The 57,671-nt window shown below is 61.9% G+C and carries 40 protein-coding genes and 1 tRNA gene (2 of these 41 only partly in view); 22 read left to right on the forward strand and 19 right to left on the reverse strand.

Annotation, left to right across the window (positions count from 1 at the left end):
- On the forward strand, positions 1-3 hold the 3' portion of the coding sequence (locus tag E5K00_RS10720; protein ID WP_167856832.1) for an acyl-CoA-binding protein. Its footprint begins 528 nt before the window's first position; only the last 3 of its 531 coding nucleotides appear in the window; the start codon falls outside the window, past its left edge; its stop codon occupies positions 1-3.
- 56 nt (positions 4-59) lie between these two features.
- Here E5K00_RS10720 and E5K00_RS10725 read toward each other — a convergent pair whose 3' ends face one another.
- On the reverse strand, positions 60-1,469 hold the full coding sequence (locus E5K00_RS10725) for an FAD-binding oxidoreductase (RefSeq protein WP_135463216.1): 1,410 nt from the start codon (positions 1,467-1,469) through the stop codon (positions 60-62).
- A gap of 122 nt (positions 1,470-1,591) precedes the next feature.
- On the opposite strand from E5K00_RS10725, the gene E5K00_RS10730 reads away from it, so the two are divergent.
- The 4 genes from E5K00_RS10730 (at position 1,592) to E5K00_RS10745 (ending at position 6,956) form a co-directional block, all read left to right on the forward strand.
- A complete protein-coding gene (locus E5K00_RS10730) occupies positions 1,592-2,182 on the forward strand; it encodes a C40 family peptidase (RefSeq protein WP_245328258.1) in 591 nt (196 codons plus the stop codon).
- A gap of 243 nt (positions 2,183-2,425) precedes the next feature.
- On the forward strand, positions 2,426-5,614 hold the full coding sequence (locus E5K00_RS10735) for a TonB-dependent receptor (RefSeq protein WP_167856833.1): 3,189 nt from the start codon (positions 2,426-2,428) through the stop codon (positions 5,612-5,614).
- 37 nt (positions 5,615-5,651) lie between these two features.
- On the forward strand, positions 5,652-6,509 hold the full coding sequence (locus E5K00_RS10740) for a DUF4397 domain-containing protein (RefSeq protein ID WP_135463218.1): 858 nt from the start codon (positions 5,652-5,654) through the stop codon (positions 6,507-6,509).
- A 370-nt stretch (positions 6,510-6,879) separates the two neighbouring features.
- Positions 6,880-6,956, forward strand: a tRNA-Ala gene (locus E5K00_RS10745).
- 129 nt (positions 6,957-7,085) lie between these two features.
- On the opposite strand, the gene cysK is transcribed toward E5K00_RS10745, so the two are convergent.
- Positions 7,086-8,006 carry a cysteine synthase A gene (gene cysK, locus E5K00_RS10750; protein ID WP_135463219.1) on the reverse strand — a complete coding sequence of 307 codons (921 nt, stop codon included), beginning with the start codon at positions 8,004-8,006 and terminating at the stop codon, positions 7,086-7,088.
- A gap of 124 nt (positions 8,007-8,130) precedes the next feature.
- Positions 8,131-8,958, reverse strand: coding sequence for a serine O-acetyltransferase (locus tag E5K00_RS10755; protein WP_135463220.1), 828 nt, complete (start codon positions 8,956-8,958; stop codon positions 8,131-8,133).
- Positions 8,959-9,142: 184 nt separating this feature from the next.
- Between E5K00_RS10755 and E5K00_RS10760 the strand changes: the two genes are divergently transcribed.
- Together E5K00_RS10760 and E5K00_RS10765 are read left to right on the forward strand one after the other, a co-directional pair.
- Positions 9,143-9,484 carry a cupin domain-containing protein gene (locus tag E5K00_RS10760; protein WP_135463221.1) on the forward strand — a complete coding sequence of 114 codons (342 nt, stop codon included), beginning with the start codon at positions 9,143-9,145 and terminating at the stop codon, positions 9,482-9,484.
- 372 nt (positions 9,485-9,856) lie between these two features.
- The gene (locus tag E5K00_RS10765; protein ID WP_135463222.1) at positions 9,857-12,796 is read left to right on the forward strand and encodes a T9SS type A sorting domain-containing protein; all 2,940 of its coding nucleotides are present in this window, start codon (positions 9,857-9,859) and stop codon (positions 12,794-12,796) included.
- A gap of 77 nt (positions 12,797-12,873) precedes the next feature.
- Here E5K00_RS10765 and E5K00_RS10770 read toward each other — a convergent pair whose 3' ends face one another.
- The 3 genes from E5K00_RS10770 to E5K00_RS10780 all read right to left on the reverse strand — a co-directional run bounded on the left by E5K00_RS10770 (position 12,874) and on the right by E5K00_RS10780 (position 16,604).
- On the reverse strand, positions 12,874-14,862 hold the full coding sequence (locus E5K00_RS10770; protein WP_135463223.1) for a peptidylprolyl isomerase: 1,989 nt from the start codon (positions 14,860-14,862) through the stop codon (positions 12,874-12,876).
- Positions 14,863-14,928: 66 nt separating this feature from the next.
- On the reverse strand, positions 14,929-15,993 hold the full coding sequence (locus E5K00_RS10775) for an MJ1255/VC2487 family glycosyltransferase (protein ID WP_135463224.1): 1,065 nt from the start codon (positions 15,991-15,993) through the stop codon (positions 14,929-14,931).
- Positions 15,994-16,067: 74 nt separating this feature from the next.
- Positions 16,068-16,604, reverse strand: coding sequence for a redoxin domain-containing protein (locus tag E5K00_RS10780; RefSeq protein ID WP_135463225.1), 537 nt, complete (start codon positions 16,602-16,604; stop codon positions 16,068-16,070).
- Positions 16,605-16,801: 197 nt separating this feature from the next.
- Between E5K00_RS10780 and E5K00_RS10785 the strand changes: the two genes are divergently transcribed.
- The 4 genes from E5K00_RS10785 to E5K00_RS10800 all read left to right on the forward strand — a co-directional run bounded on the left by E5K00_RS10785 (position 16,802) and on the right by E5K00_RS10800 (position 23,140).
- The gene (locus tag E5K00_RS10785) at positions 16,802-17,722 is read left to right on the forward strand and encodes a hypothetical protein (protein ID WP_135463226.1); all 921 of its coding nucleotides are present in this window, start codon (positions 16,802-16,804) and stop codon (positions 17,720-17,722) included.
- A gap of 183 nt (positions 17,723-17,905) precedes the next feature.
- Positions 17,906-19,339 carry an FAD binding domain-containing protein gene (locus E5K00_RS10790; RefSeq protein WP_135463227.1) on the forward strand — a complete coding sequence of 478 codons (1,434 nt, stop codon included), beginning with the start codon at positions 17,906-17,908 and terminating at the stop codon, positions 19,337-19,339.
- Between the two features lie 294 nt (positions 19,340-19,633).
- Positions 19,634-21,931, forward strand: a complete 2,298-nt coding sequence (locus E5K00_RS10795) for a xanthine dehydrogenase molybdopterin binding subunit (protein ID WP_135463228.1) — start codon at positions 19,634-19,636, stop codon at positions 21,929-21,931.
- Positions 21,932-22,156: 225 nt separating this feature from the next.
- The gene (locus E5K00_RS10800) at positions 22,157-23,140 is read left to right on the forward strand and encodes an XdhC family protein (RefSeq protein ID WP_135463229.1); all 984 of its coding nucleotides are present in this window, start codon (positions 22,157-22,159) and stop codon (positions 23,138-23,140) included.
- 204 nt (positions 23,141-23,344) lie between these two features.
- Here E5K00_RS10800 and E5K00_RS10805 read toward each other — a convergent pair whose 3' ends face one another.
- From E5K00_RS10805 to E5K00_RS10815, 3 genes are all read right to left on the reverse strand, one after another.
- Entirely contained in the window at positions 23,345-23,932 is a 588-nt protein-coding gene (locus E5K00_RS10805) for a DUF4136 domain-containing protein (RefSeq protein ID WP_135463230.1), read from the reverse strand.
- A gap of 144 nt (positions 23,933-24,076) precedes the next feature.
- A complete protein-coding gene (locus E5K00_RS10810) occupies positions 24,077-25,948 on the reverse strand; it encodes an ABC transporter ATP-binding protein (protein ID WP_135463231.1) in 1,872 nt (623 codons plus the stop codon).
- A 587-nt stretch (positions 25,949-26,535) separates the two neighbouring features.
- Complete coding sequence (locus tag E5K00_RS10815; protein WP_135463232.1) at positions 26,536-29,679, reverse strand: T9SS type A sorting domain-containing protein; 3,144 nt, start codon at positions 29,677-29,679, stop codon at positions 26,536-26,538.
- 523 nt (positions 29,680-30,202) lie between these two features.
- On the opposite strand from E5K00_RS10815, the gene E5K00_RS10820 reads away from it, so the two are divergent.
- The 9 genes from E5K00_RS10820 (at position 30,203) to E5K00_RS10860 (ending at position 44,146) form a co-directional block, all read left to right on the forward strand.
- Positions 30,203-31,597, forward strand: coding sequence for an ATP-binding protein (locus E5K00_RS10820; RefSeq protein ID WP_135463233.1), 1,395 nt, complete (start codon positions 30,203-30,205; stop codon positions 31,595-31,597).
- 6 nt (positions 31,598-31,603) lie between these two features.
- Entirely contained in the window at positions 31,604-32,503 is a 900-nt protein-coding gene (locus E5K00_RS10825; protein WP_135463234.1) for a DUF4435 domain-containing protein, read from the forward strand.
- Between the two features lie 203 nt (positions 32,504-32,706).
- Positions 32,707-33,291: a helix-turn-helix transcriptional regulator gene (locus E5K00_RS10830; RefSeq protein ID WP_135463235.1), complete on the forward strand. Its 585-nt coding sequence runs from the start codon at positions 32,707-32,709 to the stop codon at positions 33,289-33,291.
- 238 nt (positions 33,292-33,529) lie between these two features.
- Positions 33,530-33,949 carry a hypothetical protein gene (locus E5K00_RS10835; protein ID WP_135463236.1) on the forward strand — a complete coding sequence of 140 codons (420 nt, stop codon included), beginning with the start codon at positions 33,530-33,532 and terminating at the stop codon, positions 33,947-33,949.
- A gap of 299 nt (positions 33,950-34,248) precedes the next feature.
- Entirely contained in the window at positions 34,249-35,454 is a 1,206-nt protein-coding gene (locus tag E5K00_RS10840; RefSeq protein WP_135463237.1) for an MFS transporter, read from the forward strand.
- Between the two features lie 195 nt (positions 35,455-35,649).
- A complete protein-coding gene (locus E5K00_RS10845; protein ID WP_135463238.1) occupies positions 35,650-37,701 on the forward strand; it encodes a DUF3857 domain-containing protein in 2,052 nt (683 codons plus the stop codon).
- Positions 37,698-39,644, forward strand: coding sequence for a DUF3857 domain-containing protein (locus E5K00_RS10850; RefSeq protein ID WP_135463239.1), 1,947 nt, complete (start codon positions 37,698-37,700; stop codon positions 39,642-39,644). Before E5K00_RS10845 ends, E5K00_RS10850 begins: the two co-directional genes overlap by 4 nt.
- A gap of 200 nt (positions 39,645-39,844) precedes the next feature.
- Positions 39,845-40,402: a hypothetical protein gene (locus E5K00_RS10855; RefSeq protein WP_135463240.1), complete on the forward strand. Its 558-nt coding sequence runs from the start codon at positions 39,845-39,847 to the stop codon at positions 40,400-40,402.
- Between the two features lie 123 nt (positions 40,403-40,525).
- On the forward strand, positions 40,526-44,146 hold the full coding sequence (locus E5K00_RS10860) for a reprolysin-like metallopeptidase (protein WP_135463241.1): 3,621 nt from the start codon (positions 40,526-40,528) through the stop codon (positions 44,144-44,146).
- An 83-nt stretch (positions 44,147-44,229) separates the two neighbouring features.
- Here the strand turns inward: E5K00_RS10860 and E5K00_RS10865 are convergent, their stop codons facing one another.
- The 3 genes from E5K00_RS10865 to E5K00_RS10875 all read right to left on the reverse strand — a co-directional run bounded on the left by E5K00_RS10865 (position 44,230) and on the right by E5K00_RS10875 (position 49,669).
- Positions 44,230-46,338 (reverse strand): helix-hairpin-helix domain-containing protein, encoded by a 2,109-nt coding sequence (locus tag E5K00_RS10865; RefSeq protein WP_135463242.1) that lies wholly within the window; start codon positions 46,336-46,338, stop codon positions 44,230-44,232.
- Positions 46,335-47,189 carry a hypothetical protein gene (locus tag E5K00_RS10870; RefSeq protein WP_135463243.1) on the reverse strand — a complete coding sequence of 285 codons (855 nt, stop codon included), beginning with the start codon at positions 47,187-47,189 and terminating at the stop codon, positions 46,335-46,337. Before E5K00_RS10870 ends, E5K00_RS10865 begins: the two co-directional genes overlap by 4 nt.
- 161 nt (positions 47,190-47,350) lie before the next feature.
- The gene (locus E5K00_RS10875; RefSeq protein ID WP_135463244.1) at positions 47,351-49,669 is read right to left on the reverse strand and encodes a S46 family peptidase; all 2,319 of its coding nucleotides are present in this window, start codon (positions 49,667-49,669) and stop codon (positions 47,351-47,353) included.
- A gap of 129 nt (positions 49,670-49,798) precedes the next feature.
- On the opposite strand from E5K00_RS10875, the gene yidD reads away from it, so the two are divergent.
- The gene (gene yidD / locus E5K00_RS10880) at positions 49,799-50,020 is read left to right on the forward strand and encodes a membrane protein insertion efficiency factor YidD (RefSeq protein ID WP_135463245.1); all 222 of its coding nucleotides are present in this window, start codon (positions 49,799-49,801) and stop codon (positions 50,018-50,020) included.
- A gap of 84 nt (positions 50,021-50,104) precedes the next feature.
- Positions 50,105-51,004, forward strand: coding sequence for a hypothetical protein (locus E5K00_RS10885; RefSeq protein ID WP_135463246.1), 900 nt, complete (start codon positions 50,105-50,107; stop codon positions 51,002-51,004).
- Between the two features lie 75 nt (positions 51,005-51,079).
- Here the strand turns inward: E5K00_RS10885 and lgt are convergent, their stop codons facing one another.
- The 7 genes from lgt to E5K00_RS10920 all read right to left on the reverse strand — a co-directional run.
- Positions 51,080-52,069: a prolipoprotein diacylglyceryl transferase gene (lgt, locus tag E5K00_RS10890; protein ID WP_135463247.1), complete on the reverse strand. Its 990-nt coding sequence runs from the start codon at positions 52,067-52,069 to the stop codon at positions 51,080-51,082.
- Positions 52,070-52,169: 100 nt separating this feature from the next.
- Positions 52,170-52,478 (reverse strand): hypothetical protein, encoded by a 309-nt coding sequence (locus E5K00_RS10895; RefSeq protein ID WP_135463248.1) that lies wholly within the window; start codon positions 52,476-52,478, stop codon positions 52,170-52,172.
- On the reverse strand, positions 52,471-53,106 hold the full coding sequence (locus tag E5K00_RS10900) for an RNA polymerase sigma factor (RefSeq protein ID WP_135463249.1): 636 nt from the start codon (positions 53,104-53,106) through the stop codon (positions 52,471-52,473). The genes E5K00_RS10895 and E5K00_RS10900 overlap by 8 nt, the downstream gene beginning before the upstream one ends.
- A gap of 203 nt (positions 53,107-53,309) precedes the next feature.
- Positions 53,310-55,241, reverse strand: coding sequence for an NAD(+) synthase (nadE, locus tag E5K00_RS10905; protein ID WP_135463250.1), 1,932 nt, complete (start codon positions 55,239-55,241; stop codon positions 53,310-53,312).
- Positions 55,242-55,401: 160 nt separating this feature from the next.
- Positions 55,402-56,151, reverse strand: a complete 750-nt coding sequence (rnc, locus tag E5K00_RS10910) for a ribonuclease III (RefSeq protein WP_135463251.1) — start codon at positions 56,149-56,151, stop codon at positions 55,402-55,404.
- Positions 56,151-57,398 (reverse strand): beta-ketoacyl-ACP synthase II, encoded by a 1,248-nt coding sequence (gene fabF / locus E5K00_RS10915; protein ID WP_135463252.1) that lies wholly within the window; start codon positions 57,396-57,398, stop codon positions 56,151-56,153. The genes rnc and fabF overlap by 1 nt, the downstream gene beginning before the upstream one ends.
- A gap of 88 nt (positions 57,399-57,486) precedes the next feature.
- On the reverse strand, positions 57,487-57,671 hold the 3' portion of the coding sequence (locus tag E5K00_RS10920) for an acyl carrier protein (protein ID WP_100334675.1). It continues 52 nt past the right edge of the window; 185 of the gene's 237 nt are visible here — the last part of the coding sequence; its start codon lies beyond the right edge, outside the window — the gene reads right to left on this strand; it ends in the stop codon at positions 57,487-57,489.

The raw sequence follows: 57,671 nt of genomic DNA on the forward strand, positions 1-57,671 counted from the left end.
TAGCCGTGGGCACCGCCCCAAAAAAAGCCCTGACTATTGCAGTCAGGGCTTTTTTTGGGCTAAAAAATCTTGCCGGGGTTGAGGATGCCGTGCGGGTCGAATACTTTTTTGATGCCGCGCATCAGCTCCAGGTTGGTTTCCTTCAGGGCAATGCCGATGTAGCCTTTTTGGACCAGCCCAATGCCGTGCTCCCCGCTGATGGTGCCGCCCAGCCTGACGCACAACTCGAAGATTTCGGTAATCGGCTGGCGCAGGCCCACGTTCCATTGCTCGTCGGTCAGTTCGCCGCGGATGATGTTCACGTGCAGGTTCCCGTCGCCGGCGTGGCCGTAGCACACGCTCTTGAAGCCGTAGCGCTGCCCGATTTCCTTCACGCCGCGCAGCAGCGTGGGCAGCTCGGCGCGGGGTACCACGGTGTCTTCCTCCTTATACACGGAGTTGTAGCGCACGGAATTGCCGATGTTGCGCCGGATCTTCCAGAGCTCATCCTTCTGCGTGGCGTTGTCGGCCAGCAGGATTTCGCCCACATCGTAGCGTTCCAGCACGCCGTACACCTGCTCAGCCTCTTTGTAGAGCTGGTCCATGTCCTGCCCATCCAGCTCAATGAGCAGGTGGGCGCGGATGTCTTCGGGCAGCGTCAGCGGTATTTTCAGGTAGTCGGACGACCAGGCAATGGCCTCGCGCTCCATAAACTCCATGCCGGAGGGAATCACGCCGGCCCGGAATACGGCCGACACGGCCTCGGCGGCCTGTTCTTCCCGGCGGAAAGGCACTAGCATCAGAATATTATGCTGCGGGTAGGGCAGCAGGCGAAACACCACTTTGGTAATAATGCCCAGCGTGCCTTCCGAACCCACCATCAATTGGGTGAGGTTGTAGCCGGTCGAGTTTTTCAGCGTGTTGGCCGCCGTCCAGATAACGTCGCCGGTGGGCAGCACCACTTCCAGGTTCAGGACGTAGTCGCGGGTGGTGCCGTATTTCACGGCTTTTGGGCCGCCGCTGCTGTGGGCCAGGTTGCCGCCCAGCGAGCAGCTACCCTTGCTGGCCGGGTCGGGCGGGTAAAACAGGCCTACTTCCTTCACGGCGTTCTGAAACGCCTCGTTCACCACGCCCGGCTCCACGGTAGCCTGCAGGTTGCGCTCATCGATTTCGATGATGCGGTTGAGCCGCTCGGTGCTGAGCACTACGCCGTGGTGCACCGGCAGCGCCCCGCCGCTCAGGCCGGTTCCGGCGCCCCGGGCCGTGACGGGCACGTGGTGCTCGTGGCACAGCCGGACAATTTTGCTGATCTCCTCTACGTTGGCCGGGCGAAGTACAACGTCGGGAGCAAAGTGCAAATCCTCGGTATGGTCGCGGCCATAATCGGCGTACACGTCGGCTTCTACGCGTTGGGCAGTAAGCACATACGCTTCGCCCACGATTTGTTCGAAGGCGGCTATCAGGTCGGAAGTCAGCGGTTGGAAATTCATATATAGACGGCAGAATGAGCGATTCACGTATCTTTGTCCCGATGCGGGAACACCTTACGAAGGTACAGTATTCGCACCAACGCTTTGTTTGGTGGCCACTAGTACTGCTTAGTGTCTTAGTGTTGTTGACTGGCTGCGGCAGCTCGCGCCAGCTCAACCAGCGTAACGGCCGGTATTATTCGGCGCGCGACATGGCCCGCATGAAAGCGGAGGAACGGCGCCGCCGGGGGGGCCGGCCCGTGGCGAAGGCCAAATCTAAAACGGCGACGCCAGCGGGCAAGTCCAAGACGGTGGTAAAGCACCGCAGCAGCCCGGCTACCGTTTCCCGGGACCTGGCCTCGGTTATCGAGGCGGCCCGCTCCTACGAAGGCACCCCATACAAATACGGAGGCACTACCCGCCTGGGCATGGATTGTTCGGGGCTGCTGTGCGCAGCTTTCGCGGCCATCGACGTGCAGATTCCGCGGTCTTCCAACGAGCAGGCCGTGTGGGGCACGCCGGTAAAGCCCCAGGATCTGCGGGCCGGTGATTTGGTATTTTTCGGAGCTTCGCCTGGCAGCGCTACTATTACGCACGTGGGATTAGTGACGGAAGCCAGCCCGGAAAGCGTACAGTTCATTCACTCTTCCAGCTCGTTAGGTGTCGTGGAGAATAGCTTGGAAAGTGATTATTATCTTAGTCGCTTTATCAAAGCGGTGAGACCAGTATTGTGAATTTCCCCCTTACCTTTGTGCCGTAAACGATCAGGGCCTGTTGGTTGTAGCGAATGGCAATGATTTGATAACGAACCCGGTAAAAAACGTCCGTACTTTTGCATTCCGTTTCACTTTAAGCTTCCTCTTTTTTCACCTACTTACCCATTTATGAAACATTCACGTTTACGCCTCTTACTCTTGCTGGTGTTGACGCTGTTGTCAGCCCCAGGGGCGTGGAGTCAGGGTACAACGACTTCGGCCATGACCGGTATTATTACCGACAAGGCCGGTGCAGGGTTGCCTGGAGCTACGGTCATTGCGGTACACACGCCGACCAACACCCAGTACGTTGCTCCAACCAACTCGGAGGGACGTTTCAACATCCAGAACATGCGCGTAGGCGGCCCCTACTCCGTGCGGGTTACGTTCATTGGCTACAAGGATGCGGACCGGACGGGCATTTTCCTGACCCTGGGCCAGAACCTGCGCCTCGACATCAACCTGAGCGAAGCCACCACGGAGCTGGCTGGCGTTACGGTTTCGGGTAAGCAGGACCCCACGCTGAACTCGCAGCGCAGCGGCGCCGCTACCAACGTACAGCGCGAGCAGATCGAGCGTCTGCCCACCCTGTCGCGTAGCTTCCAGGACTTTACCCGCCTGACTCCCCAGGCCAACGGTAACTCCCTGGCCGGCCGGAACGGCCGCTTCAACAACATCCAGATTGACGGCGCCTCGAACAACGACTTGTTTGGTCTGGGCGGCACCGGTGCTCCTGGTGGTCAGGCGGGCACCAACCCCATTTCGCTGGACGCCATCCAGGAATTCCAGGTGGTACTGTCGCCCTACGACGTTCGCCAGGGCCGCTTCAGCGGTGGCGCTATCAACGCCGTAACGCGTTCCGGTACCAACGACTTCTCGGGTTCGGTATTCGCTTTCGGCCGTAACCAAAACACAGCTGGTAAGAGCGTAACGCCCGATGCCTCGGGCAACCGCACCAAGCTGGCTGAGTTCTACGACTACCAGACCGGTTTCCGTCTGGGTGGTCCGATCATTAAGGACAAGCTGTTCTTCTTCGTAAACGGTGAAATCACCCGCCGCAGCGCCCCGCTGTTGTTCCGCGCCGCCGGTACGCAGGGTGAAACCGGTTCCGACGTATCCGCCTTCGTGACCGTTGATCAGCTAAAGCAGATTTCTGACCAGCTGGCCCGGTTCGGCTACAACGCCGGTGAGTATGGCGCTATCAACGCCGAAACCAACAGCAACAAGGCTTTTGCCCGTCTGGACTGGAACATCAGCCAGAACCACCAGCTGACGTTGCGTCACAACTTTGTTGACGCTTCTGATGACAACATCTCACGTGGCGCTACGTCGTTCCGCTTCGGCAACAACGGCTACAAGTTCCTGAGCCAGACCAACTCGACGGTAATGGAACTGAAGAGCCGCTTTGGTAGCCGCTACGCCAACAACTTGCTGGTCGGCTACTCGCGCATCCGTGACAGCCGCAAGATTAACGGTGACCTGTTTCCTTCCATCACCATCAACATGACCGGTGGTTCGGTATCGGCTGGTTCCGACTTCAGCTCGACCCAGAACAAACTGAGCCAGGACGTACTCGAAATCACGGATAACTTCAACGTATTCGCGGGTAAGCACGTGCTGACCTTCGGTACGAACAACGAAATCTTCCGGTTCGACAACCTCTTTGTTCAGCGCACCGAAGGTAGCTACACCTATCCTTCGCTGCAGGCCTTCTTTGATAACCCAGCTACCAGCACGACGCCCTTCCTGCCCAACTTCCCGAACGGCTACGGCACTGGCTTCCGCTACCAGCAAAACTTCGCGCTGCCCGGCGGTAAGCCCACTTCGAAGTTTGGCGCGGCGCAGTTCGGCGCTTACGTGCAGGACGAATACAACGTGACGGACAACTTCCGGGTAACTACCGGTGTGCGTTTCGATCTGCCCGTGTATTTCGACAAGCCTTCGTACAACTACAAGGTTGACTCGACCTTCGCCACGGCCAACGCCCAGACCGACGCCTACGACGTGCGGACCAACCGTCTGCCCAAGAGCCGCCTCCAGATTTCGCCCCGCCTCGGCTTCAACTGGGACGTGCGTAAAGACCAGACCTTCCAGCTGCGTGGTGGTGTAGGTATCTTCACCGGCCGTCCGGCTTACGTGTGGATTGCCAACCAGTACGGCGGTACCGGTGTTGACTTCGCCAACTACGACAGCAACGCTCCTGGTGCGGTTATTCCAACCGGTGGCTTCGCTCTGACCAACAACTACAATAACCTGGTCAACGCTATCAAAAACCAGCCCGCCCGGGCTGCCAGAGGTAGCGTGGCCGTGACGTCGAAAGACTTCAAGAACCCCCAACTGCTGCGTACCAACTTCGCCGTCGACTACCGTCTGCCCCTGGGCATCGTGGGTACCCTGGAAGGTATCTACTCCAAGACGCTGAACGACGTGCTGCCCCAGGACATCAACCTGGTGAACCCCACGGGTGTACTGCAGGGTGATGGCCGTCCGGTTTATCCTTCTGCCCGCTACCGCAACAGCCGCGACTTCAACAGCGTGTTCCTGCTGACCAACACCAGCAAAGGCTACCAGTACAGCCTGACGGCCGAATTGAAGAAGCAGGTAACCACCGACTTCTTCGCTTCTACCGCCTACACCTACGGTCAGTCGCGTGACGTGTACTCGGGCTCGAGCTCCACGGCGCAGTCGACCTGGGAATTCAACCCCCACGTAGCCAGCCCCAACAGCCTGCCCCTGTCCTACTCGAACTTCGATCTGCGTCACCGCGTTATTGCCTCGCTGTCGTACCGCAAGGCGTACGCTGAGCACTTCGCTACCACGATTTCGGCCTTCTACGGTGGTCAGTCGGGCTCGCCCTTCTCCTACACCTACTATGGCAACGACCTGAACGGCGACGGTGGCAGCTTTACCAGCAACTCGAACGACCTGGTCTACATTCCCCGCAACCAGAGCGAAATCGTACTGGTAACGGATGGTGTGAACGACCGTCGGACCATCGACCAGCAGTGGAACGAACTGAATGCCTTCATCGAGGGCGACGACTACCTGCGCGAGCACCGTGGCGAATATGCGGTGCGCAATGGTGCCCGTACTCCCTGGCAGCACCGCATCGACGTTCGCCTGTTGCAGGATATCTTCACCAAGATTGGCGAAAAGAACCATACGATTCAGTTGTCGGTTGACGTGCTGAACGTCGGCAACCTGCTCAGCAAAGACTGGGGCCGCGACTACTCGGTAAACAACCAGAACTTCGGTCTGCTGCGTTACCAGGGTCTGGAAAACGGTACGGCCGGTGGTCGTCCTACCTTCAGCTTCGGCAGCGGCACCACCGCTTCGCCCACGCTGGGTTACCAGATCAACCAGCTGGCCTCGCGCTGGCAGGCACAGTTTGGTGTTCGTTACCTGTTTTAATCGGTAAGTCTACACCGCTAACATAACTTCAAGTACCATGAGAATTTTCTCTTCTTCATATTTGCCGAAGCTGGCGCTGGTAGGTTCTTTGGCCGCCGCGCTGGTTAGCTGCGAAGACCCCGAGTTGCCGGAAGCCAAGCCGGTGAGCGCCTCGACGGTAGGCCAGTCCAAAGTACTGGTGGTTAATGCCGCCCCCGGTTCTACCGGCATTGCTGCCACGGCTGAGAACATTAGCCTGGGTGCTCCCCTGGCGTACCTGGGCTCGGCTTCCACTACTTTCAATGCGGGTCAGCGCCTGTTCGTTTTCAACGAGCCCACCAACATTGCAGCGAATCCCGCTAACTATCCTAAGGTTGGGAATCCGCCCGTAGATGCTCCACCCGTAAATACCACGGCCCGGACCGTAACTTCACGCACGTCCTTCCTGGGGGGTACCAACTACACGGTATTCCTGACGGATCAGCCGACCCGGCCTTTCGTATTCCCCGTAACGAATACCTCCGACTTAGGCGGTATTCGTACGCTGATCGTGACGGATAACCTGGCGGCTCCGGCGGCTGGCAAAGCCAAGGTTCGCTTCTTCAACCTGTCGCCCTCGCTGACTACTGCCGTTGGCGTATACAACACGACTGCTCCAGCGGCATTTCTGTTCTCGGCTCGTAGCTACCGGGCGGTATCTACAGGTTCGGGTTCGACGCTGGTCAACTTCAACACTTTCACCGAGGTAAACGCGGGTGCTTACACCCTGGACGTACGGGCTACCGCCACGGCAGCACCAGTAGTAGCCGCCAAGGTGTACACGTTCGAAGCCGGCAAGATCTACACGCTGTATGCCAGCGGCCTGACGGGCAGCAGCACCACGCCACTGGCTTTGTCGGTTGTAACCCACAACTAAGGACTAGCTAGTCTGCATGTTTAAAGGGGGCCGAAGAGATTCTTCGGCCCCCTTTTTTTGTTGACTACTGACGGTTGTGCGAGCCGCTGTACGGACGGCGTGCCAACCCAGTCTTTCCGCTACAGAATGCGGGCAAGGCAAAAAAAATCAAAAATATTTTCACTCTCTCCCTGGCGGGGCACCCTCAGGTATATCCCGATAGAAACCAAGGTCTTATAGGAACAAATATCGTCTTACCGCCCGCTAAGAGGCTTTTATTTCACTGCTCGCGGGTACTTTTTTCAACTATTTCTGAGGCGTGCTCTTGCAAAATCGAAAACGCGCTGTACTTTTGTACCACCAAACGCAACCGGCGAATGGACATACAAACGGGGGATTAGCTCAGCTGGCTAGAGCGCTTGCATGGCATGCAAGAGGTCATCGGTTCGACTCCGATATTCTCCACCAAAAGCCCAACCTATCCGGTTGGGCTTTTTTGTTGCCCCTACCCTACCGGGTGGTGGGCAGCAACCTACCATCCAAACAAAAAGCCCAACCGGGTAAGTTGGGCTTTTTGTTTGGAATCCTGATCGGGCTTTAAACGAACAGGCCGTCGACCGACAGGTACCGCTCGCCGGTATCGTAGCAGAAGGTCAGCACGCGGCTGCCCTGGGGCATGTCGGGCAGTTTCTTGGCCACGGCGGCCAGGGAAGCCCCCGACGATACGCCGATGAACATGCCTTCCTCCCGGGCCGCGCGCCGGGCCATGTCGAAGGCTTCCTGCTGGCTGATCTGGATGGTGCCGTCCAGAATATCGGTGTGCAGGTTGGCCGGAATAAAGCCCGCGCCAATGCCCTGAATCGGGTGTGGGCCGGGGGCGCCGCCGCTGATAACCGGCGACAGCTCGGGCTCCACGGCAAACGTCTTCATGTTCGGGAATTTGGGCTTGAGCACTTCCGTGACGGCTGTGATGTGGCCGCCGGTGCCCACGCCGGTAATGTGGAAGTCGAAGCCTTCGGGCGCGTCGCGCAGAATTTCCTGAGCCGTGGTTTCGGCGTGCACCTTGATGTTGGCCGGATTCTCGAACTGCATGGGCATCCAGGCGCCGGGCGTGTCGCGCACCAGCTCGTGGGCTTTTTCGATGGCACCTTTCATGCCTTTTTCCCGGGGCGTCAGCTCCAGATTGGCCCCGTAGGCCGTCATCAGGCGGCGGCGCTCAATCGACATCGACTCGGGCATCACCAGCGTCAGCTTGTAGCCTTTCACGGCGGCTACCATCGCCAGGCCCACGCCCGTGTTGCCGGAGGTAGGCTCCACAATCAGGCTATCGGGGGTCAGGATACCGTCCTGCTCGGCCTGCTCAATCATCGACAGGGCAATCCGGTCTTTGATGCTGCCCCCGGGGTTGGCACGCTCCAGCTTCACCCACACTTCCACGTCGGGGCGGTGGGCAAACAAACGGTTCAGGCGCAGCAAGGGAGTGTTGCCGATGGTATCAAGAATGGTGTTGGCTTTCATGGGTTGAAACGAGTGAATGGTTGAATGGAAGAATGGTTGAACGAGGAAATAGGTGAACGAAGAAACAGTTGCATAAGGCAATGCACATTCTCCTATTCACTATCCTCTCAGTCAACCATTGGTATTAGATGGAGAAGGTAATGTCGGCCGTAGGGTCTTCCGAGCGGGTCACGTGGATCTGGGCCCGGTGGTACACGCGCGAGTGCGACGGTACGCTCTCCGTGAGCCACACGTTGCCCCCGATGATGCTGTGGCTGCCGACCACGGTGCTGCCGCCCAAAATAGTAGCGCCGGCGTAGATAACCGTATGGTCTTCGATGGTGGGGTGGCGCTTGAGGTTGGCCATGTGCTTGGCCACGCTGAGGGCCCCAAGCGTGACGCCCTGAAAAATCTTGACGTACGCCCCGATGACCGCCGTTTCGCCGATAACGATGCCCGTGCCGTGGTCGATGCAGAACGAGGGGCCGATACGGGCGCCGGGGTGAATGTCGATGCCGGTGCGGGCGTGGGCGTACTCGCTCAGGAGCCGGGGCACGCGCGGCACCCGCAGCTGGTAGAGGCCGTGCGCGAAGCGGTGCAGAGCAATGGCGTAGAACCCCGGATAGGTGCTGATGACCTCTACCGTCCCTTGAGCGGCCGGGTCGGCGGCCACGATGGCAGCGGCATCGTGCAGAAGCTTGTCGCGCAGCTGGGGCAGGCCGGCCATGCAGGTGGCGGCAATCTGGTCGGCCTCCTGGGGGCTCAGCACGGCCCGCAGCAGCTCGGCCAGCTCGGTTTGCCAATGGTAGAGCACGGCCTCCAGGGCATCGGTACTGTTGAGCGGACGGGCCGTGCGCTCCGGAAACAGCACCTGCAGCAGCTGGTCGGCCAGGGCGCAGAAGGCTTCGGCGGGCAGGGGTGCGGTGGCCTGGCGGTGAGCCAGCGCCAAAGACTGAATAAAAGCAGCGTGCATGGGACAGACAAAAACGGCGGCCCGCACTACCGGGGCGCCTTGGGGCGGCAAGATAACGGCCACTACGTATGCTGCAACCACTGGTCTGCCGGAAGGTTTGGGGCACAACCGTTGGCGGATGCCTTGCGTTAGGAAACCAGAATCCTGCGCATTTCTAACCAATCACCTTTCTACCTCCTTTCTTATGGCTGATACCACCATCACCAAAGTCGACTCGGCATATTCTCCCAAAGGCCACGACGGCGAAAAATACCTGGCCTCGGGTATCCACGTGGCCATGCGCCTCTGGGAAAACGAACAGCCCGGCGAGGCCAAGCCCGCCGCGACGCGGCCCTACGAAACCGTTGGCTACGTTATCAGCGGCCGGGCCGAGCTGCACCTGGAAGGCCAGATGGTCGTGCTGGAAACCGGCAACTCCTGGGTAGTGCCCAAAGGCGCCTCGCACACCTACAAGATTCTGGAGGCCTTTACGGCCGTAGAAGCTACCAGTCCGCCGGCCCAGGTACACGGCCGGGAAGAGGCGTAAAACCCGCTTCTGACTCAATTTGGGAAACGCCGGCTCTGGTTAGGGCCGGCGTTTGCATTGGCCCCTATTTGTACTAATCTGATTCGAATCAATCGAGCAGGTTTAGCAAAACCTAGCTGCGTCTAACCCAGCGCAGCGGTAAATGAGTCCCAACTAATATTCAAAATTTATTATATTTTTATGTATATACATCTATAAAACAATATCTTACCTCGTCGTCATCGTAAACCTATACGCTGCCGGGCGCAACAAGGCCGGTTTGAAAAGCAAGCCCGGATAAATACTTCCGGCCGGAGGATAAAAGTGAATTATTCCTAAACTATCTTAGGTAATTACCGTTCAGAGGCCAAACGCTACTTTCCCATTTTGGCTATGAAACACCTTATACCCCGTACCCTGGCTGCCTGCCTGCTGCTGGCCAGCGGATTTCTGACGACAGCCCAGGCCCAGACCAGCCGAGCGGCCGCCGCGGCGCTGTACGTGAACGACGCGGCGCAGGCTGGCGACGTGTATACGACCGGAGTGGGCAACGACCAGAGTGGGGACGGCAGTAGCAGTGCGCCTTTTGCCACCGTAGCCCGGGCCCTGGCCAGCGCCGACGCGGCCACGGCCACCATTTTCATTGATGCCGGCACGTATTCCGAGCGAGTCGTGCTCAATAAGAACATCAGCCTCCAGGGCGTGGATACGGCCCGCACGGTGTTTGACGGCGGCCTGGCCCCGAGCGACGTGCAAACCCAGGAAACCGGTATTTACATTACGGCCGTGGGCGGCACGCCCGACAACCCGGTGAAAATTTCCCGGCTGAAAGTGCGGGCCTATGACTACGGGATTCAGGACGACAACCAGGTCAACCACGTTAACTTCCTGATTGAGGACGTGGCTACCACCCAGAACCGGCAGTTCGGCATTTACTGGAACGGCCAAGTCAACTTCACCCAGAACATCACTTTCCGGCGGGTGCGGGCCACCAAAACGGCCCTGGAGCCCAACACGCGCAATAACGGCGCCGGCCGCGGCCTATTTCTCGTCAACGGCAGCAAAATCAACATCCTGATTGAGGACGGCGTGTTTGAGCAGAACCGCAGGGCTGGCATCGACATCAACGACGGCAGCGTGAGCGGGCTCGTGATTCGGGGCTGCCGCCTCGGCTTCAACCTGGGGCCGGCCATTGCGGTGCTGGGCGCGGCGGGTCTGCGCGACGCCAACGGCGCCTTCACTACCCCCGCCGCCCTGATTGAAAACAACTTCATCCGCAACAACGCCTCCAACGGCCTGGAGCTGAAATCGTGCACCGGCACGGGCCTGGGCAGCGGCCCCGGCAGCCTGGTGGTGCGCAATAACTACATCGTCCGGACCATCGGGGCGCCTACCAACCTGGCCGAGGACAACGCCGGTATTGCCTTTATCGACCGGGACCGGAGCATCATCAGCGTGGGCGGGGGCGTCACGAGCGACCTGACCACCGGCGGGGCCTACATTCAGAACAACATTGTGCGCGGCTACCTGGCCGACGCGCTGCGCACGGCGTTCAACATCAACGGCTTCGGCATGGTGCTGGAAGGAGCCAACAACAAGGTATTCGGCAACGTGGTGGCCAACTGCCAGCGGGGCATTCAGGTGCAGGACCGGCCCGCGAACAGCACCGGCTCGACGCCGTTCTTCGACATTGACCGCAACGCCTCCCTGGTTTCGGTGGGTGACAGTATCCGCAACAACCGCCTCGACAGCTGCACGACGTCGGTGCGGGCCGTGAACCTGAGCAGCACAATCAATGCCTCGCTCAACTGGCTGGGCAGCAACCAGGTGACGGTGGTGCGCGGCACCAACGGCCTGAACGGCCGCCTGATTACGCTGGGCGGGCCGACCACCAGCTTCGCACAGGTGTCTTCTCTAGACCCCACCGGCCGCATCGACTACACGCCCTTCCTGCACACCAACACCGATGTGGCCGCCACGCCCGGCTTCCAGAGCGACCTAAGCTACCTGCACGCCGATTGGTACAGCCCCAACCTGGGCGTTGCGCCCTGCTTGCAGGAAGCGTTGGTAGACGTGGCGGAAAGCGGCACCGTGGAGCTGGTAGCGGCGACCTACAACGGCTCGGCCACCATCACCAAGAACGTGACGCTGACCAACGACGGAGCCACCACGCTGGAGAATCTGGGCCTCAACGCGTCCGGTAAAGCCGCCAGCTTCGCGGCCCCGTTCAGCCTGTCGGGCACCCTGACGCTGACCGCCGGCCTGCTGCGCACCTCTGCCACCGGCCTGCTGACCCTGACGGCCACGGCCGCGGCTACCGAAGGCAACGCGGCTTCCTACGTGGAAGGCCCCTTGCGCAAGCTGGGCAGCTCGGCCTTCGTCTTTCCGCTGGGTAAAGCCGGAATCTGGGCCCGACTGGCCATTACGGCCCCTGCCAGCCCGGCCAGCGCCTTTACCGCCGAGTATTTCGCCTCGGCCTACGGCAACACCACCTTTACTCCGCCCCTGAAGAAAGTAAGCGCCGTGGAGTACTGGAACCTGGACCGCACCGGCTCGACGGACGCCGTGGGCGTGCGCCTGTACTGGGAGGATGGCAGCCGCAGCGGCATCGACGCCTTTACCACCGATCTGCACGTGGCCCGCTTCGACGGCTCGACCTGGGTATCGGAGGGCAACGGGGGCCTGAGTGGGGCGTTGGCGGCGGGTTCCGTGGCCTCGGCCGGCCCCGTGGCCAGCTTCGGGCCGTTCACCTTCGGCGCGGCCGACGTTCCGCTGCCGGTTAAGCTGGTTAGCTTCACGGCGACCGAGCGGCAGCCGGGCGTCGTTACGCTGCTCTGGCGCACGGCTTCGGAAGAAAACAACCAAGGCTTTGGCGTGGAACGCAGCCTCGACGGGAAAGACTGGCAGCAGCTGGCTTTCGTGGAAGGCCGCGGCACCACCGCCTCGACCAGCAACTACACCTTCCAGGACCAAGCGGCTCCCGTCGGCGACCTGCTCTACTACCGCCTGCGGCAGGTAGATACCGACGGCACGGTGGCCTATTCGCCCGTGGCAACCATTGCCCGTACCGCCGAGCAAGGCCAGCCCATCAAGCTGGCCCTGGCGCCCAACCCCGCCTCCGACTACACGACCCTGTACTTCTCCGCGCCCGTCGCCGGGAAGCTGCAAGTCTCGCTCACCGACCTCACCGGCCGGGTGCTGCTGCGCCAGACCCTAACCGAATCGGCGGACGCCACGGTGCAGCTGCCGGCTTCGCTGCCGGCGGGCACTTACCTGGTGCGGGTGGAAGGCCCGGGGTATTCGGGCAAAGCGCTTCGGCTGCTTAAGCAATAAGCTTCTGCCTCATTAACAACAGCAAGGGCCGCCCGGTATCGGGCGGCCCTTGCTGTTGTTAATGAGGTGGGCTTCTCTTAGCGCACCAGCTCGATTTTCTCAATCCGGTCCCCGATTTCCAGGCGGCTGACCACATCCATGCCGCTAACCACCTGGGCAAAGATGGTGTAGCGCCCGTCGAGGTGGGGCGTGGGCGCGTGGGTGATAAACCACTGGCAGCTTTCGGTATCCTTGCCCGCCGAGGCCAGCCCGACAGCCCCTTCGCCGTAGCGCAGGTTGGCAAATTCAGAGCGCAGATTGTAGTCGGAGCTGCCCCAGCCGTCGCCGCGCGGGCAGCCGCCCTGGGCCACGAAGTTGGGCACCACGCGGTGGAAGTTTTTGCCATTGTAAAAGCCCTGGTTGACCAGCTGCACGAAGCTGGCCACCGAGCCGGGCGCTTCGTTGATCAGCAGCCGAAACATGACCTCGCCTTTGCTGGTGCGAATCCGGGCGCGCTGCCCGGCCGGAATGGCCTGCACCGCGGCCCAGTCGATGGGGTGCGTGGCGGCTTTGGCCACTGGGAACGGCTCGGGCTGCTTTTTTTCGAGGTAGTCGATGGTTTGCTGCAACGACTGCCAGGCTTCCAGGTCGCGCGGAAGCACCAGCTTGTCGCGGGCATCTTTCAGAAAGGTAGCGTTGGCAAACACGCGGCGCATGTCCAGCTTCGGGTCCCGGATAGCCTCGGCGGCGGTGCCCATCACGGCCACGTCGCCGGTGCCCACCGCGCGCTGCATGGTGAGGGCAAACGTGGAGTGCTGCTCGGCCGGGAAGCTGGGCAGGTGCCGCATGGCGACCAGCGCCTCAATGCCATAGGTGCCAATCACGACCGGTTGGCCGGTGGCGAAGGTGGCGTTGCGCACAAACTCGTACGCGGCCGGGTCTTCGCCCATAGCCTTCAGCAAATAGCCTTTCTCGTAGGGGTCGGCGGTGGCCTGGTAGCGCTCCTGCACCGCCGCCCGAATGGCATTTTTTTCCGGTCCGCCCAGCTTCAGGGCTGTGGCCAGCAGGGTAGCCCGGGGCCGCCAGGCGCTCAGCTTATTGGCCTTTTCCAAAAACAGGACGCCCGGCTCGCCGCTGGCGTGCGCCAGGAAAAACTCGGCCGCCGCCAGGGCTACGTGCTCGTGCGCGTCGGAGAGAGCCGCCCAGGCCGACTCTTTTACCGGCGCGTACTGGGCCGCCGTCATGGCCCGCAGCGCGCTGATGCGCACCCGGTAATCCGGGTCGCGGCGGGCCAGGGTAGCCAGCACGGCCGGCACTGTGGGCGCGGCGCTGGCTTTGCTCAGGGCGGCGGCGGCGGCGCTGCGCACGGCGTAGCTAGGGTCATTTTGGGCGCTGGCACTAATGGCCGGCGCGTAGGAAGTCAGGTTCAGCCCCCGGGTGCGGGCCAGGGCATTGGCCGCCGCCAGCCGGGCCCGGTAGGGGTTCATGAGGGCCAGCAGCTGCACCAGCCGCCCGGCTGCTGCCTCGGAGGTAACCCCGCGCAGGCCGGCCCGGTAGAGTCCCCACGCCTGCCCCGATACAGCGGCCGTGTCGGCCCCCAGGGCCGGGGGCAGCTTGGCCAGCCCCGCCAGCCCCGCCCGCGACACGCACTTGCCCAGCGCTTCGAGGGCCGTGAAACGCGCCAGGGCATCCTTTTCCTGCAAAACCCGCTCCCGCAAGGCCGTTTCGGCGGTGGTGTCGGCGGTCTGGCCCAGGGCGTAGGCGGCGGCCACCCGCACGCTGGCATCGGCGTCGGTGAGGCGGGCGGTGAGGGCCGGCACGGCGGCTTTATCCTGCACCGAGGCCAGGGCCAGAGCGGCTTCCCGCCGGTACAGCGCCTCGGGGTTGCTCAGAAAAGGCAGCAGCGCCGCGCTTTGCCGCTCGTCCTGGGCGGTGGCAATCTGCCGCAGCGTGGCATCCCCGAACTTATTGGCGACGGTGGCGGTGGCGGAAGTTTGGGGCGGAGCCGTGCAGGCAGTGAAGCCGGCCGCCGCCGCGCTTACGAAAGCACTGGCCAGGGCTAGTCGGCAGAGAAGGTGGTAGGTCATGGGTGGCCCAAAATAGCCAAAATCCCCTGGTGCTGCCAATCCTGCGCCCAACTATCCGGTCAGCCATTAACTCTGCCCTTCGATTTCCCGCAGCAAGGCTTCCAGGTGAGCAAACAGCTCGTCATTGCCCGTCTGCTCGTAGGTGGCCAACGCTTGCTCGTAGCCGGTCAAGTCGTAGAGAAAGGCCTTGACGTTGTCGGCGGTGAGGGCCTCGAAGTGGCGGCCGTAGCCGCGCTTTTCCACTTCGGCGGCATTGAGAAACTGCTCGAACTGGGCCGGAATCGGGATGGCGCAGATGGGCTTGCGCAGGTACACGGCCTCGCTGATCAGGGAAAAGCCGCCGTTGGTAAGTACGGCCCGGGCGCTGGCCAGATCGGCAATGAAGCCCTGCTCACTGAAGGCGCACAGCTGCACGTTGCCGTGGCTTTCTTCCTTGTTGAACCCGTACACCTTAAACGGCTGCCCCGGCAGCTGCTGCAACATCGGCACCAAATCTTTCTGGTTGGTGGCCGACTGGTACACCAGCACGTGCGGGCCCCCGGACGGCGTAGCAGCCAGGATTTCGGGGCGGATAATGGGCGGCACCAGCGTGGTGTGGGGCTTGACGACGGGCAGCGGGAAAAACGTCGTGACCAGGTAGTGGCGGCTGCGCGGCAGCTTGGCCCGCACGACGTGGCGGGCCACCTCCAGGTTAGCGCGCTCGGCGCGCGGAATGGCAATATCGAGCTGGGTCCGGCTGATGATCTGCATGTTGTCGATGCTGATCAGGGGCAGGCGGCGCCAGCGGGCGAAAAAGTAGCTGAACGACTCGAAGTCGGAAATCACCAGGTCGGGTGTGAAGTCGCAGAGTAGCTCCCGGTACTTGGCGAAGTTGACGCGCAGGTTGTCGGGGGCCGTGCGCAGGGTAAGCACGGCCGTGCGCGACTTGGACACGGTCAGGTTCTTATACGCCAGGTGAAAGCCCCGGATTTCGTGGACGCGGCCGGGGAAGTTGGCCGCCAGCATCTGGTAGGCCCGGGCGCTGCTCACCACGCACACGTTGTGGCCCAGGCCGAGCAGATGGGCAATAACCACCTTGCTGCGCGTGGCATGGCCCAGCCCTTCGCCGGGCACCCCATACAGAATGTTCATTGCAGAATAGCGTGACTGATTGTACCCGTCAAATAACCGAAATATCGGGCACAGCGCCGCCGTGGGGCCGGGCGCTAGGGCGTCAGCGTGGTGATAAAGCAGCCCACGGCCTCGGTGCGGGCCGGCGCTACCGGCCGGCCGGCCACGATGGCGGCCAGGGCATCCTGCAATTCGTGGTGGTTAATGACCATGCGGCGCTGCCCCAGCTTGGCGTAGGAGTCGTCGATGCGGCCCTGGTAGAGCACCGTGCGGCCATCGGCGGCCGTCACGACGACTTCCGGGGTGATGCGGGCCTGAAACTGGCGGGTCAGGACCTGGTGCTCGTCGAGGCGGAGCGGAAACGGCAGCTGGTACTGCTTGCCGAACAGAATCAGGTCGGCGGGCCGCAGCTGCTGATCCGGGAACACGCCCACGAACTGCACGCCCTGCGGCGCGTAGGTGGCGTGCAATTGCCGCAGCGTGAGCGTGGCCGTCTGGCAGATCGGGCAGGTATCCGACAGGAAAACGTAGACCGTGGCCTTGGGCGCGGGAGCCGCGGGCCGGGCCGCGCCCACCAGCAGGCCCAGCGCCAGCAGGCAGGTCAACCGAAGAAAAGACAGCAGCTTCCGCATGAGTGATGTTGCCCGGGCAAGGGTAACAGGCGCACTTGCCTGCTGGGCCGGGGCCGGTGCTAAAGGTAGACACCGGCCCGCACAATCCGGTTCCGTAGCGCCCAACCGGCCGGGCTGCGTACATTCGGCGTGGTTTTCGCGTGCGGCCTGCCGGCTTGCGTACCGTCCTTTGCGTCCTACTTATCTGCTTCCGAATTATGAAACGAGCTTCTCTGCTCCGTCCCGGCCTGGCTTTTATGGCCCTGGCTTCCCTGCTTACCACCAGCTGCACGGCCCCGCGCGTCATGACCATGTCGGGCAAAGTCACGCCCCGCGGCGAGTTCCGGGTGGGTGGCAACCAGGCCTTCAACATTCCGACCGAGACCATCAGCAAAACCGGCTCGGCCATCAAGGAAGCGGCCGAGCAGCTGGTCAGCCAGGAAAAAGTGGACTACAGTGCCTCCGGCGAGCTGGTCGATAAGCTCCAGGTGGCGGCCCTGGCCTACGTGCTCGACCCGGTGCAGCCCGCCGCCGACCTCTACGTGCGCTACGGCGTGCTCGACCGGCTCGACGTGGGCTACAAATACGCGTTTGGCTCGCACGTCTTCGACGGCATGTACCAGTTTCTGGGCCCCACCGGCACGGTAGAGCGGCCCGGCGGCGCGGCGGGGGCCATGTACGGCAGCATCGGGCTGCAGTTTGCCACCCAGCGGGCCAAGCTGCCCAGCATTCCCTACCTCGACAACATCAACGACCTGCTGCAATTCCGGGCCAACCGCAACGATTTGCTGGTGCCGCTGGTGTTCAGCCACTCGTTCGGGCCCGAGGAGTCAATCGGGGCCTTTTCCTACGGCCTGGTGTATTCCCACACTTTCCTGCGCTACGGCTTCGCGCCCAAGAACATCTACACCGGCAACGCCCTGCTGCCGGGCCTGGAACGCAAGCAGAACTTCTCGTCGTTCGGGGCCTTCACCAACGTAAAAGTGGGCTTCAAATACGCCTACGTCATTCCGGCCCTGGCTATTTACTACCAGAACTACGGCACCTACCAGCTGCTGAACGGCAAGAGCAGCAAGCTCAGCGGCCTGACCTTTATTCCCTCCATCGGCCTGCAGTTCCGCATCCCGACCAGCCGCTAGTAGCCCCGTAGCGTTTGTTGCCGAGCCCGGTTGCCTGCAAGCAGGTAGTCGGGCTTTTGCTTGCCCCCCGAGCCGGGAACGGAAAGCGGCGGCGAGTGGCTCCCGGCAATCCGGGCGCCGGGTTTTCGGGCCTGCGGACTTTTTGCTAACTTCCGCTCTTCGCTTTGGTTTTTTCTGTTCCGCATGCTCCATTTTTACCTTAATAATCAGCGTATCCGCACCGACCAGCCGGCGGGCAGCACCCTTCTGGATTTCGTGCGCTACGAGCAGCACCTGAAAGGCACCAAAATCGGGTGCCGCGAGGGTGACTGCGGCGCCTGCACCGTGCTGGTGGGCGAATTGCAGCCCGATGGCCAGGTGCAGTACCAGTCGATGACCTCCTGCCTGACGCCCCTGGGCAATGCCCACGGCAAGCACATCGTCACGGTGGAAGGCATCAATGCGGCGGCCGGGGCCCTCACACCGGTGCAGCAGGCCATTGTGCAGGAAGGCGGCTCGCAGTGCGGCTTTTGCACTGTGGGCTTCGTCATGTCGCTCACCGGCCACAGCCTGAGCGCCCAGCCCGCCACGCCCGAAACCGGCCTAGCGGCTATTGATGGCAACATCTGCCGCTGCACCGGCTACAAGTCCTTGGAGCGCGCCACGGCCCTGCTCACCAGCCAGCTGGCCGCCCGCCCCACCGACAACGTGGTGGATTGGCTCAGCGAGCATCAGTTTGTCCCGACCTACTTCAAAGACGTGCCGGCCAGGCTACAAACGCTGAAAGCTGAACTTCTGAACGAAACCAACAATCAGCCACCAACAACCAACAATCAACTACTGGGCGGCGGCACCGACCTGCTGGTGCAGCGCCCCGAGCACGTGCGCGCCGTGCCCGTACAGCTGCTCTACGACCAGGCCGCGCTGCGCGGCATCCGGCAGGAAGCCGATGGCCGCGTCGTGCTGGGGGCCGCCACCACGGCCGAGAACCTGCGCGCCTCGCCCATCATGCAGCAGCTGTTTCCCGGCCTGCACGGCTACATGAAGCTGGTTTCCTCCACTCCCATCCGCAACATGGGCACGGTGGCCGGCAACTTCATCAACGCCTCCCCCATCGGCGACCTGACCATCTTTTTCCTGGCCCTGAACGCCACCGTCACGGTGGGCACGCCCGCCGGCGCGCGCCGCGACATTCCGCTGCACGAGCTTTACAGCGGCTACAAAACCTTGACCAAAGCCGCCGACGAGCAGGTGCTGGAAATCAGCTTTGCCACCCCCCAGCCCACCGACCATTTCAACTTCGAAAAGGTTTCGAAACGCACCCACCTCGACATTGCCAGCGTCAACTCGGCGCTGTGGCTGCGCACCAGCGGCGGGTTCGTGCAGGATGCCCGGCTGTCGGCCGGGGGCGTGGGCCCCACCCCACTCCGGCTGGCCCGCACCTCGGCCTTTCTGGTCGGCAAGGAAGTCACGCCGGCCACGCTGGCCGCCGCCAACGAAATTGCCCAGACCGAAATCAGCCCCATCAGCGACGCCCGCGGCACGGCCGAGTACAAGCGCCTGCTGCTGCGCCAGCTGCTGTTTGCCCACTTCCTGCAGTTTTTCCCCGAGCGCCTAAGCTTCCGCGAGCTGGTATAAAGAGCTGATTTTGTTCTACAAATCGTCATTCCGAGCAGCAGAGGAATCTCGCGTGCAATGGTAACCGTCATGCTGAGCGCAGTCGAAGCATCTCTACCGCAATGGTAATCAACTGGCACTGCAACGAAGCGGTAGAGATGCTTCGACAAGCTCAGCATGACGAGTTACTGTTGCAACGTCAGCACGCAAGATTCCTCGCGCTGCTCGGAATGACGGGCAGCTACATTTCTAAAACCCTCTGAGAAGCCGCACTACTCCCACCCGCCGGCTTTTCTTCCCGAATTTCTCTTCCCAATGAATCATCTTGACCCGGTGCGCCACGTGCGCGGCGAATCCCAATACTTGGATGACGTGCTGGTGCAGCAAGGCACGCTCTACGCGGCCGTGTTTGAGTCGCCGCTGGCCCACGGGGTGCTGCGCGCCCTGCACCTCGACGAGGCCCTGCAAGCGCCCGGCGTGTTCCGCATTCTGACGGCGGCCGATATTCCCGGCGAAAACCAGATCGGCGGCATCGTGCCCGATGAGCCCCTGCTGGCCGAAGGCCACGTGCATTTCCGCGGTCAGCCCGTGGCCCTGGTGCTGGCCGATACCGAGCACCACGCCCAGGCCGCCCTGCACCTCATCCGCGCCGACATCGACCCGCTGCCCATCATCACCGACCCGCGCGTGGCGGCGGCCCAGGGCGAGCTGATCGTGCCGCCGCGCACCTTTCGCCTCGGCGACCCGGAGGCGGTATGGAGCCAGTGCGCCCACGTTTTCGAGGGCGAAGCCGAGTCGGGCGGGCAGGAGCACCTCTACATCGAAACCCAGGGCGCCTATGCCTTTCCCACCGAAATGGGCGGGGTGCGCATTATTTCCTCGACTCAGGGCCCCACGGCCGTGCAGCGCCACACGGCCCACGTGCTGGGCATCGGCATGCACCAGGTGGAAGTCGACGTGACCCGCCTCGGGGGCGGCTTTGGCGGCAAAGAAGACCAGGCCACGACCTGGGGCGCGCTGGCCGCGCTGGGCGCCTTCGTGGTGCGGCGGCCGGTGAAGCTGGTGCTCGACCGGATGGCCGACCTGCGCATGACCGGCAAGCGCCACCCCTACAGCTCCGACTTCCGCATCGGCCTCGACGAAAACCTGCGGATTTTGGCCTACGAAGTCACGTTTTACCAGAACGCCGGGGCCGCCGCCGACTTGTCGCCGGCCGTGCTGGAACGGACACTGTTTCACGCCACCAACGCGTATTTCGTGCCCAACGTGAAGGCTACGGCCTACAGCTGCCGCACCAATCTGCCGCCCAACACGGCCTTCCGGGGCTTCGGCGGGCCGCAGGGCATGTTCGTGATGGAATCGGCCATTGTGAAGGCCGCCGAAACGCTCGGCGTAGCGCCCAGCGAAATTCAGCGCCGCAACCTGCTGCGCGAAAACGACCTGTTCTCGTACCGGCAGCCGGCCGAAATGTGCAATGCCGAGCTGGCCTGGGACACCGCCGACCAAGTGTATGGCCTTCAGCAGCTGCGGGCCGAAGTCGACGCATTCAACCAGCAGAATGAGCGGCTGAAAAAAGGTTTGTCGGTGATGCCCATCTGCTTCGGCATTTCCTTCACCAAAACGCCCATGAACCAAGCCCGGGCCCTGGTGCACATCTACACCGATGGCTCGGTGGGCGTGAGCACCGGCGCGGTGGAAATGGGCCAGGGCGTGAACACCAAGATTGCCCAGGTGGCGGCCCAGACGCTCGGTATTTCACCCAGCCGCGTGAAGGAGGAGTCGACGAACACGACGCGGGTGGCCAACACCTCCCCGTCGGCCGCCAGCGCCACCGCCGACCTCAACGGCAAAGCCACCCAAATGGCCTGCGAGGCCCTGCGCGAGCGGCTTTTGCAGCACGCGGTGCTGGAGTACACGCTGAACTACGAGGGCCTGGAAATCCGGGACGAGCAGGTGCTGGCCGCCGGCGTGCCGGCCGATACGAACTGGGAAAAGCTGGTGTCGTCGGCGTACTGGAAGCGGGTGAATCTGAGCGAAAACGCCCACTACGCCACCCCCGACATTCATTTCGACCCGGTCACGAACCAGGGCTACCCTTTCGCCTACCACGTCTACGGCACGGCCTTCACCACCGTCACGCTCGACTGCCTGCGCGGCACCTACACCTTCGACGCGCTGCGCATCGTGCACGACTTCGGGGAAAGCATGAACCCGGCCATCGACCAGGGCCAGATTGAGGGCGGCACGGTGCAGGGCATCGGCTGGATGACGATGGAAGAGCTGATCTATAACGACGAAGGCCGCCTGCTCAGCAACTCGCTCAACAGCTACAAGATTCCGGACCTCTACTCGGTGCCCCAGCGCATCGACGTGCATTTCCTGGAAACGCCGGGCCACCCGCGGGCTATTCTGCGCTCCAAAGCCGTGGGCGAGCCGCCGCTGATGTACGGTATCGGGGCCTACTTCGCGGTGCGCGACGCCATCAGCGCCTTCCGCCCCACGCACCGGCCCACTTTTTCGGCCCCCATTACCCCCGAAAAAGTGTTGCTGAACCTCTACCCCAGCGGCGTGGCCGAGGAAGTGGTCCGATTGGCCCCTAGTACCGTAGCGTAATTTTTCCCGCCCGGGCCGCCATCCTTCGCGGGGTGATGGCCCGGGTATTTTAGAGCAATAGTCAGGCTGGGGTAAGCGCCGTAGAGACGCAATATTTTGCGTCTCCTCGTTGAACGACTCGCGAGAGGATTGTTCACCGATTTCGTTCAACGAGGAGACGCAAAATATTGCGTCTCTACCTCCTCTGTCAGCCCGATAACAGCTGTATTTTTCTGAGTGCACTTCGTGGATTCGTATTCCGCCTCTCCTTCCCTCCCGCGCGACTTTCCGGTGTGGCAGCACCTGGCCCGCAGCCTGCAAGCCGGCCAGCCCGTGACCTTGCTGTGCGTGCTGAGCAGCACGGGCAGTAGTCCGGGCCGGCAGGGCTTCAAGATGAGCGTGTCGGCCGACGGTATGGCGGGCTCCATTGGCGGCGGCATCATGGAGCACAAATTCGTGGAGCTGGCCCGGACCCGAATGCAGGCGGCCGACCCGCAGGTGCTAATTCGGCCCCAGATTCACCGCAAGGAGGCGCCCGACGACCGTTCGGGCATGATTTGCTCGGGCGAGCAGGTGCTGCTGCTCTACCCCGTACCGCCCACCGATTTGCCGGCCGTACTGGCTATTGAACAGGCCCTGCGGCAGCTCACGCCCGGCTTTGTCCACTTGTCGGCCGCGGGGCTGCAATTCCTGGAAACAACGGATGCCCCGGCGTTTTACACCTACCGCAGCGGCCCCGGCTGGGAATATCAGGAAAAGCTCGGCTTCCGCGACCAGCTGACCATCGTCGGCGGCGGGCACGTGGCCCTGGCGTTGTCGCGCGTGGCCGCCACCCTCGACTTCGAACTTACGGTGCTCGACGACCGGGCCGGCCTGAACACGCACCAGCTGAACCCCTACGCCCATCACAAGCGCACCGTGCGCTACGAGGCCCTGGCCGGGCAGGTACCCACCGGCGAAAACCAGTACGTGGTGATTATGACCTTCGGCTACCGGCCCGACGAAGTGGCGCTGCGGCAGCTGCTGGGCCACCCGGTGAAATACCTGGGCCTGATGGGCAGCACGGCCAAAATCCGGGAGCTGCGGGCCAGCCTGCTGGCGTCGGGCTACACCGAGGCTGATTTGGCCCACCTGCACGCTCCCATCGGGGTGCCTATTCAGAGCCGCACGCCCGAGGAAATTGCCATCAGCGTGGCGGCTGAGTTGATTCGGGTGCGCAACAGCGGGTAGCGGAGGCAGGAGAAGTGTCTGAAAACGCTAAAACAGTCATGCTGAGCTTGTCGAAGCATCTCTACCGCCAAAGTAACTAATTACCAGTGCGGTAGAGATGCTTCGACAAGCTCAGCATGACAATACCATTGCACGCGAGATGTCTCCCGTTGGTCGACATGACAGACTTTTCATTCGCGGCTTTCTTCGCCGCCGCGCTAGCCGCTACTGGCTGGCACCTTCGAGGTAGCCTTCGGTAAAGACGTGGTACTGGTCGAAGATGGAGCGCACGGAGCGGCGCAGCACGGCCTCGCCCTGCATGCCGGGCGGCACCGTGACGCCGGAGGCGTAGCCATTCCAGACGGCGCGGTTGGTGCGGTTATCAATCAGGGTGACGAGCAGGGTGCCTTCGGCCAGCACCATCTTGATGGGCTGGTAGCCCTGCCGGCTTTCTTTGGGCGTCTCGTCGTCTTCGACCATGCCCGTGGTCATCCAGCGGGTCAAATCCTCCTGGGCGTAACCCCGGAAAGCCATGTCGCCCTCGAACAGGCGGAACATTACCAGCAAATCGGGGCGGCTGCGGGCGGGTTTGTAGCCCTGCACCCGCATGCGCGTCCGGATGGCGTCGCGCAGCACCGAGCCCAGCTTGCTCGTATCCGAGGCCAGACCCTGGCCGGTTACGAACTCGTAGGTGCGGTAGCGGCGGAAATTGCCGGTATAACTATAGTCAGACTCAATTCGGGCTTCACGGGCGGCAAAGCACCCGGAGAGGGCCAGACTCAGCCCGAAAAGCAGGGTAGCAGGTAGTTTCATGGGCAGCAAATCACTAAACGGCAGGTTACCCTAAGATACGATATCCGAGAGGCTTATGTATTGATTCGCCGCCAAAAAACTCGCAAAAAATTCTGCCCCGGCCCGCACATCTGCCCGCAGGCGCCCGCAACGCGTATTTGTACCCTACCGATACCCGGCCGCCTGCAGGGCAAACAGTTCCGAATACCGGCCGTTGCGGGCCAGCAGCTCCTCGTGGGAGCCGATTTCGACGAACTGCCCGTTCTCGATGACCAGAATCCGGTCGGCCATGCGCACGGTGCTGAAGCGGTGGGAAATCAGCACGGCGGTTTTGCCCTGAGTCAGGTCGGCGAAGCGCTGGAACACCTCGTGCTCGGCCCGGGCGTCGAGGGCGGCGGTGGGCTCGTCCAAGATCAGCAGCTGGGCGTCGCGCATGTAGGCCCGGCCTAGCGCAATCTTCTGCCACTCGCCCCCGCTCAGGTCCACGCCGCCGGCAAAGCGGCGGCCAATCATCTGCTCGTAGCCGCCGGGCAGCTTCTTAATCACGGTATCGGCCAGGCTCTGGGCGGCGGCCGACTGAATCCGGTCCTGGTTGGCCTTTTCCTCGATGCGGCCCACGGCCAGGTTCTGGCCCGCCGAGAGCTGGAAGCGCACGAAGTCCTGGAAAATGACCCCGATTTCCTGGCGCAGCTCGGCCGGGTCGTAGTCGCGCAGGTCGTGGCCGTCGAGCAGGATGCGGCCTTCGGTGGGGTCGTAGAGGCGGCTGAGCAGCTTGACGAGCGTGGTTTTACCGGCCCCGTTTTCGCCCACCAGGGCCAGCTTTTCGCCGGCCCGGAGCGTGAAGCTCAGGTTGCGAATGGCCCATTTGCTGGAACCCCGGTACTGAAAGCCAACATTTTCGAACTCGAAACCCAGCCGAATAGGCCGCGGGAACGGCCGCACCTGCTGCCCTTCGGCCCGGGCAATGCGGGGCTGCAAATGGAAGAAGTCGAAGAAATCCTGGAGGTAGAGCGCGCCCTCGGCCACGCTGCTGAACCGGCTCAGGATGCCTTCGAGCAGGCCCCGCATCCGGGCGAAGGAGCCCGACAGAAACGTGAGCTGCCCGATGGAAATGTGGCCCCGCACGGCCTGGGCAATGATGTAGACGTAGGCCGCGTAGTAGCCGCCGGCCCCGATGGCGGCAAACAGCGCCCCCCACCCGGCTCGCCGCACTACCAGGGCCTTGTTCTTCCGGTAAAACTCGTCGGAGAGCTGCCGGAACCGCTCGATCAGGAAGCCCGACAGCCCGAAAATCTTCACTTCCTTGGCCGTTTCGTCGGAGGCCCCGGTTTGGCGCAGGTAGTCCAGCTCGCGCCGCTCGGGCGTCCAGCCGTGCACCAGCGAGTAGCTGCGCTCGTTGAAGTGCGACTCGCCCAGGAACGCCGGCACCACGGCCACCAGCAAGAGCAGCAGCAGCCAGGGGTTGAAAGCGGCCAGGCCCACGGCCAGAAACAGCATCGTAATCATGTCCTGAGCCTGGCTGAGCACCTGCGACATGAGCACCGTGCGCGACAAAGTCTGGCGGCGGGCCCGCTCCAGCTTGTCGTAGAACACGCTGTCTTCGAACTGGTCGAGGTCGAGCTGCCCGGCGTGCTCCATCAGCCGGATGGACGAGCGGTTGGCAAACAGGTCGCCGAGCAGGGAGTCGAGCAGGGCCACGCCCCGGCCCAGCACGTCGGAGAGAATGGCCAGGCCAAACTCCAGGCTGACCAGCCCGATGATGGGCGTGAGCGAGCTGCCGGGCGTGCGCGAGAGGCCAATAACGGTGTCCAGAATCAGGCGGGCCACGTAGAGCATGGCCACCGGCAGGGCCGCCCGCAGCAGGCGCAAGGCAATGTTGCCCAGCGTCAGGCCCGGGCTGGTATCCCAGATCAGGCGCAGAAACTCCGGCAGATTCTTCAGGGCCGACACCCGCTCCCGCACACTCAGGGCCGGCTTGCCATCCGGCCGGGGCCGCTTGGCCGATATTTTCGCAAACTTGTTGGATAACCAGGACATAGGAGGCCGCTACGTCATACTTCGGGCCGGAGTTGGTGAGCGGCCGTTTTGGCAGGGGGAGCCGAAGTACCCGACGCTACCGGCACGAGTTGAGGTTAGGCGAGGCCTCCCCACCATAATTTTTCTGTAGAGCTTCTGCAGACTTGTCGTTACCCCAATTTTTCCGAAGCGTTCCGACTTTATGGCCCGAACGCCTTTCTAGTATTGCTAGTGGTTGCTCAGAAGGCAGAAACTGTAGCCCATCGAGCGTGCTCATGTCAACGAAAACGGCTGTTCAGTTGCGCTGAGATGGTTTGGTGCTGACGGACGAGCTGGACGTATCTTTCTTCTGTTACGATAGCAAAAAGGCCTTACACGGGCCGAGCAGAAACTCAGCATTAAAAACACCGCCTTAATTATCTTCGGTCAGCCGCCACCAGCTCACGTCGAAACCCACTTCAAATTCACGTCCTAATTGGGCCCTGCGTGGGCAGACTACCTTAGCTGTTACCCTTCGGCACGTCCGTCATTGTGTAGCTGCCGGGCCCTCATCCAATTGCTCCCGGCGTCTGGTGCTGGGGGCGGCTGAATAAGGGCCCGGCTAGAGCTTACTCCACGACCAGGCGCACAGCCTGACTGCCGCTGCGCACCAGGTACAGGCCCCTGGGTAGATGCAACCGGGCTTCCCCCGCTGCACTTGCCACGGCTACCAGCACCCGCCGGCCCTGCGCGTCAAACACGGCCACGTCTGCGCCCGCATCGGCTCCGGTCAGCGTGGCTAGCCCAGCAGTTGGGTTGGGGTAGACAGATAGCGCGGCAGCCCCGCGGCCCGAACGCACGGAAAGCGGAATGAGAGGCTCGGTTAAAGTTGCCAGCACGGCGTTGTAGCTGCTACCGCTGCCCGGAAGCAGGATGCTGCCGAACGTGGCTGGTGGCTGCACCCAGCTGGTAACGTACACTCCTTGGGCATTAACCGCCACAGCGTAACTATCATCGCTGCCGGGACTACCACCGGCCAGGGCCCAGTCGCCGGTAGCAGCGCTGCCCGCGTCGGTATAGCGGGCCACGAATAAGTCCTGGCTGTAGGCCGCCTGAGTACCGGCCAGGGGCACTCCACCCAGCTGCACCCGCCCGCTGTTGCTTGCATTGTTGCTTACGTGGCCGGTGACGTACAAGCGCCCGTTGCCCAGGGCCAGGCCAATGCCCCGGTCCCTACCGCTGCCGCCATCCGCCTGAGCCCAGTCCAGCGTGGGGCTACTGCCCTGATCGGTGAAGCGGGCCAGCAGCACGTCGTCCCCGGTGTCGGCGGTAGCGCCGGCCAGCGGGATGCCGGCCACTTGCACGTTGGTGCCGATGGTGCGGCTGTTGAACACGCTGCCCGTCAGGTACAGGCGGGTGCCGCTGGCTAGCAGGGCCGTGCCGTAATCGGTGCTGGTGCCGCCGATGGCCCGGCCCCAGGTGAAGGTGGCGCGCGTGCCGGCGTCGGTATACTTCACCAAAAAGGCATCGGAGCTACTAGTGGGACTGGCGCCGGGCAGGGCTACGCCCCCAAACCGCATACTCCCCCCGTCGCTCAGGTTGTTGGTGAACTCCCCCGTGACGTAGACGCTGCTGCCCACGGCGGCAATACCCCGGCCGTAGCACGCATAGGAGCTGCCCGAGAGGCTGCCCGCCGCCGTGGCCCAGGCGCAGGTGGCACCGGTGCCGCCGTCCGTAAACTTGGCGACGAAGGCATTGACCCCAATACCGCCTACCCCGGGCAGGGGCTGGGAGCCGAAATACACGTTGTTGGCGTTGGCGTTGTTGTTGTAAAAATTGCCCGTCAGGTACACGCTCGTGCCGCTCACGGCTACGTCGGTGCCGTAGTCGTAGCTGTTGCCGCCCCCGCCCGCTGCCCAGGCCCAGCGGGCACTGCTGCCCTCGTCCACACACTTGACTACCAAGGCGTCGCTCTGACCGGCCCCATACAGCCGATAGCTGCCAAACTGAGCCGGCAAAAGGCTGCTGCCCGCGTAGGTGCCGGCCACGTACACGTTGGCGCCACTCACAGCCAGGTGCAGGGCCGAGTCATCCCCTTCACTGCCCCCGCTCAGCAACCACACCCACGTTCCGGTTGCGGGACTGAACTTGCCTACAAAGGCGTCGCCGCTGCCCATGCTCACGTATAGCTCGCTGCCCAGGAGCACCTGCCCGTACAGCTCGCCCGTAACCAGCACCTCGCCGGTAGCGTTGGTGGTCACGGCCGAGGGCGAGAGCGTGCCGCCGGCCGTACGGGTTGCCACGGCACTTTGCCAAGCACCAGCGGTCGAGAGGGTCGCCACCCCGGCCGCGTTGGGCGATAGTGCCCGGAGCGACCCGTAGAGGGCCGGGCCGGTGCCGATACCCAGTCCCAGCCGCACCCCGGCGCCGGTTACAGTCAGGCCGTTGGCGGCATCGGGGCCGGTGCCGCCACCCGCCCGGGCCCAGCTGCAACTGGCGCCGTTGCTGAGAATTTCGTAGCGCGCCACCAGCGCCTCAGCCGAGGCGTTGGCGCTGGCTCCCGGTACGGCAAAGGTATCGAACCGCACGTCGGAGCTGTTGGTATCGCTGTTGGTGATAGAGCCGGCCACGTACAGGCTCGTGCCGCTCACGACCACCGCCTGCCCCGCATCGTTGCCGCGGCCGCCGCCCCGCGTGGCCCAGTTAAAGGTTGCACTGGTCGTGACGTCGGTGTAGCGGGCCAGCAGCAGCTCGGCGCTTAGCGCGGTGGTGAGCCCATTGAAAGCAGCTCCGCCCACGCGCACCGACTGGGTGTTGGTGCTGGTGTTGGTGTAGGAGCCGGTGACGTAAACGCTTGTGCCGCTCACGGCCAGGCCGTTGGCCTGGTCGGCGCCGATGCCGCCGCCCGCCACCGCCCAGTTGTAGGCTACGCTGGTGCCGGTGCTGGTGTAGCGGGCCAAGAAGAAGTCGGTGCTGACGGCCACACCGGTACTGGTATTGGAGCTGGCCCCGGCCAGGGTCACGCCCCCAAACTGAACCCCGCTGGCCCCGGCTCCATTGTTCGTCACGGCCCCGGCCACGTACACGTTGCTGCCATTCACGGCCACGGCATTGGCCTGGTCGGCGCCGGTGCCGCCGCCAGCCACCGCCCACTGGTAGCTGGCACTGGGGCCCTGGTCGAGGTAGCTGGCCAGCACCATGTCGGCGCTGTTGCTGGCGCTGGCCCCGGCCAAGGAGGTATTGCCGACCAGCACGGTCTGGTCGTTGGCCGCGTTGTTGGTAATGCTGCCGGTGACGTAGACGCTCGTGCCGCTCACGGCCACGGCATTGCCCTGGTCGGCGCCCGTGCCACCCGCCGCTACGGCCCAGTTGCAGGTAGCCGTAGGGCCTGCGTCGGTGAAGGAAGCGACAAAAAGATCGGAGCTGATAGTGCTGCTCCGGCCGGCCAGCGGCACGTTCCCAAAGCGTACTGCCTGCGCGTTGGCGCTGTTGCTGGTGATGCCGCCGGTCACGTAGATGCTCGTACCGCTCACGGCCACTCCTTGTCCTATGTCTGAACCGGTGCCGCCGCCGGCTACTGCCCAGGTCCAGGTGGCCGCCGCCGCGTTGTACTTAGCCACGAACATGTCGGTGCCGCCGACGCTGGTCAGCAGCGTCGCCCCAAAGGCCACCTGCCCGGTGAAAGTGCCCACCACCAGCACGTCACCAGCGGAGTTAAGGGTCGTGGCCCGCACCGCAGCCGTACCACTCAGGCTGGCCTGCGGAAAGTTCATTGCGGCCGTCCAAAGGGGGGCTTGCGCCCGGCCAGGGACAGGTAGCGTTAGCAGTAGTACCAGCAGCACGAGTAGGTGGCCGGCTATGGCAACGGGGCGTAACTTTTTAGCCGTCCGGCGGGAGGCATCAGATGCGTGTAGCATAAATAGTAGTCGGCCTGCACTTGCCGCCCAGGCCGTGGCGGCACCCAGAAACTGCTGGGTGGCAGGCCAATCCTATAAACGGCTATTAATGCCCTGGCGAAGCGAAAGTACTACTTTCATGGCTCCCTACAGTCATTTTCCGGCAACATGAAGCACGAATCCTTGCCCGGAGAAAAGCGCCCGTACTCGTCTGGCAACCGGTGCTATTGCAAAGGCGAAAGCGCAGCTTCTGGGTAACCAGGACCTAGACTGCGGGCTACGTCATACTTCGGACCGGAGTTGGTAAGCGGCCGTTTTGGCAGGGAAAGATCAAAAGTTTAGGGAATGACATTATATTGTGACTCAATTTATTGTTTAATCCACTTTTACCAAACTTCTGATGAAACTACAAAAATTAGAAATCAAAAACCTTTATGGTTTCATGAACAAAACCATAGACTTCAACAAACAATTAAATCTATTAGTAGGAATCAACGGTTCTGGAAAAACCAGCGTACTCAATGTTATTTCATGGATTATGCAACCTTCCTGGGTTGACCTATGCACCATTGAATTCAAGAAACTACAAATAGAATTTTATTACGAATCAAAAAAGCATGTCATTACCTGCACGCAAACTGAATCAAACTTAACAATTAGCATTAAAGAGGGTACAAAGCAACACAAGCCATTAATTGCAGCATTGACAATTCCGCCATCCAACCTTATATCAAATCCCAATTTAAAGGAATTTGCTAGAGGCCAATATGAAAAGCTACAGCCAACACCAGACGAAATCGAAGCTTGGACATATTTTTTAAACCTACCAAATCCAATTGTTATATCGATTGACAGAAAATTCGATGAAAAGTCAGAAAGAAAAAATGACTCAAAGCTGAGAGTTAAAAACATAAGCAATCAAACAAATTCAATAGAATCAGTAAAGTTTTATTCAAATGAAGCATTCAGCATTTACAATAAAAGAATTATTGACCTAAATAAAATACTCCGAGACGAGATACTCCTTTCTTCTTTTGAATCAACAATTATTGACCTTAATAACGTCAGAAAATCAAGCAAAGGACTTTCTGTTAACGATGTAAATAAACTGGAAATTAATATTATTAAATTCCTTGAAGAAGACAACAGTGATCAAACAACAACTGACACACTAAAAAATGCGGTCAAAAACTACGCCGCTGAAATGAGAACTATAGTAGACAATTACTTCAAATTAAGAAAAGAAAAAGGCCTTAACACAAATAAAGACAAAAAACAAGACTCAAAGAACAATTTATTCATCGACACAAACTATATAATTAACTCAAATCAATTCACCAGAATTGAAAAAATACTGAAAGCGTTTTCAAAGTATGAAGAAGATTCAAGTACCGCTTACAGAGCAATTGATATTTATCTAAAATCAATTAACCATTTCTTGCAAGACTCAAGCAAAGACCTGTTTTTTAAGAAAGAAAATGGACAATTATATTTTAATATAAAAGACAAAAACAACAAGCCATTTATATTCGAACAAACAATTGATGGACTCTCATCTGGCGAGAAGCAAATATTAATATTATTCACATATTTAGCATTTGGCAATACAACTGGCAAAATATTTATTATTGACGAACCTGAAATATCTCTTCACCCGAAGTGGCAAGATGATTTTTTACAACAATTGCGCAATGTAACCCCTACAGACACTCAGCTTATTATAGCTACTCATTCTCCTTCAATCGTCGGAGAGCTTGAAGAAGATTGCAAAATTCTTTTACCTTACAATGAGTAAAAATTCATGGAACCAAGAATCTCAAAATCAAATAGCATTCCAAGAAAAACCACCAACTACTACTTAGGCGAGGCTGTCATAAGACGACAATTCAATGATGTTGATTTTTATTTCGAGGATGAAAATCAACAAGAAATGTATTATTCGATAATGAATAAATTATTTGGAGACAAGATAAAGTTTGAAAAAATATTTATAACATGCGGCAAACCTAATACATATAGACAACTTAAAACACATAAAAATAAGCAAAAAAAGATATATATTGTTGACAAGGATTTTGACGGCCTGTTAAGAAAGAAAAAACGAGGTATCGGTAACTTATTTTATCTTGAGAGATACTCAATTGAAAATTTTTTAGCTGAAGAAAATTCTTTAAAATGGTTGATAGTGTCTAAAAAACCCACTTTACAGCGCAACTCTTTGACATTACCATACAATTCCCTTATTATAGAAGTAATGAAAGATCTGAGACTATTAACAAGTTGCTTTTTCATAGCAAAAAAATACAAATTGCATAAACACGCACCAGGTTTTAAGACATGTAAGTTGCCAATTAATCAATTTTTACAAGGCACTGATAGTATAAGTGCTACGAAAGTAGATACTTATTGGGAAGAAGTAAAGCAAGCTATTATCAATTATTACCCTGACAAAGACCCGATTAATATATTGAATTCAGCAAAAAAGAGTATCAAATATGAAACACTAACCATGGATGGCGTATGCAAACACATTCCTGGAAAATATTTTTTAGAGCTTCTAAGAAGAAAAGTAAATACCATATATCCATTCATGACTTCGCTTGAGTCTGGCCAAATGAAATTTTTATTAGCTGACAAATGCGAATTACACTCTTTAAACAATCTTAAAAACGACATAAATTCGTACTTAGGCATTACCTAATTGATAAACACCAGATATATCTCGTCCCCCAAAGAAGCCCCAGCCGCTCCCGCCGCTGGGGCTTCTTCGTGCCAGGGTCCGCCGGAAACCATGCACCCAGCCTTGTACAAGAATTTTCTGAAATCGAAAAATACTTGTACAACCTATGCTGTCGTTGCTGTACAAGAATTCTCACGAAATCGAAAATTCTTGTACATCCCAGCATGGCCCGTCGCTCCCGCTCTTCGACTAACGTATTGGTACGCCTGCGGACCTGGTTTGGGCTCGACCAGGAAGCCCTGGCGCTTTACCTGGGGGTTAGTCCCGGGCTGATTCGATCCATCGAAACCGGCCGGCGCGCCCTGACCGCCGACATCTTTCTGGCCCTGCGGCCGCTGGTGCTGCACCTGCCCCCGCCCGAAGCCCCCGCGCCGGTCCCGGCCGAGGGGCCGCCGCCCGGCCTGCCCGCGCCCGAGGCGGAGGAGCTGGCTTTCCGGCGGCAGGTGTGCGCGGTGCAGCTGGCCAAGCTGGGGCGGGAGTTGGCCGCCATTGAGGCCCGGGCCCGCGTAGCCGCGCGCTGGGCCCAGGCCCTGCCCGCCCTGCGGCAAGCCGCCATCGAAGCCCACGCCATTCCCGACCCTGATAACCCCGACCGGGGCTCCTGGCTGCTGGGCTGGCTGGAGCGGCAGGCCCGCCCGCTGCCGGCCCAAGATGCCACGCGCTGGCACCTGTTGCGGGCGCGGCTGGCGGCCCTCAGGGCCGAGGTGGCGGCCCTGGACGACAGCGCAGGCGGGGTAAGCTATGTTTAGGCCAAGTCGGGCCCGTTGTGCTCTATCTTGTGTGTGCATGGCGCGAGTAGGTCGCCTCACCCCCCGGCCGCATACCAGAACGATACGCTTCCTTATGGCCAATCTTTTAGCTGAAAGTCGTCTTTTGGGCTCTGGTTAGCATTTTGGTACTTATATATAACAATTCGCATACTAGCCGAAAGTCGATGAGCGTTGGAAGCGCAGTTCCATCTTTCCACCTTATTAACTTCTAGTAATCATGCCAGTAAATTATGCCTTCCTCACCAACTGGGCCATGTGCGACGCGGCCACCGCAGAAATCGACTTCAAGCTGGAAGTCTACACCACCAGCGAGGCCGTAGACCGGCTGGCCGACAAGCGCACCACGCGGGCCAATAACAGCACCTCGGCGAAGCTGGCGGCGGTGAATTCGAAAATCACGGCGGCCGAAATCCTGCTGGCTACGCCCGGTATAGATCCGGGCCTGGTCCAGCAAACCACCGACCAGCTCGCCGCCCTGCAGGTGCAGCGCACCACGCTCACCAAGCGCGGGCGCACCACCGCCGGCCTCGATGATTTTCTGGACGGAGTGGAAGACGAGCAGGACGAGGCGCAGGTAGCCAAGCTCACCACCATCAAGGCGGGCATTGCGGTGCACCGCGACACGCTGTCGGCGTAGGTTCCCGGCCCGGCCGCCAATTATTTCAAGTAAGTCAAAAGCCCCGGTTGCAGGTCGCAGCCGGGGCTTCTTTGTGTTGCTGCACCACCATTTCACGCAGTGTTGCGCGGTGGTCAGCGCAGTGGTTCGCAGGGTCGTCCACTAAAAACCCTGCGAACCACTGCGCTGAACACCGCGAGACCCTGCGTGAAACAGGAAAGCCCCGCCGGGGCGGGCGCTTGTCGCCCGCAACTTGCGCTATATAGCAGACTGCCCCGGCTTTTCTGCCGACTTTTGCGCCCGTATCGTGTTTGTCCGGAATGCTGCCTACCCAAAATCCTACTCAGCCCAAAGTATACACCGTCGGTTTCTGGCTGATGTGCCTCTCGTCGTTCCTGTTTTTCATGAGCTTCAACATGCTCCTGCCCGAGCTGCCCGACTTTCTGACGCGGCTGGGCGGGGCCGAGTACAAAGGCTTCATCATTGCCCTGTTTACCCTCACGGCGGGCCTGTCGCGGCCCTTCAGCGGCAAGCTGGCCGATACGGTGGGCCGCATTCCGGTGATGGTGTTCGGCTCGCTGGTATGCTTTGTCTGCGGCTTTTTCTACCCCTGGGTAACGACGGTGGCGGGCTTTCTGGGGCTGCGGCTGCTGCACGGGTTCAGCACCGGCTTCAAGCCCACCGGCACGGCCGCCTTCATTGCCGACATCATCCCGTTTGAGCGCCGCGGCGAGGCGATGGGCCTGCTGGGCGTGGCCGGCTCCCTGGGCATGGCCGCCGGCCCGGCCCTGGGCCCGCACATCACGGCGGCCACTTCCCTGAACACGCTGTTCTACTGCTCGTCGGGGCTGGCGCTGCTGAGCCTGGTGGTGCAGGGCACCATGACCGAAACCCTGCCCCCGGCGCAGCGGCAGCGCTTTAGCTGGAGCCTGTTGCGCCTCGACTGGAGCGAAGTGCTGGAGCCCCGGGTGTTGTCGCCGGCCCTGGTGACGCTGCTGTGCCTGTTTCCGTTCGGGGCCATCCTCACCATCGTACCCGACCAAAGCCGGGCCCTGGGCCTGAGCACCGGCGAAAAGGGCCTGTTCTACACCTGCTACACGCTGGCCTCCCTGCTGGTGCGCCTGGTGGCGGGCCGCGCCTCCGACCGCTACGGCCGCCTGCCGGTGCTGCGCCTGTCCACGGCCCTGCTGGTAGTGTCGCTCACCTTGCTGACGCTGGTCGAGCACTCGGTGCCCCTGTTCCTGGGCTCGGCCGTGCTTTTTGGCCTGGCTACCGGCCTGAACTCGCCCACGCTCTACGCCTGGACGGTAGATTTGAGCCACCCGGCCCGGCGCGGGCGGGCCGTGGCCACCATGTACATTGCCCTGGAAGCCGGCATTGGGCTGGGCGCCTTGCTGGCGGGCTGGGTGTACGGCAACAACGACAGCCACCTGCCTTACGTGCACGGCATCAGCGCGGGCGCTACCGCCCTGGCGCTGGGCTACTTACTGTGGGGCGTGAAAAAGCAGCCGCCGGTAGTGGCGTAGAGGAGGCGGGGCCTAAAAATTATTTCTGAAGAGTGGATGAAGTTGGCGGCGAAGCCAAATTTTTACATCTTTATACTACGATTATCCGCTCTCTAGCACCTACTCCTATTTCGACTCAATCCTAACTGCTTTGGCTGGTTTTTGGCCGCAGTCTTTTGCTCTATATCTCCCCTTTTTACCCTGTTTTTTCTTCGTATGATTACACCGTTACTGCGCTGTATTTCAGCGGCAGCTGCCGTGTGCGTCTGCACCGCACTGCCGGCCCTGGGCCAGGCCGACCCCATCAAGTTCGGCAAGATTGACGAGCGGGACCTGACCAACGCCAACTTCGTGGCCGACAGCGCCGCCGAGGCCGTGGTGCTCTGCGACTTTGGCCGCTCCCGCTTCGAGCCCGCCGAGGACGGCTTCCGCACCGTTTTTGAGCGTGTCACCCGCATCAAGATCCTGAAGAAATCGGGGTACGACTGGGCGACGGTGCGCGTGCCCCTGTACAAGAAGGATGGCAACGCCGAAAAGCTGGTCAACCTGAAAGGCTACACCTACAACCTGGTCAACAACCAGGTGGTAAAGGAAAAAATGGAGTCGGAAGCGGTGTTCACCGAGCAGCAGTCGGTGAACAACTTTTCCCGCAAGTTCACGCTGCCCAACGTGCGCGAAGGCTCCATTATCGAGTATACCTACGTCATCAACTCCGACTTTATCTTCAACTTCCAGGACTGGCAGTTTCAGCGCTCCATCCCGACCCGCTGGAGCGAGTACCGGGCCGCCATTCCCGAGTATTACGACTACAAGATGCTGCTGCAGGGCTACGAGCCGCTGGCCATTCAGGAGCGCGAAGAAACCAACACCCAGTATGTGGTGCGCTGGGGCCGCAGCCAGCTGACGGCCATCAACGAGCAGGAGCACTCGGCAGGCTCGGCGGCCGTCATGGCCCAGGTCACCAACCACCGCTGGGCCATGAAAGACGTGGTGGCGCTTCGCCCCGAGCCTTTCATGACCACGCCCAAGGACTACGTGTCGCGGATTGACTTTGAGCTGGCGGGCATGAAGTGGCCCAACGAAGGCTACCGGAGCGTGGCCAACACCTGGGAAAAAATCAACGAGAGCCTGCTCCAGGACGAGAATTTTGGGATGCAGCTCAAACGCGGAGGCTTCCTGAAAGAGCAGACGACGGCCTTGGCCACCAAGTACCCCGACCTGAATCAGCGCATCGCGGCCGTGCACGACCTGGTGCGGCAGGCGGTGAAGTACAACGGCAACGACCAGCTGTACGCCACGGGCCCGCTGCGCCGCAGCTACGACCAGCACAGCGGCTCGGCCGCCGACGTGAACCTGCTGCTCATTGCCCTGCTGCGCGACGCCGGCGTGCCCGCCAACCCCGTGCTGCTCAGCACCCGCACCCACGGCGTAGTAAATCAGGCGGTGCCGCTGCTGGCCAAGTTCAATTACGTGGTAGCCCACGTGGCTTTGCCCGAGGGCAAGGAAATGCTGGTGGACGCTACCGAGCCGCTGGTGCCCTGCGGCATGCTGCCCCCGCGCTGCCTGAGCGGCTCCGGCCGCCTGATTATGCCCGACGCCGGCCAGTCGCGCTGGGTGAACCTGCGCCCCTCCCAGCGCTTTCTGGAGTACCGGCAGGTGCAGCTGACCATGGACGACCACGGCGGCTACACCGGCAAAACGCACCAGGAGCACGCGGGCTACACGGCCCTGATGAGCCGCGAGAAGCTGCAAAAAAATGGCGAGAAGAAGTTTATGGAGGAAATGGTCCGCAGCCAGGAGGGCTGGTCGATTCCCAAGTTTGCCTTCAAGGAACGGGAGGTACTGACCAAGCCCCTGACCATCGACTACGAATTCACGGTGCCGGGGGCCGATTCGCCCGCCAGCACTATTTACCTGAACCCGCTGCGCGCGTTTGTGGACAACAAAAACCCGTTTCACCACGAAGACCGGCGCTTCCCGGTCGATTTCGGGGCCCAGGTCGACGAAACGGTGATGATGACCATTACCCTGCCCGCGGGCTACGTGGCCGAGGAGCTGCCCAAGCCCACCATCGTGGAGCTGCCCGACAACGGGGGCCGCTTTTCCTACACCATTCAGGACAGTGGCCAGGGTACCCTGCAGATTGCCAGCCGCATGAGCCTGCGCAAGCCCATGTACATGGCCGAGGAATACACCTACTTGCGCGAGTTCTACAACCGGATGCTGGCCAAGCAGGCCGAGCAAATCGTTATTAAGAAGAAATCATGAGGCGGCCCTTCTTCGCAGTGCTGGCCCTGGCGCTGAGCCCGAGCAGCCCCGCCGCGGCGGCCGTGGCGGATGCGTTTCCGCGCTACCCGATAGACAACGTGCCACTGGTACTGCTTGAAAATGCCCACGCCGTGGTGCGCACCGATGAGCAGACGCTCACGGTTAAATCGGTGGGCCGCACCGTGGAAACCGTACGGCGGGCCGTGACGATACTGGACGAGGCCGGCGCCGACCACGCCACGCAGCTCGTGTATTACGACCAGTTCCACACGGTGAGCTACCTGCGGGGCACGGTATATAATGCCGACGGCAAGGCCGTGCGCCAGCTCCGCGCCGCCGACATCCACGACTACAGCCTGTCCGACGGCTTCAGCCTAGCCAACGACGTGCGGGGCAAAGCGGCCGATTTGCGCCAACCGACCTACCCCTACACGGTCGAGTACGAATACGAAGTGGAGTCCAGCAACCCGTTGTTCTACTGCTCGTGGCGCCCCCAGGAGCAGGAGCAGCTGGCCGTCGAAAGCGCGTCGTTTCGGGTGCTAACGCCCCGCGAGCTGCCGTTGCGGTACCAAGAGCAGCGCCTGCCGGCCGGGGTGGCCGTAGAGCATAGCCAGCAGGGTACCACGGAGGTGTACCAGTGGGAAGTGCGTAACCTGGTGGCCGTGGAGGAGGAAAATGACGCGCCGCCGCTCGCCGAGCTGACCCCGGCCGTGCTGACCGCGCCCACGGCTTTCGAAGTGCAGGGCCACGCGGGCACCCTTACCTCGTGGCAGACCCTGGGCCAGTGGACCTACGACCTGAACGCGGGCCGCGACGAGCTGCCCGCGGCCGTGAAGGCGCGCATCGCGGCCCTGGTGCAGGGCGTTGCCGACGAGCGGACCCGCATCCGGAAAGTCTACGAGTTTTTGCAGGCCAACACCCGCTACATCTCCATTCAATTGGGCATCGGCGGGTGGCAGACGTTCCCGGCGGCGGCAGTAGCGGCCAGCGGCTACGGCGACTGCAAAGCCCTGACCAATTACTGCAAAGCCCTGTTGCAGGCCGCCGACGTGAAATCGTACTGCGCCCTGGTGCTGGCCGATGAGCCCGACATCCGCACCGAGTTTCCCAGCAACCAGTTCAACCACGTGGTGCTGTGCGTGCCCCTGACCAAAGCCGCCAAGGCCGACACGGTGTGGCTGGAATGCACCAGCCAGACGACGGCCTTCAACTACATGGGCAGCTTTACCGGCAACCGGCACGCGCTGCTACTCACGCCCACCGGCGGCAAGCTGATTCGCACGCCCCGCTACGGGGCCAACGAAAACCGCCGGGAGCGGCGCGCCGACCTCTACCTGGATGCTCAGGGCAACGCCACGGCCACCATCCGGACCCTGCGCACGGGCCTGGAGCAGGACAACTTCAGCCAGCTGTTTCACAACCTGCCGCCCGCCGAGCAGAAGAAAAAAGTGGCCGACGCGCTGCCCTTCGCTAATTTCAGCATCACCAAGTTTGGCCTGACGCCTGGCCCGGCCGCTCCGGTACCGTCGATGGTGGAAAGCCTGGGGCTGACGCTGCCCAGCTTCGCGGCCCCCAGCGGCAAGCGGATTTTCCTGTCGGCCAACCTGCTCAGCCGCTGGTCGGCGCTGCCGGCCGCCGTGGGCGAACGGCGGGCCGACATCCAGCTCGAAAACGCCTTTGCTTACTCCGATACGGTCCGGATTCACGTGCCGGCCGGCCTCAAGCCCGAGAGCCTGCCTGCCCCGGTGAAGCTGACCACCGCTTTCGGCACCTATTCCAGCCAGGTGCAGGCCCTGCCCGACGGCACGCTGCAGTACGTGCGCCAGCTGCGCATGCCCGTCACGCGCTTTGCCCGCACCGAATACGCGGGGTACGTCGAGTTCCGCCGCAAAATAAGCACGGCCGATAAGGCGCAGGTGGTATTCGTCAAAACGGACTCCTGAGCCGCTTTTCCCACGGCAAGCCCGGCTGACTACCGCATCAGCCGGGCTTTTGCGTGTTCTGGCTTTCAGGCTGATACGCAACCTTTGGCCGGAATCTTCCGACTTATACTCGCCTGGCAGTGGCTACGACGATGGTCTGACGACCGGCGCGGCGTAGGCGGCCGTTTGTCGGGCCCGGTTTTGCTTTGTCCTTCTGCGGTATGCTCCTCCTGCTCTTCTATATTTATCTGACTGCCGGGGCCGCTGCCCCACCCGCGTCCCGGCCCGTTCTGCCAGGCGCCCTACCGTTTGTCAGCCCCACCCCGCCCAGCTTCTGGCAGCCGGTGCCCGCCGCCCAGGCGCGGCGGCTGGGCCTGCCCCGTCTGCGGCCCAGCCGCTACCAGGTGCTGCGCCTTGACTTGCCGGGCCTGAAAAAGGCCCTGGCCGCGGCCACCGACCAGACTGGCCCGCTGGTGCGCCTGCCGCTGCCCGATGGGGCGCTGGCCACCTACCAGCTGCGGCTGAGCACCGTTATGGCGCCCGAGCTGGCGGCCCGCTACCCGAACCTGCGCACCTACGCCGGCCAGGAACCCGGCCACCCCGCCAACGACGTGCGGCTGGAGCTGACCACCGCCGGCCTGCGGGCCATGCTGATCCGCAATGGCCACACCTATTTCATTGAGCCTTACTGCCCCGGCGACACCCAGCACTATATCTGTTTCGACAAGGACCAGCTGCCCGCCGGCAGCAAGAAAAGATTCGAAGCTCCGGGGTCGTAACCCGGGCGCAGGCGCTTAGCGGGGCAAATTTGCCGCCTGCGGGCTCGGTGGCAGGTGAAAAATAGTATCTTAGGCGCTTACAAACACTTCTCTGACTTTCCTTCATTTTTCCCGATTCTCTTTATGACATCAACCTTTACCAACTCGTGGCGCACGTGGCGGCCGGCTCTGCTGGGCGGCCTGCTGTGGGCGACGGTGGGCACCCCGCACCAAGCGGCCGCTCAGCGGGTCCTCTGGGCCAACGACAGCCAGGCACCGGCTGCCGCCCGCCAAACCACTGCCGCCCTGCGGCAATACCGGCCTGTTTCCTTCCAGATGGATGCCGTGCGCGACGTGCTGCAGAAGGCTCCCGCCGAGAAAGGCGCCGGCGCCCGGGGCTCGTCTACGGTCCTCTCATTGCCCATGCCCGACGGCAGCTCGCAGCGGTTCCGCGTCGTGGAAGTGCCCGTGATGCACCCGGCGCTGGCGGCGAAGTATCCCTCCATCAAAACCTACGAGGCCCAGGGCATCGACGACCCGGCCGCCACGGCCCGCCTGGACGTGTCGCCCGCTGGTTTTCACGCCATGATTCTGGGCAGCCAGGGCCGCACGGTCTACATTGACCCCGCTACCCCAGGCGACGCGGAGCACCACCTGGTATTCGAGCGGGCGGCCATGACCACGGCCGGCTCCAGCTTTACCTGCCTGACCACCGACGACCAGAAAGCGGTAGGCATGCCCCAGCCCACGGTATTTCAGCGGCAGCCCAACGGCACCCAGCTGCGCACCTACCGGCTGGCCCTGGCCTGCACCGGCGAGTACGCGGCCACCAAAGGCGGCACCAAGGAAGGCGCCCTGGCGGCAATGGTAACTTCGGTCAACCGCGTGAGCGGCGTGTACGAGAAGGAAGTAGCCGTGCGCCTTGTGCTGATTGCCAACACCGACCAGCTGATTTACCTGGACGCGGCCAACGACCCCTACACCAATAATAGTGGTTCGGCCATGCTGAACCAGAACCAGCGGACCATCTCCACGATTATCGGGGAAGCCAACTACGACATCGGGCACGTATTCAGCACCGGCGGCGGCGGCGTGGCCCAGAAGCCCTCGGTTTGCCTGCCCACCAATGCGGCCTACACCCAGGGCAAGGCCCGGGGCGTAACCGGCTCGGGCAACCCCACCGGCGACGCTTTCGACATCGACTACGTAGCCCACGAAATGGGCCACCAGTTTGGCGGCGACCATACTTTTAACAGTAATAAAGGAAGCTGCGACGGGGGCAACCTATCGGCCGTGTCGGCTTACGAACCCGGCAGCGGCGTAACGATTATGGCCTACGCCGGCATCTGCTCGCCCCAGGATCTGGCCTTGAACAGCGTGCCGTACTTTCACTCGCGCAGCTTCGACCAGATTGTGGCCCACATCACCGGCGCCGGCAACTGCGGCGTGGTGACGCCCACCAACAACCAGCCCCCGGTCGTAAACGCCGGCGCCAACTACCGGATTCCGGTAAAGACGCCGTTTACGCTCACCGGCTCGGCCACCGACCCCAACAGCGACCCGCTGACCTACTCGTGGGAGCAATATAACCTGGGCCCGACCGGCGACCCGACGCAGCCCGCCGGCGACGCGCCGATTTTCCGGTTCTTCACCCCCACCCCCGTGCCCTCGCGCACGTTCCCCAAGATCTATAACCTGATTACCAACACCGACACGATTGGGGAAATTCTGCCCACCTACGGTCGGCGGCTGATTTTCCGCCTCGTAGCCCGCGACAACCGCGTGGGCGGCGGCGGAGTAGATTACGACTCGATGAACGTAGTGGTGGTGCCCACGGCGGGCCCCTTCCTGGTGACGTTCCCGAATGCGGCCCTCTCGACGCCCCTGCGTTGGCTGGCCGGCACGCCCCAGCAGGTAACCTGGGATGTGGCCAACACCACGGCCGCGCCCATCAACGCCGCCAACGTGGACATCATGCTGTCGACCGACGGCGGCCGTACGTTCCCCACCATGCTGCTGGCTAATACGCCCAACGACGGCAAGCAGCAGATTACGGTGCCGGCCAGCGTAGCCAGCACGACCTCGGCCCGCATCAAGGTGCAGGCTTCGGGCAATATCTTCTTCGACATCTCGAACAGCGACTTCACCATTCAGGCCGCTACGGCTCCCACGTTCTTCCTGACGCCGACCACGGCCTCGGGCGACGCGCCGGCCATTTGCCCCGGCGCTACGGCCACCCTGAACGTGGCCGTAGGTCAGCTGCAGGGCTTCACGGGTGCCGTGGCCCTGTCGGCGGCTAACCTGCCGACCGGCGTGACGGTAAGCTACGCCAACAACAGCGTGAACGTAGGCGGCTCGACCCAGGCTACTATCACCACGACTTCGGCTACGCCTTCGGGCACCTACCTCATCAGCCTGGTAGGCACCAGCGGCAGCGTAACCCAGCAGCAGCAGTTCCTGATTACCATCAGCCCGCTGGCCTCGCAGGCCGCCGCACCAATTACCCCCACGGTAGCAGCCAAATCGACGCTGCGGCCCCGCTTCACCTGGTCGGCCGTACCCAATGCGACGGGCTACGAAATTGAAGTGGCCACCAACGCCACCTTCACCAACGTAGTGCTGCCGCTGACCAGCGTGACGGGCACCAGCTACACGCCCAGCCTCTCGCTGCAGCCCAACACGACCTACTTCTGGCGCGTGCGCGGCACCAGCCCCTGCGGTACGGCTCCGTTCTCGGCCGCTACCCAGTTCCAGACCGGCGTTTCCGTCTGCCAGACCATTGCCTCGACCCAGGTGCCCCGCGCTATTCCGGCCGGTGCGGTTCGCACGGTAACGTCCAGCGTCATCGTTTCGACCTCGGATGTGGTATCGGACATCAAAATCCGGAACCTGTCCATCACCCACCCCGACGTAAGCGAGCTGAAGCTGACGCTGACCAACCCGCAGGGCCGCTCGGTAGTGCTGCTGGCTAACGCCTGCCCCGGCACCGCCGACGTGACCCTCGGCTTTGACGACGCGGCACCGGCGGCTATCAGCTGCCCGCTGAACACCGGCGCCACGGTACGCCCCGTCGGCCGCCTGGCCGACCTGCTCAACGACCCCGCCGCAACCAACATCAGCGGCGAGTGGAAGCTGACCATCGAGGACAACAACCCCTCGAACGGCGGTTCGCTGCGCTCCTGGAGCCTGGAGCTGTGCACCCTGGGCACCGTGCCCCCCGCTCCTTTCTCGCTCCAGACGCTGTACAACACCTACAGCAATGGCACCGGCAAAGTAGACGTCCTGTGGGCCGTGGATGGCTCGTCCAACGCTACGTCGTACGAAGTAGAGCGTTCCTTCCAGAACAACACCAACTTCCAGCGCATTGCCACGGTACCCGCCCCGGGCACGTACTACGAAGACCAGGTTGCCGTAAATGGCCGCTACTTCTACCGCGTACGGTCGGTAAATGCCATCGGCGCTTCCAGCTACACCAACGAAGCCAACGTACTGGGCAACAAGAGCACCACGCAGCTGAAAGGCATCCAGGTGTATCCGAACCCCAGCACCGGCATCTTCAAGGTGAACGTGGATAACGCCCAGCGCGGCACCATGACGCTGCGCGTAACCGACGCCATGGGCCGCACGGTAGCCGCCCACACCCTGACCAAGGGCGCGGCGCTGCTCCAGTACGACCTGGACTTGAGCAAGCTCAGCACCGGCATCTATCAGCTGCACATTGATATGCCCGAGGGCACGTCGGTACAGCGCCTGATGAAGCAGTAACCCATCCTGCCTAACGCCAAAAAAGGCGGCTCCTCGTTGAGGAGCCGCCTTTTTTTGTTGGCCGGCTGGCCCTTATACAGCAATCAGAACCGGTAGCGGGCCTGCACTTTCACCTCCGAGCGGCGCGGCCCCTGCACCTGCTCCAGGCCCGAGCCGACGGTATTCTGGTGGCGGTAGTGGGTTTCGGCGTAGCGCAGCCACAGCGTCAGGTGCTTGGTGCATTTCACCTCGGCAATGGCGTAGGCCCGGGTGCCTTGCCCGCTCAGCGCCGGCACCGAAAAGGCGTACAGCACGTCCTGCTCAAACACGTACTGCCGGGTGTCGAAGTCGTCGGTGTCGAACAGGGCGTAGCGGCCGCTGAGCTGCAGCCGGCGGCCCACTTTCACGGAGGCATCCTGGGCCAGCACGTAGCCCGTGCTTTGCGGGCCGTTATCCTCGCGGTAGTGCGTGCCCTGCAAACGGGTGCGCAGGCTGAGAATCAGCGTGGGGCTGGTATCGTAGAACAGCAGCAGGCTGCGGCGCTGCGTGGGCCCGGTGCGGGGCAGGTTGCCCGGCGCGGCTACGTCGTACTCCTTTTCCCGGGTGCGGATCTGGGCGTAGAGCAGGCTGGTTTTGGAGGGCGTAAAGGCCACGCGCACCAGCCAGTCGTGCCCCTCGGTGGGGGTGCCGGCCTGAAACTTCAGCCACGGAAAGCGGAACTGGTCGTAGTAGGCCGACACCTCCCAGCGCGACACGGGCCGCACTTTCAGCCCCACGTAAAGGCCTTTTTCGTTGATGTTGCGCGTGTTTTCGCTGAGCGCGTTTCCGTAGAAGGTGTGAAAGTCGCGGGCGTAGTTACGGTACAGCAGCGAGATGTCCACGTTGGAAGCCAGGCTGGCCAGCATCCCGTTGACCGTGCCGATGCCGCCGCTGCTGGAGCGGGCCGTTTCGCCAAACAGCATCACGTTGCGAATCACGTAGCTGTAGTGGGCCCCGATGGCCAGGTTGTGCCGCCCCCGAAACTCGAAGGCATTGTACAGCTCGGGCTGGCGCTGCAGGGGCTTGTCGAAGTGCGTGTCGACGGCCGTGAGGCCGGCGCTGAAGTTGCCGCTGCGGCTGGTGTAGGTCAGGTTGCCGCCCCCGATGGTTTCGCGCAGCGTCTGGCGGTTGGCCAGCTCGGAGGCCGTGCGGTGGAAGCCCGTAATCAGAAAGCCCGACGAAAACTCGTCGAACTCGGCCAGGGAGTCGGCGGCCGTTTGCACGTTGGCATCCACCCGCTTGCGCGACACGAAAGCCGTAGCCCGCAGCGTGGAGGTGAGGGTAACCGTGGCCGCCGCGCCCCGGAAAAACGTGCTTTCCAGCACCGACGAGTAGGGCCGCACGCCCAGGCTGCTGCGCCGGATGGTGGTAATGGTTTCGGCCCCCTTGCCCACCTGCAAGCCCGAGGACAGCAGCAGGCCCTGCCCAAATTGCAGCTGGTAGTCGCCCAGGGCCAGGGTTTTGAGGCGGCCCCGCTCCTGCAACACAAAGTGCCCGGAGTAAAAATCGGCCCCGTAGCGCCGCGTACTTGGGCTCCAGATCAGCGGTTCCCCGGCGTCCTTTTCGGCCGTAATACCCAGGCTGAAGTCCCGCTGGTGACTGACGCGGTAGCGCACCAGCAGCTTGTCGGGGGAGCCCAGGTAGCGGCTGGCGGGGCGGCCGGTGCTGGTGGTATCGGGGGCGGCGTAGCCCTGGCGGTCCTGTAAGATTCGCTCGTAGCGCACGAACAGGGCGTTGTTTTCCTCCTGGGCAATGCGCTTCCAGAGCGGCCCGCGGGCGGCGTTGCCGACGCTGCTTTGCACGGCCACAAACGGCGACACCCGGTAAATGGTCCGCAGGTCGAAACCGTCCACGCTTTGCAATTCGTAGAGGCTGATGAGGTTGCCCTGGGCCTGGCGATGCTCCAGCAAGGCCGAAATCTGGGTTTCGGAGAGCAGCAGCAACGCCCGCAGCTCTTCGCGGGAAGCCGTATTCAGGTTGAGCGGCGTCTGGTAGTAAAGCAGCAGCGTCTCATACAGGTCCTCGTACGGCACCTGGTCACTCTGAATTTCGGCGAACAGCTCCTGTACCAGCCGGTCGAGGTCGGCGGGGGGGCGCACGTATTCCTGGGCCCGGGCCGGGCGGGCCGCCAGCAGCACCGTCAGGGCGACCAGCGGGAGTAAGTACCGCTTCATTTGGCGGCGCGGTTTAGCTGCACGCCAATAGCCAAGTGCTGGCTCAGCCCCAGAGCCGTGTGCCAGGCCGCCGCGTAGTCGATGCGGAACTGCCCGGCTTTGAGGCCCACGCCGCCCGTGGTTTGGCGGCTGAGAGTCGAAAAGCCGCCGCGCACGGCCAGCGCCTCGATTACCAGGTACTCGACGCCGGCTTTGAAATCGGCGGCCTGGTCCACGTCCTTTTCGGTTTCGGCGTTCAGCATCACCTTGTCGGTGGGCCGAAACGAGAGGCCGGCCTTCAGCACCGTGGGCACCCGTTCCCGGTCGTACTCGGCCAGCCGGGCCTGGTTCAGATTATAGAGGTAAGCCCCGAAAACCAGCCGGTTGGGCACCACTTCGGCCTGCCCGCCCAGCGACACGGCCACGGCCCGCTTGCTGCCGAGCCCCTCGATGCTGACCTGCAGCACGTCGAAGCGGGCCCCGACGCTCACCAGGCTGCCCCGGTAGCCGTAGCCGGCTCCCACGCGCTGCTCCGAATAGAGCTTGTCGCCGAAGCGCTGGGCCTCGAAGCCCACCACGCCGCGGGTGGCTTTGCCGTCGGTGAGGGAGCCGACGGGCAGGGCCGCGGCCAGCACGGCCGTGTTCAGGGCCCGGCTCAGGTAGCGGTTTTCGGCGTAGAAGCCCACGGCCGCACTCGTGACCTGGCCCAGGCCCGCCACGTTGTTGCCCACCGCCCAGACGTCGGCCAGGGTCACGGAGGCGTTGCCCAGCGCCGCGGCCCGGGCGCCCCGAATGCCGGGCCCGTTGCCCTGGGCCAGCGCCAGTGGGGAGGTTAACAGGAAGAGACTCAGTGAAAGGTAGATTTTTGGCATAGGCCGAACCGTGAGCGTAAAGTCGTTTTTCCGCTCCCTAAGTAGTTAAATGTTCGGGGAAACTGAAGCATGCCGCCCGCCCTATTTTGCGGCTTTCAGCAAAAAGGCCCCGGCGCATACTGCACCGGGGCCTTTAGGGCAAAGAAAAGCGAAACTGAGGGTTACATGGTGGCGGCGGCCGGCTCTTTTTCCTTGCCTTTCTTCTTCTTAACCTTGGTTTTGCCTTCGTCGGCTTTCACCTTCAGCTTATCGGCGTCGCCGAGCTGATTGAGCAGGGCCGCGCCGCTGGCCGACGGGGCCACGCCGGGGTTCGGGCCGTTGTTGACCAAGGTCATTTCATCGACCAGAGCCTTGCCGCCGCCGAGCTTTTCCACGCACCAGAGCACGTAGCGAATGTCCACGTTGATGCAGCGCTTCAGGTCCTTGTCGTAGGCCAGGTCGCCGGTCATGGCTTCCCAGTTGCCGTCGAAGGCAATGCCGATCAGCTCGCCGCGGCCGTTGATGACGGGTGAGCCGGAGTTGCCGCCGGTAATGTCGTTGTCGGTGGTGAAGGCCACGTGCAGGGTGCCGTCCTTGTCGGCGAAGCGGCCGTAGTCCTTGGCCTGCAGCAGCTCACTTTCCTTTTTGGGCACCACGAACTCGGGGTTGGTATTGTCTTCCTTGTCCAGAATGCCCTGGGCGGTGGTGTAGAACTTGTAGTCTACCGCGTCGCGGGGCGAGTAGTCGCGCACCGAGCCGTAGCTTAGGCGCAGCGTCGAGTTGGCGTCAGGCGAGTACACTTTGTCGGCATTCTTGGCCCGCAGCGCGGCTACGTACGAGCGGTTGGCGCGGGCCAGCGTGGCCTGGTAGCCCTGCATTTTGGGCAGAATATTCTGGGTGTAGTTGCGCTGCACCGAGTTCCAGGTTTTAAAGCCGGGGTCGTTTTCCAGCTTGGCCAGCGTGGGCGCGGCCAGGAAAGCCTCGGTTTTGGCCTTGGAAGCCAGGAAGGAATTGGCAAACACGTAGTCGGCATACTTCGCCATCGAGCCGCCGTACTGCTTGCTCACCGTCTGGAACACGTCGGGCTGCTGGTCCTTGGGCACGTCGGCGGCGTAGAGCTGCAGCAGCGCGGCAAACACCTTCTTGTCGGTCGGGGCGTTGTAGTCCTTGAAGTGCTCTTCCGCCGCGCCGCGCAGGCTGGCGACGGTTTGCTGAATGGCGGCCTTGTCGGCTTTGGGGTCCTGAAGCAGCTTGTAGAGCGGAGCCAGGCGGCCGGCAAAGGCCACTATTTCGGTGCCGTTGGCCGCTTCACTCACGTACACCGAGCTCAGGTTGTAGGCGCGCAGGCCCTGGTAGGCTTGGTTGATGTCGTTCAGAGCCGCGCCGTAGCTGGGGCCGCGCGCGGCGTCGGCCGCAATCCACTGCACGAGGGAGGCTTCCTCGGCCTTCTTCTGATCCACGGTTTTCAGGCGCTTCATGCCTTCGTTCTGCCCGATGAAGTACTTCCAGTAGTTGGCAATGTTGGCGTATTTCGAGGCGTATTGCAGGCGCACCACGGGGTTGGCGTCCGAGTCTTCCTTCCAGATCTTCAGGCGGGTGTCGCGCAGCTTGATGCGGGCCGGGTTGGTCTGATCAAGCGTCATTTGCAGGCCGGCGGCGGGCAAAAACCGCTGCGTACGGCCCGGAAAGCCAAACACCATGGCAAAGTCGCCCTCATTCACGCCCTGCAAGCTCACGGGCAAGTGCTTTTTGGGCACGTAGGGCACGTTGTCGGCCTGGGGGCCGGCGGTGGGCTTGTTGTTCTTGTCGGCATACACCCGGAACATCGAGAAGTCGCCGGTGTGGCGGGGCCACATCCAGTTGTCGGTGTCGCCGCCGAACTTGCCCACGGCCTCCGGCGGGGCCCCGACCAGGCGTACGTCGCCGAAGCGCTGGTACACGAACATGTAGTACTCGTTGCCGGCGAAAAAGTCGCGCACGTAGGCCACGTACTGGCCGTTTTCCTTGGCGGCGTTGGCCAGCTCGGTCTGGCGCTGCTGAATCAGGATGCTGCGCTCCACTTCCGAGGTCTGGGGCGTAATGCCTTCCAGCACTTTGCCCGTCACGTCTTCCATGCGCACCAGGATGTCCACGAACAGGCCGGGGTTGGTTTTTTCCTCGCTTTTGTTGGCGGCGAAAAAGCCCTTTTCCAGGATGTTGTTTTCCGGCGTGCTGTGGCTCTGAATGGCGTCGTAGCCGCAGTGGTGGTTGGTCAGCAGCAGGCCCTGGCTGCTCACAAATTCGCCGGTGCAAAAGCCGCCCAGCTGCACAATGGCATCTTTGAGGCTGGCGTTGTTCACGTCGTAGATTTCTTCGGCCGTCAGCTTGAGGCCTTTTTTCTGCATGTCGGCGTAGTTGAGGCGCTTCACGTAGAGCGGCAGCCACATACCTTCGTCGGCGCGGGCCACGGCGGGCAGCAGCAGCGCCAGCAGCAGTACCTTCGCCCAGAGTTTATTTAGCATAGGTGGGAAAAAATGGGAATGAGAGAAAGAAACCCCGGCAGTAGTGCGCGGTGTTACGAAGGCCAAACTTACGAAAAGCCTTTCCGGTTCTGGTAGCCCGCCCCTTTCGCCCGCGTCTCCGCTTCTGCCATGTCTTACCTGTTCCGCCAGCTGCTGCTGGGTCTGATCTGGGTGTACCGCCACCTGATTTCGCCGCTGACGCCGCCCAGCTGCCGCTACCAGCCCACGTGCTCGGCCTACGCGGCCCAGGCCGTGCAGAAGTACGGGCCGTGGCGGGGCGGCTGGCTGGCCCTGCGCCGCATCGGCCGCTGCCACCCCTGGGGCGGCCACGGCTACGACCCTGTACCTTAACCGGGCCAGCCTGCGTATAGGGGATTTCTGTCTCACGCCTTTGCCCCGCGGCAGAGGCTTTTTTTCCGCTCTATACCCGCTCCTATGCGTATTTTATTGCTTGGCACCACTCTGGCTGCCTGCCTCTTTGCCACTAGCTGCTCCGAAGCCCAGAGCGACGCCAAGAAAGGCAAAGGCGGCAAGAAAAAGGACAAACAGGAAAGCCTGGAAAACAACCTGATTGATGCCGCCGTGCCCGGCCTGCGCAAGGTGGGCTCCCTGAACGGCGGCGTGCCGGAAAGCTCGGGCCTGGCCCGCGCCGAAACGGCCGGCACCTTCTACACCCACGCCGACGCCGGCAACGAGCCCGTGCTCTACAAAATCGACATGAGCGGCCGGCTGCTGAGCAAAGCCACGCTGCCGTTTTCCAACGTGGACTGGGAAAGCCTGGCCCAGGACGACAAAGGCAACATTTTCGTGGTCGATGCCGGCAACAACAACAACAGCCGCCGCGACCTGGTCGTGTACCGCATCAACCCCACGTCGAATTCCCAGGACCTGGGCAAATCCAACTTCAGCTACGCCGACCAGACGGCCTTTCCTCCCGGCAAGAAGGAGCGCAACTTCGACTGCGAAGCCTCGCTCTGGCACGCGGGCAAGGTGTACCTGTTTACCAAAGACCGGGGCGCGGGCAAAACCAGCAAGGTGTACACCCTCTCCGACCAGGGCGGCAATCAGAAAGCCCGGCTGCTGACCAAGCTGGCCATTCCCGGCGAAGTAACCGGGGCCGACGTCAGCTCCGACGGCCACCGCATTGCCCTGCTGGCCCGCGAGGAGCTGTTTGTGCTGGAAGGCAGCAGCTTCGAGGCCGCCCTGAAAGCCACGCCCCGCCGCATTTCCCTGAAGGGAGCCGGACAGACCGAGGGCATCGTCTTTCACAAGGACGACGACAACACGCTGTTCATCAGCACCGAGGAAGGCAACATCTACGAGTACAAGCTGTAAGCCCAACGTAGCTTTTGCTTAGCCGAACTCCTAAAAAAAGGGCCGATTCAGTATTGAATCGGCCCTTTTTGGTTGCTAGCGGACTTTGGCCACCGGCTTGTCTTTGTCTTCGTGCTGGCCCAGGTCGCGCGGGGCGTAGCCGTAGGGGTTGTTGGGGTTTTTACCGGCCCGCCACAGCACCCAGAGTCCCACCAGGATCAGCGGAATGCTCAGAATCTGGCCCATGTTCAGCGGTAGATTGTTTTCGAAGGACACCTGGTTTTCCTTCAGATACTCGCCCAGGAAGCGCTGCGAAAACAGGAACACGACGAACAGGCCAAACAGCAGGCCCCGCGGCGTATGCTCCTTGGTGCGGTTCCACATGGTGTAGAGAATGGAGAGCAGCACCAAACAAAACAGCGCCTCGTAAATCTGGGTGGGGTGGCGCGGCACGGCCATCGGCGAATCGGGGGCGACGGGCTGGTCGGGCAGCAGCCGGTACGTGCGGGTGCCATCCTCCAGCATCCGAGGCTCGGCGGCTACCTGCACCGCACCGGCCGGCAGCGGCCGGGTTACGGGCACAAGGTGCTCGGCATCGTGCACAAACACGAAGGCCCAGGGCTTATCGGTCGGCTCGCCCACGATTTCGGAGTTCATCAGGTTGCCAAACCGAATCATGGCCCCGCCCAGCGCCACCACAATTACAATCCGGTCGAGCACCCAGAGGTAATCGAACTTGTTGTTGCGGGCAAACAGCCAGCAGGCCAACAGAATGCCGATGGTGGCACCGTGGCTGGCCAAGCCGCCCTCCCAGATTTTCAGGATTTCGATGGGGTTGGCCAGGTAGTGCGCAGGGTCGTAAAACAGGCAGTGCCCCAGCCGGGCGCCCACCACCGTGCCCACCAGCATGTAGATGGTAATGACATCGACCCAATGTGGCGACACCCGCTCCGACTTGTAGATGTGCGACAGAATAAAGGTGCCGAACACGAAGCCCGACATAAACAGCAGCCCGTACCAGCGCAGCGTCAGCGGGCCGAGGTGGGCAATGATGGGCGACACGTCCCAGGTGATGAAAGCAAGCATGGGGAGCATTGGTACGAAAGATGGAAAGGACTCAAAGGTACTCAGACATTCGGCTTGCCGGCACGTCAGTGGCCGCCGTGGGCCGAACGCCGGCAGCTAGTTAGCGCGGGTACCGCGCGGCGGGCTGGTCCCTAAGGTAAGACTCAGGCTGATTGGCCGGCTTCGCTGTTGGCAGCACCGCGCCGTCGCCGCTCAGCAGCAGCAGTATTCCCAGCATGGCCGCGTAGCTGGGCCAGCGCAGCCAGGCGGGCAGCGGCGGGCGTTCGGGCAGCATTTCGCCGGCCAGCCGGGCCCGGACGCGGCTGTAAAAAAACGGCCGCGGCTGGGCCGGTTGCCGCTCCTGCCAGTGGCGCAGCAGGCTTTCCCATTCTTCGTCGGCAGGGTCAGGGGGCGGGCTGGATTTAGACATGACGCAAGGCAGGAGAAAGGTGATGACGAAGGGTTCTGCGGGCCCGGAACAGCAGGGATTCCACCGCCGGCACGGTCGTGTTGAGCACGGCGGCTATTTCCTCGTAGCTCAGCTCCTGCTCGTGGCGCAGCGTAAAGGCCACCTGCTGCTGCTCGGGCAGGCGGTCAATCAGGGCCAGCAAAAGCGTTAGTTGCTGCTGCTCTTCCAGCTGCGCCTGCGGGTGCCCCTGGTCGGCCGGCTCGTGCAGCACCTGGTTGTCGAAGCCCAGCAGGCTGGTGAAGTAAGCGAAGCGCTTCTGGGCCCGGGCCCGCCGACGGTTTTTCAGGGCCCGGGAAGTGGCCAGCCGGTAAAGCCAGGTGCTCAGGGCCGCCTCGCCCCGAAACCGGCCAATGGTCTGGTACACCTCCACGAAAACTTCCTGGGCCACATCTTCCGCCTCCTCCGGCGAGCGGAGCAGGGACAATACCGTGCGGTAAATCCGGTTTTGGTACCGCTCCACCAGCGTGCGAAACGCGGCTTCACTGCCCTGCTGCAGCTGCGCTACCAACTCGGCGTCGGCAGCAGCGGCAGGGCCCGGGGCCGCAGGCGCGGCAGCGCCCTGAACGATAGGCAGCGGAAGGGTGTACACCGGGCAAGCAGGAGCTGAAAGGATGGAAAAGCTACGTATTCAGTTTCCCGCGCTGGCCGCGAATACTGAGGTTCTGTCTGCTTAGGCCACCTTGTTGGCTAAAACTTGCGCCCACGCCCCTACATTTATTGTAGCTCCTTAGTATTCAATGCATTAATCTACCCGAAACCAACACAAGCTTGCGCCCACTCGGCCCGCTTACGCTACAGGCTGTTGAGCTCGTGGGTGAAGCCGCCGCTCAGAATCGGGAAGCGCAGCCACGAGCGGGGGTCCACGTTGTAGTCGTCGAGGTGGAACGCCGGGGCAAACCGCTCCCGCTTCCACTGGTTGCGCGACCAGAGCGAGTAGAAGCGCTTCACGTAGGTTTTGAGCTGCTCGGGGTCGGTGCCCGTTTCTTCCTGCACTAGGGTCGCATACACCTGCTGCGGGCTGAGGCGGTTGTAAAACGCCAGCCGCTCGATGCGGTTGAGCAGCACGTAGGGCATCAAATCCCGCTCGTCGGTCTGCTTGTCTTCCAGGGGCCGCAGCTCGGCGGTAGGTTGCAGGGCATTCACGAAGCGCAGGCCGGGGTAATTCAGCTCGGCTTCGGCCCAGCGCAGCCACTTCTTCACGAAGTCCTTATCGACGCCCCCGATGGGCGAAATGCTGCCGGCCGTGTCGCCGTCCATCGTGCAGTAGCCCACGGAGGCCTCCGAGCGGTTGGAGGTCGTGATGAGCAGGGCGTTCTGCACGTTGGCCAGCAGCCAGATGGCCGGAGCCCGCACCCGCGCCTGAATGTTCTGCAGGGCCAAATCGTCGGTTTGCCAGCTCAGCTCCCGGCCCAGGGCGTGCTCAATCTTGCCCACGTAGCCGGTTACTTCCTCATCGATGCCCCAGTTGTAGAACACGGCCCCGATGGACTCGGCCAGCTCTTTGGCCGAGGTATAGGTGTCGTCCGACGAATTGACGGTGCCCTGGTAGGCGCAGGTGAGCAGGTGGCCGGTTATGGCGCGCTGCTGCCGCTGCTGCTCGGCGTCGGGCTGGGTTTGGGAAGCCTCCTGCGGGCCGGTCGGCTGCTCAGACCAACTCTGAACCGGACCGGCAATGCGGGCAATATCATCAGCCGTGAAGCAGCCGGAGCAGCGCATAAACTCGGCCGTACCGATTTCCTGGGTGCCCAGCCGCACCATTTCGGCCACGGCCACGGCGCACATGCAGGAGTCGGCGCCGCCGCTGAGGCTGAGCACGAAGCCCCGGGTGCGGGCCTTGCGCATGTAGTCAAACAAAGCCAGGCTCAGGGCCTGATTCAGCTCCCGGTACTCGTCGGGCGTGGGCAGCGGGGTGATGCTTTCGGCGCGGGCCAGCGGGGTGCTAAAATCCACGTCCACGCACTCCATATCGACTTCCTTGAAGCTCAGCAGCTGGTTGCGGTGCAGCAAATGCCCGTTGCGGGCCACCAGGATTTCCCCGTCGTACACGATGCGCCCGGCCTCGTTGCCGAGCAGGTTGGCGTAAAGGTAGGTGCAGTCGAAATTGCGCGAGGCATTCAGCACCAGGTTGTAGCGCACGTCGGTTTTGCTCATGGCAAAGTGCGAGGCCGACGGATTTACAATCAGATCCACGCGGCCTTTCAGCCGGGCGGCGGGCCGCTCATCGTCGGGCCGCCACGCATCCTCACAGATTTCGAAGCCAAACCGCACGCCCTGGTGCTCAAACACCAGGTCGCCGATGGGCCACTGCTGCCCTTCCCAGGTTACGGTACTCGTTTCGCCGGCCCGCCACGAGTTGAAAAAGCGGGGCTCGTAGTGCACCCCGTCGTTGGCCAGAAACTGCTTGGCCGCAAACCCCAGAATTTCCCCGTCGCGCAGCACGGCGGCCGTGTTGTAGGTGCGGCCGTCCAGGCGCACCGGCAAGCCCACGCACACCACGATACCCTGGGTCCAGGGCCGGATCTGCTGCAAGTACTCCAGCGCCTCCGCCGACAGCCAGTCACTCAGAAACACGTCCTCGCAGCCGTAACCGGTCAGGCACAGCTCCGGCAGGCACAGTAGCTCTACCCCGGCGGCCTTGGCCTGGTCCAGGGCATCTTTAATGGTGCGCAGGTTGTGTTGCCAGTCAAATGGTATCTGGTTGAGGGCGGCGCCGGCTAGTCTCATCGTATGCGAAAATTGATTCTGGTTAACAACTGTATTTGCGGGCCGGGGGTTGCCCGCCTCTGCGCCTTCTGCGAAACCACTGCGTCCTCTGCGGGCTAAGTCGTTGTTACGATTTTAGCCCGCAGAGGACGCAGAAGAAACGCAGAAGACGCCGTGCACCTTACACCCCCAACACCGTTAAAGCCCGCTCGGCCGCCAGCTGCTCGGCCTGCTTTTTCGATAGGCCCATGCCCGTAGCCACCGGCTCGTCGTCCAGCATCACCGTGGCCGAAAACTCCATCACGCCGCCCGCGCGGGGCTGCCCGGTCAAATCGTAGCGGATGGTTTTACCCTGGCGCTGGGCCCATTCGATGAGCTTGCTCTTGAAATTGGCCGTAGTTTCAATCAACGATTTCACGTCGATAAACGGCTTGATCAGGCGGGCCAGCACGAATTTGCGGGCCGCCTTGTACCCCTGGTCGAGGTAAATAGCGCCCACCAGGGCTTCCAGGGCGTTGCCGTTTACGGAGCGCGACCGGGCGGCCCGGCCCTGGGCGGGGTCGAGCTGCACGAGCTTGTCCAGCCCGATTTTCAGGGCCAGCCCGTTCAGACTTTCCCGGTTTACGATGCGCGACCGGAGCTCGGTGAGGAAGCCTTCCTGCTCGTAGGGAAACTTGCGGAACAGGTACTCGGCCACCACCGCGCCCAGCACCGCGTCGCCGAGGAACTCCAGCCGCTCGTTGCTTTGGTGCCGGGCCGTTTCGCCCTGCTGCCGCACCACCGAGGAGTGGGTAAAGGCCAAATGGTAAAGCCGCACGTTGTCAGGCGTGCGGCCGATTACCGTAGCAATGGCTTGGCGAAAAGCCCGGTCCTGCCCCAGCAGCCGCCGGAAAAATCCGAAGAGCGGGAGTGGCTGACCTGGTCGCAGCATTAGTCGCGCAGCTTGCGGAACACCACCGACGTGTTGTGGCCGCCAAACCCGAAGGTGTTGCTCATGGCCACCGTCACGTCCCGCTTCTGGGCCTCGTTGAACGTGAAGTTCAGGCGGGCGTCCAGCTCGGGGTCGTCGGTGAAGTGGTTGATGGTTGGGGGCACGATGCCGTGCTGGATAGCCAGAATGCTGGCCAGCGCCTCAATCCCGCCCGCGCCGCCCAGCAAATGGCCGGTCATGCTTTTGGTCGAGCTGATGTTGAGGTTGTAGGCGTGCTCCCCGAACACTTTCTGAATAGCCTTGATTTCGGCCCCGTCGCCCAGCGGCGTGCTCGTGCCGTGAGTGTTGATGTAGTCCACCTCTTCTGGCGCGATGCCAGCATCCCGCAAAGCGTTCTGCATCACCAGCACCACGCCTTCGCCCGTGGGGTCGGGAGCGGTAATGTGGTAAGCATCCGACGACAAGCCGCCGCCGATGATTTCGGCGTAGATCTTGGCGCCGCGGGCCTTGGCGTGCTCGTATTCCTCGACCACCAAAGCGCCGCTGCCTTCGCCCAGCACGAACCCATCCCGGTCCTTGTCGTAGGGCCGCGAGCCGGTCAGCGGGTCATCGTTCCGCTCGCTCATGGCGCGCAGAGCGTTGAAGCCACCCACGCCCGCCTCGGTGATGGCCGCTTCCGAGCCGCCGGTCACGGCCACGTCGGCCATCCCCAGGCGGATGTAATTGTAAGCCGCCACGATGGCGTCGGACGCGGAGGCGCAGGCCGAAGTCGTCACGAAGTTGGGGCCCCGGAAGCCGTTCTTAATCGAGATGTTCCCCGACGAGCTGTCGGCAATCATCTTCGGAATGAAGAACGGGTTATAGCGCGGGGTACCGTCGCCCTTGGCGAAGTTGAAGCACTCCTCCTGGAAGGTTTTCAGGCCCCCAATGCCCGAGCCCCAGATAACCCCGACGCGGTCCTTGTTGACGCCTTCCAGGTTGGCATCCTTGATGGCTTCGTCGCTGGCAATGACGGCAAACTGCGTAAACAGGTCCATTTTCCGGCCTTCCCTGGGCGGGAAGTAGGCATCAGGATTGTAGTCTTTGACCTCGCAGGCAAAGCGCGTTTTGAACTTGCTGGCGTCGAAGCGGGTGATGGCGGCCGCACCGCTTACACCGCGCGACAGCCCGTCCCAAAATTCGGCGACGTTCTTGCCAAGCGGGGTAATGGCACCAAGGCCGGTCACAACAACTCTCCGAAGAGACATAGGCGAAAGTGGAGACTGAATAAAAAGCAAAACGGCCGGCGGCGAGCCGGCCGGTAAGCACTAAAACGGGGTAGAAAGAAGCAAAGCCTTATTTGGCGTGCTCTTCCAGGTAGCTCACGGCCTGACCAACGGTGGCAATGTTTTCTGCCTGGTCGTCGGGAATCGACACGTTGAACTCCTTTTCGAACTCCATGATCAGCTCGACGGTGTCCAGGGAATCAGCACCCAGGTCGTTCGTGAAGCTAGCCTCGGGGGTAACTTCAGACGCTTCAA

The organism is Hymenobacter aquaticus, from assembly GCF_004765605.1.
Taxonomy (GTDB): domain Bacteria; phylum Bacteroidota; class Bacteroidia; order Cytophagales; family Hymenobacteraceae; genus Hymenobacter; species Hymenobacter aquaticus.

What these genes read in the sequence shown, in the direction of transcription:
- nadE (WP_135463250.1), bottom strand. Translation starts at nt 55,241, where the DNA reads ATGAGACTAGCCGGCGCCGCCCTCAACCAGATACCATTTGACTGGCAA.
- E5K00_RS10865 (WP_135463242.1), bottom strand. Translation starts at nt 46,338, where the DNA reads ATGAAGCGGTACTTACTCCCGCTGGTCGCCCTGACGGTGCTGCTGGCG.
- E5K00_RS10840 (WP_135463237.1), top strand. Translation starts at nt 34,249, where the DNA reads ATGCTGCCTACCCAAAATCCTACTCAGCCCAAAGTATACACCGTCGGT.
- E5K00_RS10815 (WP_135463232.1), bottom strand. Translation starts at nt 29,679, where the DNA reads ATGAACTTTCCGCAGGCCAGCCTGAGTGGTACGGCTGCGGTGCGGGCC.
- E5K00_RS10780 (WP_135463225.1), bottom strand. Translation starts at nt 16,604, where the DNA reads ATGCGGAAGCTGCTGTCTTTTCTTCGGTTGACCTGCCTGCTGGCGCTG.
- E5K00_RS10785 (WP_135463226.1), top strand. Translation starts at nt 16,802, where the DNA reads ATGAAACGAGCTTCTCTGCTCCGTCCCGGCCTGGCTTTTATGGCCCTG.
- yidD (WP_135463245.1), top strand. Translation starts at nt 49,799, where the DNA reads ATGTCTTACCTGTTCCGCCAGCTGCTGCTGGGTCTGATCTGGGTGTAC.
- E5K00_RS10795 (WP_135463228.1), top strand. Translation starts at nt 19,634, where the DNA reads ATGAATCATCTTGACCCGGTGCGCCACGTGCGCGGCGAATCCCAATAC.
- E5K00_RS10765 (WP_135463222.1), top strand. Translation starts at nt 9,857, where the DNA reads ATGAAACACCTTATACCCCGTACCCTGGCTGCCTGCCTGCTGCTGGCC.
- E5K00_RS10885 (WP_135463246.1), top strand. Translation starts at nt 50,105, where the DNA reads ATGCGTATTTTATTGCTTGGCACCACTCTGGCTGCCTGCCTCTTTGCC.
- E5K00_RS10805 (WP_135463230.1), bottom strand. Translation starts at nt 23,932, where the DNA reads ATGAAACTACCTGCTACCCTGCTTTTCGGGCTGAGTCTGGCCCTCTCC.
- E5K00_RS10775 (WP_135463224.1), bottom strand. Translation starts at nt 15,993, where the DNA reads ATGAACATTCTGTATGGGGTGCCCGGCGAAGGGCTGGGCCATGCCACG.
- E5K00_RS10860 (WP_135463241.1), top strand. Translation starts at nt 40,526, where the DNA reads ATGACATCAACCTTTACCAACTCGTGGCGCACGTGGCGGCCGGCTCTG.
- E5K00_RS10855 (WP_135463240.1), top strand. Translation starts at nt 39,845, where the DNA reads ATGCTCCTCCTGCTCTTCTATATTTATCTGACTGCCGGGGCCGCTGCC.
- E5K00_RS10850 (WP_135463239.1), top strand. Translation starts at nt 37,698, where the DNA reads ATGAGGCGGCCCTTCTTCGCAGTGCTGGCCCTGGCGCTGAGCCCGAGC.
- E5K00_RS10870 (WP_135463243.1), bottom strand. Translation starts at nt 47,189, where the DNA reads ATGCCAAAAATCTACCTTTCACTGAGTCTCTTCCTGTTAACCTCCCCA.
- E5K00_RS10760 (WP_135463221.1), top strand. Translation starts at nt 9,143, where the DNA reads ATGGCTGATACCACCATCACCAAAGTCGACTCGGCATATTCTCCCAAA.
- E5K00_RS10735 (WP_167856833.1), top strand. Translation starts at nt 2,426, where the DNA reads ATGACCGGTATTATTACCGACAAGGCCGGTGCAGGGTTGCCTGGAGCT.
- lgt (WP_135463247.1), bottom strand. Translation starts at nt 52,069, where the DNA reads ATGCTTGCTTTCATCACCTGGGACGTGTCGCCCATCATTGCCCACCTC.
- E5K00_RS10875 (WP_135463244.1), bottom strand. Translation starts at nt 49,669, where the DNA reads ATGCTAAATAAACTCTGGGCGAAGGTACTGCTGCTGGCGCTGCTGCTG.
- E5K00_RS10845 (WP_135463238.1), top strand. Translation starts at nt 35,650, where the DNA reads ATGATTACACCGTTACTGCGCTGTATTTCAGCGGCAGCTGCCGTGTGC.
- fabF (WP_135463252.1), bottom strand. Translation starts at nt 57,398, where the DNA reads ATGTCTCTTCGGAGAGTTGTTGTGACCGGCCTTGGTGCCATTACCCCG.
- E5K00_RS10895 (WP_135463248.1), bottom strand. Translation starts at nt 52,478, where the DNA reads ATGTCTAAATCCAGCCCGCCCCCTGACCCTGCCGACGAAGAATGGGAA.
- E5K00_RS10830 (WP_135463235.1), top strand. Translation starts at nt 32,707, where the DNA reads ATGGCCCGTCGCTCCCGCTCTTCGACTAACGTATTGGTACGCCTGCGG.
- E5K00_RS10755 (WP_135463220.1), bottom strand. Translation starts at nt 8,958, where the DNA reads ATGCACGCTGCTTTTATTCAGTCTTTGGCGCTGGCTCACCGCCAGGCC.
- E5K00_RS10825 (WP_135463234.1), top strand. Translation starts at nt 31,604, where the DNA reads ATGGAACCAAGAATCTCAAAATCAAATAGCATTCCAAGAAAAACCACC.
- E5K00_RS10835 (WP_135463236.1), top strand. Translation starts at nt 33,530, where the DNA reads ATGCCAGTAAATTATGCCTTCCTCACCAACTGGGCCATGTGCGACGCG.
- E5K00_RS10740 (WP_135463218.1), top strand. Translation starts at nt 5,652, where the DNA reads ATGAGAATTTTCTCTTCTTCATATTTGCCGAAGCTGGCGCTGGTAGGT.
- E5K00_RS10810 (WP_135463231.1), bottom strand. Translation starts at nt 25,948, where the DNA reads ATGTCCTGGTTATCCAACAAGTTTGCGAAAATATCGGCCAAGCGGCCC.
- E5K00_RS10725 (WP_135463216.1), bottom strand. Translation starts at nt 1,469, where the DNA reads ATGAATTTCCAACCGCTGACTTCCGACCTGATAGCCGCCTTCGAACAA.
- rnc (WP_135463251.1), bottom strand. Translation starts at nt 56,151, where the DNA reads ATGCTGCGACCAGGTCAGCCACTCCCGCTCTTCGGATTTTTCCGGCGG.
- cysK (WP_135463219.1), bottom strand. Translation starts at nt 8,006, where the DNA reads ATGAAAGCCAACACCATTCTTGATACCATCGGCAACACTCCCTTGCTG.
- E5K00_RS10790 (WP_135463227.1), top strand. Translation starts at nt 17,906, where the DNA reads ATGCTCCATTTTTACCTTAATAATCAGCGTATCCGCACCGACCAGCCG.
- E5K00_RS10820 (WP_135463233.1), top strand. Translation starts at nt 30,203, where the DNA reads ATGAAACTACAAAAATTAGAAATCAAAAACCTTTATGGTTTCATGAAC.
- E5K00_RS10770 (WP_135463223.1), bottom strand. Translation starts at nt 14,862, where the DNA reads ATGACCTACCACCTTCTCTGCCGACTAGCCCTGGCCAGTGCTTTCGTA.